Below are 55037 nucleotides of genomic sequence, written 5' to 3'. Positions count from 1 at the left end.
CCGCTCGTGGTGGCGGACCACGGCCAGCACATGGGCGCGCGCGCCGCTGAGCGCGGCGAAGACCTTGGCCGCCGCCACCGGCTTGACGCCGTCGGGCTGCGGCGGCTGCAGCTCGAACACGCTGCGCCCGCCGGCGTCGGTCGCGCGGCCCGCGCGGCGGGGCGTCAGCCGCCAGCCCACGAAGCAGAGGTAGGCGAGCCCCACAACCGCCACGGCGCCGCCCACCACGGTCATGTCGAAGAAGCCGAAGGCCGCGCCGAGCTGGTCCTTGCGCACCGACGACAGGATCAGGTTGGCGGGCGTGCCGATCAGGGTGGTCATCCCGCCGAGGATCGTGGCGAAGGACAGCGGCATCAGGCCCGCGCCCGGCGGCAGGCGGGCGTTGCGGCAGATGCCCGCCACCGCCGGCATGGTGATCGCCAGGGCGGCGATGTTGTTCATGAACGAGGACAGCGCCGCAGCGACCAGGAGAAGCACCCCAAGCTGCAGGGGGAACGGCGCCCGCAGCGCCGCCAGCCGTTCGGTCGCGGCGGCGGCCACGCCGGTCAGCTCAATGGCGCGGCCGATGATCAGGACGGCGGCGACCACCACGACGGCGGAATCGGAAAAGCCCACGAGCGCCTGCTGCGGCGTCACCAGGCCCAGCAGCAGGCATGCGCCGAGCGCGATGACGGCCACCAGGTCGTGGCGCACGCGATCCATGGCGAAGAGCACCAGCGTCAGGATCAGGACGATCCCGCTGAGCAGCGGCTCGCTCACCGCGCCTGGCCCTCCGGCGTCAGCCTGGCGACCCACAGGTCCGGCGAATCCACGCCGGGCGTGTCCGGCACCGAGCCGCTGACCTGGCTGACCGTCACGCCCAAACCGGAAAGCGCATCGGCGACCGCCTGCGCGCGGCCCTCGGCGAGCGCCTGGTCGATCCGTCGCGGCCCGCGCCGGCCGGGGCTGGCGACGCCCTCGACCCGGACGGACGACAGTCCCCAGCGCTTGAGCGCCCACGCCGTGACGGCCAGGTCGGCGCGCGCGGCGCCGGACAGCGCCCGCGAGCCGCGCGCGAAGCTGATCACCGGCAAGGGCGCGAACGGCGGGACGATCTGCACCTCGGTGTCCGGCAGGAACCGCTGCGCGGCGATCTCGAGCGCCCGATAGCTCGACAGCCCCGGCGAGCCGGGCAGCACCACCGTGGCCGTGATCGCGCCGTCCTGGCGGTCGATGGAGGAGACCTGGCCCGTGGCCGACAGCATCTCGCGCAGCCGCGCCTCGGGCGTGCGCGGCGCGGTCGCCTGGGCCGTCAAGGCGCGGTTGGCCAAGGCCGAACCGGAAGCGGCCGGCTCACCCTCGGCGACCAGCACTTGCTCCAGCTCCACGGTGCAGTCCTGCCCCAGCGCCTTCTTCACGGAGGCCTCGGCGCCGGAGACGTACTTGCGCGTGAGGACGACGGCCTGAACTTTCGAGAGCCGGCTATGGGCGAGCTGCACCTCCAGGTCGCTGACCCGCGGCGACTGGTCGGCGAAGGTCTTCTCGATCACGGCGCGCGCGCGGCCGGTCTCCTTCGCCTCGATGACGATGCTCCTCAGGGACAACGCCAGGGGCACGCAGAGCGCCGTCATCGCGCCCAGGAGCACCGGCGTCTGCCAGCGCGCCTCGACCGCGCCGACGTGCCTGAAGCCGTAGAGCAGCGCCACGCCGTAGACCGCGGCCAGGATCGCCACGACGTTGGTGAGGAACAGCAGCAGCGCCCCGCCCGCGATCTGGGGCGACATCGTGGCCACGCCGTAGCCCACCACCGCCAGCGGCGGCATCAGGGCCGTGGCGATGGCCACGCCGGCGATCACGGCTCCCCGCTGGGTGATGGTCACATAGGCCCCGACGACGCCGGACAGCACCGCCACGACCAGGTCCAGCAGCGTCGGCCGGGTCCGCGCCAGGATTTCCGGCGTGACGTCCTTCAGGGGCGACAGCCAGACGATCAGCGCCGAGGCGGCGATCGCCCCCAGCGCCCCCACGGCCAGGGAAATCCCGGCCTCCTTGGCCGTCGGCGGATCGAACCGGGCGAGCGAGACGCCCATGGACATGATCGGGCCCATCAAGGGCGAGATCAGCATGGCGCCGATCACCACGGCCGCGGAAGATTGCAGCAGGCCCAGGATGGCGATGCCGCAAGCGCAGGTCAGCAGCAGCAGATAGCCGTTGCTGATGCGGCCAGCCGCGTGGATGTCCGCCTCGATCCGGCGGCGCTGCTCCTCAGGGCACGTGAGCGCCAGCGCGTGCACAGCCTGGCGGCACTTCATCACTCCCAATCTGAGAAGCGCCTTGGCGCGGTGGCGGGCGATCGGCGTCAGCATGCCCAAGCCATACCGTCCTGCGCGACGGCTTCCTAGAGGCCGATCCTGCGCGACAACCGCAGGATTTCAACACACCAGATTGAAATTACCGATCATTGCCCCAGGAGAACGATCCGCTCGCGCGATTGTGCGCGTCAGCTCTTGTCGCGCGCGTCGGCGAGGACCCGCAGCATCTCGCTCGTGAACAGCGACCCGGTGACCGACCGGGAGGCGTCAGGCGTATCCGGCGACTGCGATCCCCGCAGGATCATCTGCACGAGCGCGTCCTGCTCCTTCACCCGGTCCATGCGGCGGGCGGAGGCGTACTGAACGAAGCCGTCGTCTTCGTTCGGCGCGACCGCCGCCCCCCCGGCCGGCCCCGCGCCGCCGGTGCGCGTGAGATTCGCATAGACCTCGGCCACGGTGGCGGCGCGCCCGCCGGGATAGAAGATGTTCCGGTTGGCCGCCGCCGCGTCCGGGAAAAGGCCCGCCGCCGCCGCGCCCGGCCGCGACCGCATCGCCTCGATCAGCCGCGCCGACCCCTGCGGCCCCAGGAAGTGAGCCGCATAGAGCTCGCCCGCGGTCGGCGAGCGGCCAGTGCGCCCGCGCAGATAGGAGGCGTGGTCGGCCGCCAGTTCGCCGGCCATCAGCGACGCCGCGTGCGGGTCGAACCGCAGGTCCATCACGGCCTTGCGCGCGGCTCCTGCGGGAACGGAGTAACGGCCGTCGGGCCCCTTCTGGATCAGGTCGGCGTAGCGCGCATAGCCGTACTTGGCGCCATGCTGCTTGAGCGTGGAGAGCCAGGTCTGCTCGACGAACTGGAAGAGCCCCGCGGCGGACGACGAACCGGCCTTGGCCTTGGGGTTGTAGCCGCTCTCGCGGGCGGCCGTGCGCATCAGGAAGCCGAAGTCGACGCCCGTGGCGGACGAGGCGCGCTGGATGGCGGCCTCGACGACTCCCCTAATGCCCTGAATAGCCATGGGAAGGGTTCTGCGCCCACATGGTTAACGCCGCGCTAACCATGTTCGGCGGCTTGGCCCCCGCCAGCCCTCAGCCAAAGCGGGCCGGCCTCAAGACCTCGGCCCGCGCCCCCGGATCGGCGTCCTGCACATAGGCGGCGATGATCCGCGACACCATCGGCGCCAGCAGCCATCCGTTGCGGCGCGCGCCGACCGCCAGCAGCACGCGGCGATCGTCCGTCGGCCCGACCAGCGGCAGGCCGTCGGGCGTCGCCGCGCGCACGGCGGCCAGGGGGCGGACGTCCGCCCCGGCCAGGGCCGGGAACATCGCCTCCCCCGCCGCCTGCAGGGCCGCGGCCCGGGCGGGATCGATCGCGCAGTCCGCCGCGCCGGCCTCCATGGTCGCCCCGACGGCTAGGCCGCCGCCCGCGGGCGCGGCGTAGGCGGCCGGCCCGCGCACGACGACGCCCTGATAGGCGGCCCCCGGCAGGCGCAGGATGTGGCCCTTGATCGGCGCCAGCAAGGCGAGGGCCGGAGCAAGATGCGACAGATCCTGCGCCGCGCCGGTGGCGATCACCAAGCGGTCGGCGTCGCCGAGGTCCCGCAGCGGCTCGGGGCGGAAGACCACGCCCTGCGCCTCGGCCGCGCGGCGCAGGGCCGCGATGGCCGCGGCCGCGTCGATCCGCCAATCCTCGGCGGTGAAGAGCCCGCCGGCGTAGGCGCCGGAAAGGCCCGGCGCGAGAGCCGCCGCCTGGTCCATGTCCAGCCGCGCGGCGGCGGTGTCGAAGACGGCGACCTTGGCGGCCAGGGCCTCGAGGCGGTCCGCGTCGCCGACGGCCAAGGCGCCGCGGCGGTCGAGCTCGATCCCCGTCTCCTGCGCGAAGGCCGGCCACAGCTCGCGCGCCGCCGCCAGGAGCGCGAAGTGAGGCCGCGCCGCTTCGTCCAGGGCCGACTCGAAGACCGGCGCGAGCATGCCGGCCGCCACGCCCGAGGCGTTCGCCGTCGGCGCCGCGGCGTCGAACACCACGACCTCGGCGCCGGCCCGCGCCAGCCGCACGGCGCAAGCCAGGCCGAAAGCCCCGGCGCCCGCCACGTGAATCCTGGGTGATCGCATTGCGCGCCCTAAGCAGCGGGCGACGGCGGCAAAATCAAGCCCTGACGGCGGAAAAGACGCGCCGGGGGCGTCAGTCCCGGCGGAACAGCGCGTCCAGACCCTGGATCACGTCTTCCATCAGGTCGTCGTAGTCGTCCTGCTGGCCGAGCGTCATCGACGCCGCGCCATGGCCGCACGCCCAGACCGCCAGGGCGATCTTGTGCAGTTCGTCGGGCGTGCGCGGCCGAATCGGCGTGATGGCGACGCCGACGAGTTCCTCCAGCACGGCGAAGGCCCGCGCCATGGCGCAGCGCACCTCGCCGTCGGTCATCACCGCCGGATCGAACATCAGCGCATAGATCGTGGGCTGGGCGCGGGCGAAGGCGAAGTAGGCCCGCGCGCAGGTGCGGATGCGCTCGCCCTGGCGCGCCTCCCGCGCGGCCTCCTCCAGCCGCTCCTGCAGGTCGCCGAACCCTTCGGCGGCCAGGCCCGCCAGCAAGGCCGCCTTGCTGGCGTAGTGGTGATAGACCGAGCCTGGAGCGATGCCGGCGCGGGCGGCGAGCGCGCGCAGGTTCAGGCCGCCAAGACCCGCCTCCTGCAGGATCTCGCGGGCGTGCCGCATGAGCTCGGCGCGCAGGTTGCCGACGTGATAACGCCGTCTGGGCGCCTCAAGATCATCGGCCCCCGCCCCGGCGCCGATGTGCGCCCTGCGAATGCAGCCGCCATACTTCATGCACGAACCCGCCTTGGCGAACCCCACGTTCAATAAGCTGATTGGGCCGTACTCGAGGCCAGAAGTCCAGCCCCGTAGCGACTGGCTTGAAGATGACGGCGAACCCTCCGAACGTGGCGGCGGCAAGAAGGAGTCCCGTCATGACCGGCGTCGTCACCCTGGAATTCGAGGACCGGCCGGGTGGCCGCGTCGCCCGGCTCACCCTCGACAACGCGCGCAAGCTCAACACCTTGAACAGCGCGCTGATGGAGCTGTTCGTGGAGACGGTGCAGGGTCTCGCGGCCGAGCCGGACCTGCGCGCCGTGGTGCTCACGGGCGCCGGCGGGCGGGCGTTCATCGGCGGCGCCGACATCGACGAGATGGCCGGGCTGGACGCCGAGAGCGGCCGAGCCTTCATCACGCGGGTGCATCGCTGCTGCGCGGCGCTGCGGGACCTGCCGGTTCCGGTGATCGCCAGGATCGACGGCTATGTGCTGGGCGCGGGCCTGGAGATCGCCGCGGCCTGCGACCTGCGCGCGGCCTCCGACCGCAGCCACTTCGGCATGCCGGAGGTCAAGCTGGGCATCCCCTCGGTGGTCGAGGCGGCGCTGCTGCCCAGCCTGGTCGGCTGGGGCCGCACGCGCGAGATGCTGCTGATCGGCGAGACCTTCGGCGCGGCCGACGCTTTGCGCTGGGGCCTGGTGGAGATCGTCGAGCCGGCTGAGGACCTGGACGCGGCGCTCGAGCGCTGGCTGGAGGGGCTGCTCGCGGCCAAGCCGCGGGCCGTGCAGTTGCAGAAGGCGCTGATCCGCCGCTGGGAGGAGCTGCCGATGAGCCAGGCCGTCGCCGCCGGAATCGACTGTTTCGCCGACGCCTGGACCACGGACGAGCCGGCGCAGGCGATGGCCGAGTTCCTGGCCGAGCGAAAAGCCCGCCGCGGCCGCTAGCGCGAGACCAGCCGGTCCAACCGCAGGCGCTCGCGCTCGTCGGTCAGACGCCAAGCGGCGAGATAGGCGACGATCAGGGCGCACAGGCCGCTCGCCCCCGCCAGGAGGAACATCAGCAGGATCTGGTATTTCACCGCCTCGAGCGGATCGAGGCCGGCGAGGATCTGGCCGGTCATCACCCCCGGCAGCGTGACAAGGCCCGCCGCGGACATCTGGTTGATGATCGGCAGCATGCCCCGGCGGACCGCCTCGCGCACCAGCGGGGCGATCGCGATCCAGTAGCGCTCGCCAAGGCAGAGCTGGGCCTCGACCGAGGGCCGTTCGCGCGCGGCCGAGGCCAGCAGGGCGTCGAGCGACAGGCTGCCGGCGTTGAGCGCGTTGCCCAGGATGATGCCGACCAGCACGATCACATAGCGCGCGTCGTACCAGGGCTGCGGGCGCACGGCGGTGGTCAGGGCCAGCGCGGCGGTCAGATAGGTGGCGATGGCGACGCTGACGAGGGCGAGCCAGAGGGAGGAACGGTCGGCGAAGCGCCGTTCGGGCCGCGCGGCCACTTCCCGGGCGGCGACCAGGGTCATGACCACGACCACGCCGAGGGTCGCCGCCGGATGATGCAGGGCGAAGACGGCGCGCAGGATGAAGCCGATGGCCACGAGCTGCACCACCATGCGCGTGGCCGCGATCAGCACCTGCCGGTGCAGGCGCAGACGCAGCACGACCGACAGCAGCGCGTCGGCGAGGACGAGCGAGGCGGTGATCGCCAGATCCGAGGGCGCCAGGGAGATCGGGTTCATGCCGCCACCAGCTTCCGATCGACCATCCGCATCGGCCGGGCCCCCAGCCGCCCGCCCTGCCCCGCGTCGTGCGTGGCCATGACGAGCGTCGCGCCGGCGGACAGCCGCGCCAGCAGCTCGGTCTCGACGGCGTGCACCGAGTCCGGGTCCAGCGCGGCCGTCGGCTCGTCGAGCAGCAACAGGGGCGGATCCAGGACGAGCGCCCGCACCAAGGCCAGCCGCTGGCGCTCGCCGGTGGACAGTTGAGCGACGGGCCGATCGAAGGCGCTCTGCTCCACGCCGAACCGCCCGGCCAGGGCGCGTGCGGCCTCGACCCGGTCCTTGGCGAAATGTTCGACGGGGTGCTCGCGCCACCAGCCGGACTCGGCCGGGATATAGACCGCCTGGCGGCGCCACTGCGGCCCGCTGTGGGTCGCGCGCGAAAATTCGCCGATGGAGACCTCGCCCTCGCTCCAGTCGAGGTCGGCGATCAGGCGCAGGAAGAGGCTCTTGCCCGAGCCGGACGCGCCGCTGACGGCCAGGCAGCCGCCGGCTTCCACATCCAGGTCGTAGGGCCCGCCCAGGGCCCCTCGCAGATTGCGGACGATCAGGCCCTTCGCCATGGGGAGCCCTCCAGGTCGGCGCCATCCATAGCCCAGCCGACGCCCGCTGTCCGCCGACACCGCCAGCCCGCCGGCCTACGCCTTCAGGTGATGCAGCACGATCCCGCTGGTCACGGCCACGTTCAGGGAATCGAAGCCGGCGGCCATGGGGATGCGGATCGTGCGGGCGCGGGCCATCAGTTCCGGGGCCAGGCCGGGTCCTTCGGCGCCGAGGATGATCGCCGTGCGCCCGCTCGGGCGAAAGGCGGAAAGCGCCGTCTCGCCGGACGGGCTGAGGGCCAGCGGCGCGAAGCCGTGGCGCTGCAGGAGACCGATGACGTCGGCGCCCTGCCCCAGGCGCGCCGTCGGCGTGATCAGCGCCGCGCCGACCGAGACGCGGATGGCCTTGCGATAGAGCGGATCGCAGCACCCGGCGTCGAGGACCACCGCGTCGGCGCCGAAGGCGGCGGCGTTGCGGAAGATCCCGCCCATGTTGTCGTGGTTGCCGACCCCGCAGACCGCCACGACCACCGCATCGCCTGGCAGGCCGGCCATGAGGGCGTCGGGGTCCGGCTCAGGCGCACGCTCGCCCAGGGCCAGGATGCCGCGGTGGATGTGAAAGCCGACGATGGCGTCCATCACCGGCTGGGCGGCGGCGTAGACCGGAACCGCCTCGGGAAAGGCCGCGATCAGATCGGCCTGCGCCTCCAACCGCTGCTCGGCCAGCAAGAGCGCGAGCGGCCTGTGCCCGGGCGCGCGGGCGAGCAGGCGCGCCACCACCTCGCCCTCGGCGATGAAGCGCCCTTCCCGGCCCACGAGGTCCCGCTCGCGCACCGCCCGGAAGGGGGCGATGCGCGGATCGTCGGGATCGTCGATGCGGACGATCCGGCTCACCAGATGCGCACGCGGCCCTCGGGCGGCAGGTAGAGCTTCTGGTCCGGCTGGACGTCGAAGGCCGAATACCAGGCGTCGAGGTTGCGCACCGTGTCGGCGCGGTATTCGCCCGGCGAGTGCACGTCGGTCAGCACCTGGCGGCGCAGCGCCGCGTCGCGGGCCTTGGAGCGGTAGTTCTGCGCCCACCCCAGGAACACCCGCTGGTCGCCGGTGAAGCCGTCGATCACCGGCGCCGGCTGGCCGCCCAGCGACAGGTGATAGGCGTCGAGCGCCGTCGAAAGCCCGCCGAGGTCGGCGATGTTCTCGCTGAGCGTCTGCGCGCCGTTGAGCTTCAGGTCCGGCAGCGGCTGGTAGGCGTCATACTGGCTGATCAGGGCCGCCGACGCCTTCTTGAAATAGGCGAGGTCTTCGGGCGTCCACCAGTTCCGCAGGTTCCCCTGGGCGTCGAACATGGCGCCGAGGTCGTCGAAGCCGTGGGTGATCTCGTGGCCGATCACCCCGCCGATGGCGCCGTAATTCACCGCCGGATCGGCCGCCGGATCGAAGAACGGCGGCTCCAGGATCGCGGCCGGGAAGATGATCGAGTTCTGCAGCGGCGCGTTCAGCGCGTTGACCGTCTGGGGCGTCATGTACCATTCGCCGCGATCGACGGGCCGGCCCAGCTTGGCGAGGTTGCGCCTGTACTCGAAGAGCTCGGCGCGCTGGTGGTTGCCGAAGGCGTCGCCGGTGACGACCTCAAGCCCCGAATAGTCGCGCCACTTGTCGGGATAGCCGACGCCCACCTGGAAGTTGGCGAGCTTCTCGTGCGCCTTGGCCTTGGTGGCGGGCGTCATCCAGTCGAGCCGTTCGATGCGCGCGTCGAAGGCGGCCAGGATGTTCTTGACCATGGCCTGGGCCTCGGCCTTGGCCTGCGGCGGGAAGTATCGGGCGACGTAGAGCTGGCCGACCGCCTCGCCGAGGGCGTCGCTGGTGGCGTCCACCCCGCGCTTCCAGCGGGCGCGCTGCTCGGGCACGCCCGACAGGGTCTTGCCGTTGAAGGCGAAGTTCTCGTCGACGAAGGCCTTGGACAGATAGGGCGCGCCCTGCTCGACGGCGTGGAAGGCCAGGTAGTCGCGCCAGGTCTGCAGCGGCTGGTCGCCGACCAGCTTGGCCAGCCCCGCGATCGCCGAGGGCTGCCAGACGCCGAATTCGGGCTGGTCGGCGAGGCCCGCTGCCGTGAAATAGGCGTTCCAGTCCAGGCCCGGCGCCTTGGCGGCGAAATCGGCCTGCTTCCAGACCGTCTTGTTGCGGTCGATGTCGCTGGAATCCACCGTCGTCCAGTGGACCTTGGCCATCGCTGTCTCCAGGGCGAGGACGCGCTTGGCGCGCGCCGCCACGTCGTCGAAGCCGGCCAGCGCCAGCACGCGGCCGATGTGGGCCTCATAGTCGGCGCGCACGGCGGTGAGGCGCTCGTTGTCGGACAGGTAGTATTCGCGGTCGGGCATGCCGAGCCCGCCCTGCAGCAGGTAGGGCCGGTAGCGGCTGGTGTCGTCCAGCGCCTCGGCGACCCACAGGCCGAAGAGGCGGTCGGTGTGCAGGTTGGTGGCGTTCAGGGGATCGACGTCGGCGCGCAGGCCCGCGCCGAGTTCGCGGGCCAGGGCCTTGCGGTCGCCGATCGCGGCGATGCGGGCGAGTTCCGGCTTCAGCGGCGCAGCGCCCAAGGCCTCGATCTTCGCCTCGTCCATGAAGCTCGAATAGTAGTCGCCGATCTTGCGGGCGTTGGAGCCGGCCGGCGCGTCGCTCTTGGCGGCCTCGTCGATGATCTCGGCCGTGCGTTTCGAGGCCAGCTCACGCAGCACGGCGAAGGTGTTGAACGTCGACCGGTCGGCCGGAATCTCGGTGGCCTTGACCCAGCCGCCGTCGGCGTACTCGAAGAAGTCGTCGCCGGGCTTGACCGACGCATCCATGCCGGCGGCGTCGAACCCGAAGGCCCCGTACTGCGGCTTGGGCTTCTCGGCCGTGGCCGCGGGCGGCATGGGCGGCGCCTCGGGGGCCGCGGCCGGCGCGCCGGTGGTGGCGCAAGCTGTCAGGACCAACGGCGCGATCGCGCCGAAGGCCCAGCGTTTCCAATGGTTCATCATCTGCTCCCAGGTCCGGCGCACCCGCGCCAGGCTGTGTTTGGCCCTGTCATACACCTCGGGGCCGCTCGTGCACCCCTCGCCTGGAAAGCGATCACGGTCGCGAGATCGCGCAGAGGAAAGTTGACGCAAGCGTCATCTTTGGGTAGCAAAACCCGATTGGGAGGATTGATCTATGGCCGATGGAACTGTGGACATTCGCAAGGCGGCTGAAGCCGAGGCCTATGCGACGCCGCTCGAGTTGCTGAACCCGGCGCAGCCGGCGCTGTTCCAGGCCGACGCGATGTGGCCGTACTTCGAGCGCCTGCGCAAGGAGAGCCCGGTCCACTACACGCCCGAGAGCGATTTCGGGGCCTACTGGTCGATCACCAAGTTCAACGACGTCATGGCCGTGGACACCAACCACGACGCCTTCTCGTCCGAGCCGGGCATCACGATCATGGAGCAGCAGGGCGACGAAGGCCCCCTGCCCATGTTCATCGCCATGGACCCGCCCAAGCACGACATCCAGCGCAAGACCGTCAGCCCGGCCGTCTCGCCGCACAACCTGGCGATCCTCGAGCCGCTGATCCGCGAGCGCGCGGCGAAGATCCTCGACAGCCTGCCGATCGGCGAGGAGTTCGACTGGGTCGACAAGGTGTCGATGGAGCTGACGGCGATGACGCTCGCCACGCTCTTCGGCATCCCGCAGGAGGACCGGCGCAAGCTGACCTACTGGTCCGACGTGGTCACCGCCGCGCCCGGCCAGGGCCTGGTCGACTCCTTCGAACACAAGATGCAGATCTTCATGGAGTACCGCGCCTACTTCGACGAGGTGTGGAAGGACCGCGTGGCCTCCAAGCCCACCGACGACCTGATCTCCATGCTGGCGCACAGCGAGGCGACCAAGAACATGGAGCCGCGCGAATACTTCGGCAACGTCGTGCTGCTGACCGTCGGCGGCAACGACACCACCCGCAACACCATCTCCGGGTCGGTCTACGCCCTGAACAAGAACCCCGACCAGTACGACAAGCTGCGCGCCAATCCCGACCTCATCCCCTCGATGGTGTCGGAAACGATCCGCTGGCAGACGCCGCTGGCGCACATGCGCCGCCGCGCGACCCGGGACGTCGAGGTCCAGGGCAAGAAGATCCGCGAAGGCGACAAGGTCGTCATGTGGTACGTCTCGGCCAACCGCGACGACGAGGTGATCGACAACCCGAACGCCTACATCATCGACCGCGAGCGGCCCCGCCACCACATCTCGTTCGGCTTCGGCATCCACCGCTGCGTGGGCAACCGCCTGGCCGAGCTGCAGCTCAAGATCATCTGGGAAGAGATCATGAAGCGCTTCCCGCGGATCGAGGTGCTAGACGAGCCGAAGCGTTCGTACTCGGTGTTCGTGAAGGGCTACGAGCGCCTGCCGGTCGTGATCCCCACGCGGACCTGACCGCCTACCCCAGCCTCCGCCGGAACAGGCTGAACAGCCGCTCCCAGTGGCGCTCCGCGGCGTCGCGGTTGTAGGCCGCGCGCTGGGGGAATGCGAAGCCGTGCTCGACGCCGGGGTAGATCTCCACCTCGGCGTCGACGCTCGTCGAGGCGAGCGACTGGGTCAGTTCCTCGATCGTCTCCAGCGGCGCCCAGCGATCCACCTCGGCGCAGGCGAAATAGAGCTCGGCGTCGGCCTTCTGCGCCATCAGGTGCGGACTGTCCTTGCGGTCGGTGACCAGCATGGTGCCGTAGATCGAAGCCGCCGCCGCCACCCTGGCGGGCCAGCGCGCGGCCGCGTTGATCGCGTACTGCCCGCTCATGCAGTAGCCCATGGCCCCGGCCGGACCGTCCGACGCCGCCGCCTGCCCGTCGGCGTAGGCGAACAGCGCCTCGGCGTCGTCCATCACGAGGTCGATGTTCAGCGAGTTCATGAGGTCGAACACCCGCTCCATCGACGCCTTGGGGTCGAGCGGCGGCAGATCGGCCAGCTCCATGACGCCGCGCCGGTAGTACATGTTGGGCAACATCACGTAGTAGCCGACGCTGGCCAGGCGCCGGACCATGTCGCGCAGCTCCTCGCGGATCGCCGGGGCGTCCATGAAGAACAGGATCACCGGATGGGCGCCGCCCCGCTCGGGATGGCAGATGAAGGTGGTGGCGAAGCCGTCCTTGGTCGGGATCTCGACGGTCTGTTCGATCATCGTCGCCTCTAGAAGTTGGCGCGCTGGCTGATGGCGCCGTCGACGACCATGTTGATCCCGGTGGTGAACGCCGAGCGCGGGCTGGCGAGAAACACCGTGGCGGCGGCGATCTCCTCGGGCGTGGCCATGCGCCCGGTGGGGTTGCGCTTGATCATCTGGGCGAAGAAGTCGGGCATGCCGGCCTTCACCTGGCCCCACACGCCGCCCTCGAAGAAGACGGTGCCGGGCGAGACCACGTTGCAGCGGATCTTCTTGGGCGCGTTCTGCCGGGCCAGGCCCTTGGCGAAGTGGATCTGCGCGGCCTTCATCGCGCCGTAGGCCGAGGGCGCGGAGGCCTCGGCCGCCGAGACCGACGAGGTGATCAGGAAGCAGGCGTCGCCGTTCGCCTCGCCCGCCGTCTCCAGGAACGGCAGGGCCGCCTCGAAGGTGCGCACCGCGCCCAGCACGTCGATGTCCAGCATGGCGCGCCAGTCTTCCTCGCGCGCGCCCTGCACCAGCGCGCTGGCGTTGGAGACCAGCACGTCGATCCCGCCGAGCGCCTCGCCCGCGTCGGCGACGAAGGCGCGCAGCGCCGCGCCGTCGGCGATGTCCACGGAACGGCCGAAGGCGTTCACCCCCTTGGCCTTGAGCGCGGCGACCGCATCGGCCACCTGGGCCTCGTTGCGCGCGCAGATGGCGACGTCGGCGCCTTCGTCGGCGAACAGGTCGGCGATCGCCCGGCCGATGCCGCGGGTCGCGCCGGTGACGACCACCTTCTTGCCCTTCAATTGCAGATCCATCCCGACGTCTCCCTCACTGAACATGTCTTGCTCGGGCCAGGATAGCGCCGCGCCGGCGCGCGTCGAGGCGCGTATGGAAACTCGCCGTTGCCTTCGCCGCCACTTTGACGCCACCTTGGCGGGTACGGCGCGCAAAGACGCCGTCGCGCGCGTTCAGGGCGCGGGACAGGAGGAAACGGTCATGAAGGGGCTCGCGTTCGCCGCGGCCGCCCTGGCGTTCGTCAGCCAGGCCGCCGAAGCCAAGACATTGAAGGTCTCGCCCAGCGCGGACGCCCAGGAGGCGCTGCAGACCGCGCTGCTGGACGCCAAGCCGGGCGACGTGGTGCGCCTGGCCGCCGGCCGCTACGTGCTGGTGGACGGCCTGTCGCTGGACGTGGACGACGTGACGGTGCGCGGCGCCGGCCCGGACAAGACCGTGCTGAGCTTTTCGGGCCAGAAGGGCGCGGGCGAAGGCCTGCTCGTCACCTCGAACCGGGTCACCGTGCGCGACCTGGCGGTGGAGGACACCAAGGGCGACGGGATCAAGGCCAAGGGCGTCGACCAGATCAGCTTCGTGAACCTGCGGGTGGAATGGACCGGCGGGCCGAAGGAGACCAACGGCGCCTACGGCGTCTATCCGGTGAGCTCCACCAACGTGCTGATCGACAAGGTGATGGTGAAGGGCGCCTCCGACGCCGGAATCTACGTGGGCCAGTCGAAGAACATCGTGCTCAAGCGCAGCGACGCCGAGTTCAACGTGGCCGGCATCGAGATCGAGAACTCGATGAACGCCGACGTGTTCGAGAACGTCGCCACGCACAACGCCGGCGGCATCCTGGTGTTCGACCTGCCCGGCCTGCCGCAGATGGGCGGCCACTCGACGCGCGTGTTCAACAACAAGGTCGTGCAGAACGACACGCCGAACTTCGCGCCGAAGGGCAACATCGTGGCCGGCGTGCCCACCGGCACCGGCGTGATGGTGATGGCCAACCGCGACGTGCACGTCTTCGCCAACGAGATCGACGAGAACCAGAGCGCCGCGGTGATGCTGGTGGCCTATCAGCAGCCGTTCGACGACGCCAACTACGACCCGCTGCCGCGCCAGATCGTGGTGCGCGACAACAAGATCGGCCGCAACGGCTGGAACCCGCAGTTCCCGGGCGGAGCCGACCTGGCCGCCGCGGCCGGCGGCATGCTGCCGCCCGTGCTGTGGGACGGGGTCACCGTCGATCCCCGATCGGGCGAAAGCCCCGAGGGCGCCGGCCAGATGATGCTGAGCGACGGCCCGGTGATGAACCTCAACCTGCCGGCGCCGAGCGAGATGGAGCGGGCCAGGCCCGAAGTGACGCCGACCCTGGGGAGCGGCCCCCTGCCCGAGCCGCCCGCCGTCAGCCTGCCCCCCGCCCAGGCGGCGCTGGGATCGTGAGGCGGGCGCTGGCGCTGGCCGCGGCCCTGGCGGCCGCGTGGCTGCTGGGCGCGGCGCCGGCGCCGGTGGCGCTGGACGTCCTGCTCGCGGCCGATCCCGCGCCGAGCCTGGACGCCTATCGCCTGTTCCTCGACGCCGGCGGACGCCGTCCGAACGCCGGGGTGACGCCCTATGCGCTGAACACGCCGCTGTTCAGCGACTACGCGGAGAAGTCCCGCTACGTCTTCATCCCGCCGGGAGCCCGCGCGCGCTACACCGGCGAGGGCCTGCCGGACTTCCCCGTCGGCGCGGCCCTGGTGAAGGTGTTCGCCTATCCCGCCGACCTGCGCCGGCCCGGCGAGAAGGTCCGCCTGGTCGAGACCCGGCTGCTGATCCGCAAGCCCGAGGGCTGGACCGCCCAGGCCTATGTCTGGAACGCCGAGCAGACCAAGGCCGTGCTGAAGCGCGCGGGCGCGCGGCTGGACGTGGAGACCGTGGGCGAGGACGGCGCGCCGCTCTCCATCGACTACGCCGTGCCCAACGCCAACCAGTGCAAGGAGTGCCACTCGCTGAACGGCGTGCTCTCGCCGATCGGCCCCAAGGCCCGCAACCTCAACGGCGACTACGCCTATGCGGACGGCGCGGAGAACCAGATCGCGCACTGGAGCCGGACCGGCCTGTTGGAGGGCGCGCCCTCGCCCGCCGCCATCCTTCGCACGGCCCGCTGGGACGATCCGGCCGAGCCGCTGGCCGACCGGGCTCGCGCCTATCTCGACGGCAACTGCGGCCACTGCCACAACCCGGCCGGCGCGGCGAGCAACAGCGGCCTGTTCCTGGACCTGGAGGAGCAGAACCCGTCGGCCCGCGGCATGGACAAGCGCCCGGTGGCGGCCGGCCGCGGATCGGGCGAGTTGGAGGTGGACATCGCCGCGGGGCGTCCCGACCGCTCGATCCTGGTCTACCGCATGGCTTCGGTCGAACCCGGGGTGATGATGCCCGAGCTCGGCCGTTCGATCGTTCACAAGGAAGGGCTGGCGCTCATCCGCGCCTATGTGGCCGCCATGGACGAACCGGCGCGAAACCCGGCCTCGGGAACCATCACACCTCCGTGAGGCGAACGCGAAGAGCGCGCGGCCGTGATAGGAATTTCGCGAGCTCACGAACCATGCAATTCGCGCGGGTTCGGTGCCCACACAAGGTCATTTAAGTCGAAATTTCGTCTAATCTGGGCTATCTCGACTGCGTGATACTGGATCGATCCTGATCGTCCGTGTGCAATCTATTCAGAGAACGAGAGTCGAGGTTCGGTTTTTGCTTTGCGTCAATCTTCAGTTGACAATGGGGATCGCCTCACCGGCGCAGGTGGGCGCCCACGACGGCCTGTGCGCGTTATTGAAGGCGCCGCCGCTCAGCGACGAGCGCAACGGGGGGCGCGGCCGATAGAACGATGACCTACGAACAACGAATGACCACCGCCAGTGAACAGCTTATCCACGCCACGCGTGACCTCATTCTCAACCTGATGGAGCTCAGCCCGCTGGAGCTGGCGGTCAACTCCGCCCTCAGCCTGGGCGTCGTCGGCGTCGCGGTGTTGGCGGCCCACCTGGTCAGGGCGGCCCTGCGCCGCGCCGCGAGCGTCCTGCCCGGCCCCTCGGACGCCGAAAAACACGTGCGGACCCGTCGCGTGGCGCGCTTCACCGTCACCGTGTTCGACGGGGCGCTGGTGCTGGCGGCCGTCTATGTCGTCTGCCGGATCTGGGGCTTCGACGTCGGCGCCTGGATGTCGCGCGGACTGGGCGAGCGGCTGGTCCGCTCGCTGCTGCGCATCGCCTTCCTGATCGTCATCAGCTTCGCGGCGATGGAGATCGCCGGCCTGCTGATCAACCAGCTTGTGGGCCGGCTGCTGGAGAACGCCACCCGCCGCCGGCAGAAGGCCCAGCTCAACACCTTGGCGCCGCTGATGCGCGGCGTGGCCCAGACCGCGATCATCATCATCGGCGCCCTGATGGTGATGTCCGAGATCGGCGTTCAGATCGGCCCCCTGCTGGCCGGCGCCGGCGTGGTCGGCATCGCCGTCGGCTTCGGCGCCCAGACGCTGGTGAAGGACTTCATCACCGGCGTGTTCCTGCTGGCCGAGGACATCGTCGCCGTCGGCGACGTGGTCAACATCGGCGGCTTCGGCGGGCTGGTCGAGCAGATGACCTTGCGCACCATCCGCCTGCGCGACTTCGACGGCACCTTGCACGTCTTCCCGTACAGCGAGGCCCAGGTGGTGCACAACCTGACCAAGAGCTTCTCATACTACGTGTTCAACCTGCAGATCTCCTACGACTCCGACATCGACAAGGCGATCGAGGTGATGCGCGACACCGGGGCCAAGCTGATGGCCGACCCGGCCTATTCGGAGTTCATCATGGAGCCCATCGAGGTGGTGGGCGTGGACTCGCTGGCCGACAGCGGCGTGGTGATCAAGGCCCGGATCAAGACTCGGCCGATCCAGCAGTGGAACGTGGGCCGCGAGTACAACAAGCGCATCAAGCAGGCCTTCGACGCCAACGGGATCGAGATCCCCTACCCGCACCTCAAACTGGTCGCCGCGCCGGCGCCGCAGCCGCCGCCGACAACGCTATGAAGCGCCCCGTCCCGATCTCCGAGGCGGCGCGCGAGCGGGACGCCGACTGGCCGGGCCCAGACCGGATGGCCTTGTTCCTCGACGTGGACGGCACGCTCGCGCCGATCGAGACGCGGCCGCACGCCGTCGGCCCCGTGAGCGAGCGCAACGTCCTGCTCGGCGAGGTGGCCAGGCGGTTGCACGGGCGGGCGGCGATCGTCAGTGGACGAACCATTGCCGACGTCGACCGCATTCTCGACCACAGCATCACCGCGGTGGCCGGGGTGCACGGGCTGGAGCGGCGCACCGCGCTGGGCCGGCAGATGTCGTCGCCGGCCCACCCGGCCCTCGTCGAGGCCAAGCGCGCGCTGCAGGCCTTCGCCGCCGCCGACAGCGGCCTGGAGGTGGAGGACAAGGCGCTCAGCGTGGCCCTGCACTTTCGCCGCGCGCCGGGCGCGGCCGAGGCCGTGCGCGATCTGGCCGGCCGGCTGTCGGCCGCCACGGGCCTGTCGCGCCAGGACGGCGACTGCGTGATCGAACTGCGCACGCCCGGGCCGAGCAAGGGCGACGCGGTCGCCGCCTTCATGGCCGAGCCGCCGTTCGCGGGCGCGGCGCCGGTGTTCGTGGGCGACGACCTGACCGACGAGGACGCCTTCCGCGCGGCGGTCGAGGCCGGCGGCTTCGGCGTGCTCGTCGGCCCGCCACGCGACACCTGGGCCACCCACCGCCTGGCGAGCGTGGACGAGGTGCTGGCCTGGCTGCGGCGGCTGGCGCGCCGCGACGAGACGGAGGCCGCCGAATGAGCCGGCTGATCGTCATCTCCAACCGGGTGAACCCGCCCCTGGAGCAGGGCGGAGGCGCGGTGGGCGGCCTGGCGATGGCGCTCGCCGCGGCGCTTCGCGAATATTCCGGCGTCTGGTTCGGATGGAGCGGGCAGACCACCGACCACTACACCGGCCAGATCGCCATCCAGCGCGTCGGCGGGGTGACGGTGGCGACCGTCGACCTCGATGAGCAGGACCGGCTGGAATACTACAATGGCTACGCCAACAAGACGCTGTGGCCGCTGTTCCACTATCGCATCGACCTGACGGCCTACGAGCGCTCGTTCGACGCGGGCTATGCGCGGGTCAACCGCCGCTTCGCCGAGACGGTGCGCCCGCTGATCGAGCCGGACGACTTCGTCTGGGTGCACGACTATCACCTGATCCCGCTGGCCAACGAGTTGCGCAAGCTGGGCCTGCGCAACCGGATCGGCTTCTTCCTGCACATCCCCTGGCCGGCGCGGCGGCTGCTGACCACCCTGCCCAAGCACCGCGAGCTGGTGGAGGCCCTGTTCGCCTACGATCTGGTGGGCTTCCAGACCGAGGATTCGCTGACCGCCTTCGAGGACTATGTGATCAAGGAGGGCGGCGGCACGGTCGGCCCCACGCGCGTCGCCAAGGCCTTCGGCAAGACAACGCAGCTCGGCGCCTTCCCCATCGGCCTCGACGCCGACCACTTCGCCAAGGCCGCCGAAAGCCCGGAAGGCCAGCGCCAGCTCGCCCGCATGAAGGAAAGCCTGGCCGGCCGCCAGATGATCGTCGGGGTGGACCGGCTGGACTATTCCAAGGGGCTGGAGGAGCGCTTCCTCGCCTACGAGCAGTTCCTGGCCGACAACCCGGACCAGCGCGAGAAGGTGTTCCTGCTGCAGATCGCCACGCCGAGCCGCGACGAGGTGGAGGCCTACCAGGACATCCGCGGCCGCCTGGACGCCGTGGCGGGCCGCATCAACGGCGAGTTCGCCAGCGTCGACTGGGTGCCGATCCGCTACGTCAATCGCACCTACCGCCGCGACGAGCTCGCCGGCATCTACCGGGCGGCGCGGATCGGCTTGGTCACGCCGCTGCGCGACGGGATGAACCTGGTGGCCAAGGAATACGTGGCCGCGCAGGATCCGGACGATCCGGGCGTGCTGATCCTGTCGAAGTTCGCCGGCGCCGCCGCCCAGCTCTCCGAAGCGCTGATCGTCAACCCGTTCGGGCGCGAGGACGTGTCGGAGGCGATCCGCAAGGGCCTGGCCATGACCCGCGAAGAGCGTCTGGCCCGCTGGCGGCCGCTGATGGACAACGTGACCACTCAGGACGTCACGGCCTGGCGCGACGGCTTCGTGGCGGCCCTGCGCGCGACCGGCGCGCCCTCCGAACAGCAGGTTGCGGGCTGAGCGCCGGCGCCAGGGGCGCGGCGTGACGTCGAAATCCCGAAGCGGTCAGGCGCCCAGCGCCTCGGCGCCATAGCGGAAGTGACCGATCAGGCGGCCGCCACGGTCGTGCACCTCGACCTCCGCGGCCTCTCCATTGCGCGATATGCGCTCCGCCAGCTCCCTCGCCTTCTGCTCCGCGCGCCCGCCGCCAAGGAACATCAGCGGCATGCCGCCGGGCGTCTGATCAACCACCCAACCGCCGGGAACCGGCTTGACGGTGATGGTCTTCATCGCTGGGCTCCTCCTGTTATCCTCACGCGACGTGAGGAGCGTGATAAGCGCGTTCGGCGACAATCAATCCCCGGCGCGACGTCACAACGATTACATCTCGGTGATCGCCGTTCTCCGGGCGGACAACGGCGCGGAATGCACGCTTGGCGGGCTCCTAGGAGGGCACGGGCGCGAAGAGGCCGGCATAGGTCTCGCGCAGGCGATTCTTCTGCACCTTGCCCATGGTGTTGCGCGGCAGCTCGGTGACGAAAACAACCTTCTTGGGCGCTTTGAAGGCGGCCAGGCGTTCGCGCGCGCCGGAAATGATCGACGCCTCGTCGCTCCGCCCCACGACGATGGCGACCACCGCCTCGCCGAAGTCGGGATGCGGCGCGCCGATCACGGCGCTCTCCACAACCCCGGCCAGCTCGTCGAGGATCAGCTCCACCTCCTTGGGATAGACGTTGAAGCCGCCCGAGATGATCAGGTCCTTGGCCCGGCCGGAGATCCATACGCGGCCGTCGGCGTCGACCCGCCCCACGTCGCCTGTGATGAAATAGCCGTCGGCGGTGAACTCCTCGGCGGTCTTCTCGGGCATGCGCCAATAGCCGGAGAAGACGCTGGGCCCCTTGATCTCCAGCACGCCCACCTCGGCGCCGCCGCCGACGCGCAGGCTGACGCCCGGCAAGGGAAAGCCCACGCTGCCCGGCACGCGCGCGCCGTGCAGCGGATTGGTGGTGATGATCGCGGCCTCGCTCATGCCGTAGCGCTCGAGGATCCGCTGGCCGGTGCGGGCCTCGAACTCGGCGAAGGTCGATTCCAGCAACGGCGCGGAGCCCGAGATGAACAGGCGCATCCCACCGGCCGCTTCCCGCGTGAAGGCCGGATCGGCCAGCAGGCGCACGTAGAAGGTCGGCACGCCCATCATCACGGTGGCGCGCGGCAGGGCGGCGATCACCTTGGCCTCGTCGAATTTATCCAACCACAGCATCGGCCCGCCCGACAGCAGCGAACAGTGGAGCGCGACGAACAGGCCGTGGACATGGAAGATCGGCAGGGCGTGCAGCAGCACGTCCTCGTGCGTGAAGCCCCAGGCTTCGTGCAGGGCCAGGGCGTTGGCGGCCAGATTGCCGTGGCTCAGCATCGCGCCCTTGGAGCGGCCCGTCGTGCCGCTGGTGTAGAGGATGGCCGCCAGGTCCGAGGCCGCGCGCGGCGTGATCTCGGCGAGCGACTCGAGCGCCTGCGCCTCGTCGGCGATCTCCGCGGCGTCGCGCACGAAGAGGACCGGCTCGGCGTCGTTCAGGAAGTATTCGATCTCGGCGGCGGTATAGGCGGTGTTGAGCGGCAGGAAGGCCGCGCCGACCTGCAAGGTCGCCAGGTAGAGCATCACCATCTGCGGGCTCTTGGGCGCCTGCACGGCGATCCGGTCGCCCGGCTTCACGCCCTTGGCGCGCAACAGCGCCGCGATCCGGCCGGTCCCGGCCTCGAGCTCGCCATAGCTGATCGCCGGCCCTTCCGGCGGCACGAAGCAGGGTTCGGACCGGTCGGCCGGGAAGCGCGAGGCGAAGAGCGCGTAGAGGTTCTCGGACATCGAGGCTCCAGGGTGCGGGCGCGAACCGCGCCGGATGGATCAGGCTTCAGGCGGCCGCGGACCGGGCGCACGCTCCGAACGGCGGCGAAGTCACGCGACGAGACTGCGCGACGACTGGGCGGACGGGCGCGACGGCTCGTCCGGATCGAGGTCCATCAGCCTGGCCAGGCGGCTCCTGGCGCGGTTGACGCGGCTCTTCATCGTGCCCACGGCGCAGCCGCAGATCTCGGCGGCCTCCTGGTAGCTCAGGCCCGAGGAGACCACGAGCAGCAGGGCGTCGCGCGCCTCCGGGCTCAACTGACGCAGGGCGCGCAGGAGCTCGCCATACTGCACGCGCCACTCCTGCTCCGGCGTGCAGGACAGGGTCGCGGCCCAGCGGCCGTCCACGTCCTCGACGGTGTCCTTGCGCTTGGCGGCGTGGGTGTAGAAGGCGTTGCGCACGATGCGGTAGAGCCACGCCCGCAGGTTCGTGCCCATCTGATACCCGTCGCGGAAGCGCCAGGCGCGCATCAAGGCTTCCTGCACGATGTCGTCCGCCTCGGCGCTGGAGCCGGCCAGACTCATCGCATAGGCGCGCAGCCTCGGAATCAATGCAACGACCTGGTCCTGGAACGCGTCTTTCATCGACCGCACCATCCTAAAGCGCAGCGAGCGAGTCTTTCGCTCACCTGATCCGCCGCGCCGCCGCCCCCTGAAAACGGACGACCTCAGGTTGGCGTTAAGAATTTACGCCAACCGTGATTGCGAGTGAGTCTAGAGTCGCGGCAGTTGCGCATCAAGCGCAACTTTTCGACATCTTCGCCTCGGGCGGCGAAAACATCGAAAGACGGGCGCCGGGGTCAAGCTTGCGATCCGTTTACTTTTAGCGCGCGAGCGAAAGCACGGTCAGCTTTCGGCCATGATCCCCGGGGCGTCGTGTACTCCATGCCTGCCAGCGCCGGGCTGGCGGCGGCCGCGTCGAAGCCCTGCAGGATCGCGGCGAAACGCGTCTCCACCAGGCCGCGCATGTCCGGATGGGTGAAGATGTAGCGCTCCCCGGCGAGCAGCGCCTCCAGGACGCGCGCGCCGACCCGCTCCGGATCGATCCCCGAAGCCACGAACGAGGCGCCGGTGACGGATTCACCCGACGCCTCGGGCCCGCCGAAGCGCGTCTGGCGGGTGCGCCGGCTCTGGTCGATCCTGGTCTTCACGAAGCCCGGACAAAGCACGCTGACCGAGATGCCTTCCGGCGCGAGCTGGGCCGCCCAGCCCTCGCTCATCGCGACCACGGCGAACTTGGTGGCCGAATAGGGCTCCATGCCGGGCGCCGAGATCATTCCGGCCATGGAGGCGGTGTTGATGATGGCGCCGCCCTCGCCGTGCGCGCGCAGGTGCGGCAGGAAGGCGTCGACGCCGTAGACCACGCCCATCAGGTTGACGGACAAGATCCAGTCCCAGTCGGCGGGCTTCACCTCGCCCACCAAGCCGCCCGCGCCGACGCCGGCGTTGTTGCAGAGCACGTGGACCTTGCCGAAGCGCGCGACCGTCTCGGCCGCGGCCTGGACCACCGAGGCCCGCTCGGAGACGTCGCAGGGCACGCCCGCCGCTGTCACCTGCATGGCCTCCAGTTCGGCGACCGCCGCCGCCAGCGGCTCCGGCTCGATGTCAGCCAGCATGACGTTCATGCCCGCGCGGCCGAAGGCCCGGGCCATGGCCAAGCCGATCCCGCTGGCTCCGCCGGTGATGAAGGCGGTCTTGCCGCGCACGTCCTGCATGAAACTCTCCTCCCGCGGGGCCCTGACGCCCTCGCCCCGCACCATGGCCGATGAAGGCGGCGCCCGTCGACCGTCTGCTTGGGCCGCCGCGCCGAAGGGCGGCGCGGAACCCGCCGGCGCAAGCCGATACCCGCGCTACGTGTGTCAGGTCTTGTTAGGCATGACGATTCACCACCCGGCAGCAACTGGTTGGCATGCTGCGCAAGACTTTTCCGGAACCCGTGCAGCAGCAGATGAGTTGGCCTCGGCTATTTGGCGCGCGCTTGCGCCTTCCGCTGATAAGCTACCGCGGCAAGATCATCGCCGTGGCCGCGACCGCCGCGGCCCTGCCCTTCGCCGTGCTGTTCACCCTCGCACGCGGGGCTCCGGCGCTGAATCTGGGGCCGGTGGTGGTCGCCGCCCTGGCGGGCGCGATCCTGGCGCTCCTCGCCCTGACCCATCTGCTGCGCCCGGTGGCGGTGACGGCCGCGACCCTGCGGGGCTGCGCGGGCGACGATGCGGGCGGCGCGCCGATCAAGGACGAGGCCCACCGCATGGTGGCCGACGTGCGCGCGGTCGCCGTCAAGCTCGACACCCTGCGCCACCGGCTCAGCAACCGCCACGGCGTCAGCCGCCTGCCGACCCGCGAACCCTTTTTCGCCGAGGTGGCCGACGACATGGCCGCCGGCGTCGGCCAGATCGTGATGGGCGTGATCCGCTTCATCGACTACGACCGGCTGGCGGCCTTCGACCAGGCCGCGGCCGACCGCGCCCTGGCCGCCTTCTCCCAACGCCTGGAGACCGCGGTGGCGCGCAGCCGCCCGCTCGCCCAGGTGGACCGCGACTGCTTCGCCGTGTGGTTCCGCGGCGTCGCCTCCCCGGAAACCGCCGCCGGCGAACTGCAGGCCATGGCCTATGTGCTGCAGCAGGAGCTGGGCGGCGGCGAGCTGAAGATCACGCCGCATGTCGGACTGGGTGCGGCGGTCTATCCGCGGGACGGCGGCGAGCCGCATACGCTGCTCACCCGCGCCATCGCGGCCCTGCCCAAGGCCGAACGCGCCACGTCGGGCAAGCTGGCCTTCTTCTCGGCCCAGTCGACCGAGGAGGCCAAACAGCGCTTCGCCCTGGAGCAGGACCTGCGCCAGGCGATCCGCCGCGACCAGTTCCTCCTGCACTTCCAGCCGGTGGTGGACCTCGCCGCCCGCCGCGTGGTGGGCGCCGAGGCGCTGCTGCGCTGGCGCCACCCCGAGCTCGGACTGGTGCCGCCCGCCCACTTCATCCCGGTGCTCGAACAGTCGTCGATGATGGACGAGGTGGGCCTTTGGGTGCTCAACACCGCCTGCCGCGAGGCCCGCGCCTGGCAGGACCAGGGGCTGGAGGACCTGAAGATGGCGGTCAACCTGTCGGCCCGCCAGTTCCACGACCCGGCGCTCAACGCGATGATCCTGCGCACCCTGGAACGGCACGGCCTGCCGCCGCAGGCCCTGGAGCTGGAGCTGACGGAGACCGCCGCCATGGAGGACGCCGAGCGCACGCGCGAGCTGTTCGGCGACCTGCGCAGCCTTGGCGTCAGCGTGGCCATCGACGACTTCGGCGCGGGCTACTCGAGCCTGAGCTATCTGAAGAACCTGCCCTTCACCAAGCTGAAGATCGACCGGGAGTTCGTGACCCAGATCGACCAGCGCGCCGACAGCCGGGCCATTTGCAAGGCGCTCGTCGAACTTGGCCGCGGATTGGACATCGCAGTGCTGGCGGAAGGCGTCGAAACACGCGATGAAGTGGAGACGCTCCGCAATCTCGGTTGCAGCATGTTCCAGGGCTACTTCTTCTCCAGGCCGCTCGCCGCCGACGAGTTCGTTCAGCTCGTGAACGACCCCGATTGGCTGACCCTGCTGGCCTCGCCGGTGCATCGCGAACGGGCCGACCTGTCACGCCGCGTGGCGGGATGATCCACCGCCAGGCCCCGCAGCGCCTGAGCCGCATGTGCGCCGCGCCGTCCGCGGCGCTGCTCCTGATGCTCGGCCTGAGCGCCTGCACCAACCTGCCGACGCCCAAGCCGCACGCCAGCAAGCCCGCGCCCCTGAAGCCGACGCCCGGCCTCAGCGTGCAGCAGCGCATCGGCAAGGCCGTCGAGCTGCTCGGACAAGGCGAGGCGCCCCAGGCGCGCGTCGAACTGGTGCAGGCGCTGGCCGACGAGCCGGGCCAGCCGGCCGCGCGCAACCTGCTGGGGCAGATCGACGTCGATCCCAAGACCCTGCTGGGCGACAAGAGCTACGCCTACACGGTCAAGCAGGGCGACACGCTCTACAGCCTCGCCGACCGCCTCTTGGGCGACAAGCTGAAGTTCTACGGCTTGGCCCGCTACAACGGCATGGACAAGCCCGAGGAGCTGGCCGTCGGCCGCGTGCTGCAGATCCCGGGGGTCGAGAAGAAGGCCGCGCCGCCGCCCCCGCCGCCTCCGCCGCCGCGAAAGCCCGCCCCCGCGCCTGCGCCGGCGCAGCCCGTCAAGCCGCCCCCCGCGTCTCCCGCCGACCAGGCCCGCGCGCGCCAGCTCCGCGCCACGGCGCTGCGGAACATGAACAGCGGCGCGATCGACGCCGCCGTCGACCTGCTGCGCGAGGCGCTGCAGCTCGACCCCGGGAGCCACCCGATCCAGAACGACCTGGTGCGCGCGCTGCGCATCCAGGCGACGCTGCGCGCACGCCCCTGACCGCCGGTTTCGCGCCCGCTGCGGGCGCTCGCTTTGTCTTAACCTCATTCATCTAGCCTGGGGCAATCGGCCGCAGGCGGCCGTGGCCGAGGTCGTCGCGACGCGGCAGGAGGAGAGGCAGTGCTTAAGCTTGTCGGACGCTACGAGTTGCAGGAGCTCATCGGCGAAGGCGCCATGGCCGACGTCTACCGCGCCTACGACCCGAGCATTAATCGCGTCCTGGCGATCAAGGTCCTGAAGGGCGAGTTCCGGCAGAACCACGAGTGCGCGACGCGCTTCCTGCGCGAGGCCAAGGCGGCGGGCGCCCTGTCTCACCCGAACATCGTGACGATCTACGATGTCGGCGAGGCCGACGGCTATCCCTACATCGTCATGGAGATGCTCGAGGGCGAACCGCTCGACCGCATCATCAACGCCGGCGAGGCCCTGCCGCCCGACGACGTGATGGCCATCGGCGCTCAGCTCGGCGAGGCGCTGCACTATGCGCACGCCCAGGGCGTGATCCACCGCGACATCAAGCCGTCCAACATCGTCGTCGGCAAGGACGGGCGCACCATCAAGATCCTGGACTTCGGCATCGCCCGCGTGAGCGAGGCCGACAGCCTGCGCATGGAGGCCGAGACCCTGAAGACCCAGGTGGGCCAGGTGATCGGCACGCCGCGCTACATGAGCCCCGAACAGGCGCTCGGCGGCGAGATCGACGGACGCTCCGACCTCTTCTCCGTGGGCGTGGTGCTCTATGAGCTGACCACGGGCTGCAAGGCCTTTTCCGCCTCGAACCCCGGCACGCTGGCCCTGCAGATCACCCAGCAGGACCCGACGCCGATCGACCAACTGGCGCCTGGCGCGCCGCGCGGGCTGCAGTACATCATCGAAAAGCTGATGGCGAAGCGGGCCGACCGCCGCTTCGCCGACGGCGCCCAGCTCGCCGAGGCGCTGCACCGCGAGCAGGCGGCCTACGCCGCCGCCGTGGCCGAGACCGACGGCAAGGCCCGCGCCCTGCCGCTGCAACTGCGCCTGACCCTGGTGATGGCCTCGATCACGGCCCTGGTGCTGTTCTTCAGCATCGGCGGGGTGCTGAAGCGGCAGAACGAGGCCATGCAGCACATGGCCCTGACCTCCGGCTCGGCGATCGCCTCGTTCGTCGCCAGCAACGCCTCGCTGCGGGCCGTCGAGAACGCGGCCCTGCCGCCGGAGGAACGCGACTGGCTTCCGGTGGAAGCCTTCATCGCCGCAGCCTCCAGCGACCCCAACGTCCAGCAGCTCACGGTCGTCGACGCCGACGGGATCATCCGCGCGGCGAGCGATCCGGCCCGCATCGGCCTCCCCTACAAGGCGCCTGCGGGCGAACCGCTGGTGCAGACCGAGGGCGCGCTGAAGATCACCCAGACGCGCAACGCCAAGGGCGTGGAGGGCTTCCGCTTCGTGCGGCCGATCACCTATGCCGGCCGTGCGTTCGGGGCGGTGGACGTGAGCGTCAACAAGACCGAGCTGGCTCAGGCCGCGCGCCTGTCGCGCCTTCTGCTCATCGGCCTTGGCCTGGTGACCCTGGGCGCGGTGATCGCGGTCAGCTTCACCATGGCCCGCCTGCTGGCCCGTCCGATCCGCCGGCTCAAGGCGGCCCTCGACGACGCGGCGGACGGCGACCTGGACTTCCGCATCACCCACCACCGCACCGACGAGTTCGGCGAGCTGTTCGACAGCTTCAACCGCTTCACCGCCCAGGTGCAGGAGCGCCTGGAAGTGGCCGAGGCCCGAGCCCGGGAGATGCCGATGGCCCCGCCCCGCCGCGCGCCGCAGCCGCGCAAGGCCCCTGGTCCGGCGCCGGTCGCGGCGGCCGATCCGTTCGCCACACCTGACGACGATCTCGATTCCACCCGCCTGGACGCCACGCCGCAGCCGGCGATGGCGGCGCGCCGCTGACGAACGCCGATGGTCACCCTCAGACTCTTCCACCAGTCCGATCCGTTCCGTCAGATCGAGGCGCGCGCGTTCGACGGCGGCGAACTGACGATCGGCCGCGACGCGGCGGCCGACTGGATCATTCCCGACCCCGACAAGTCGGTCTCGCGCCTGCATTGCGTGCTGGCCGACAAGCAGGGTCGGCTGTCGCTTCGGGACACCAGCTCCAACGGCGTGTTCGTGGGCAATGAGCGTCGGCGCCTGCAACCGCTGGAGCCCGCGCCGGTGGAGCTTGGCGAGACGTTCCGCCTCGGCGGCTACCTGATCGTGATCGACCCCGGAAACGATGAGCGGGCCGGCTTCGACGCCCCGTTCTGCGAGCCCATGCTCAAGCCGATGTCGGTGACGAGCGACGCCCTGTCCGTGCCCACCGACTGGGCCGACGCCGACGCGCCGGAGGCCGCGGCCCGGCCGCCGGCCGACGGCTCGCTTCTCGAGGCGTTCTGCGAGGGCGCCAAGCTGGACGCCTCGGCGTTCTCCGGCGAGGAACCGGCCCAGGTGATGCGGCGGCTGGGGGCGGTCTACCAGCAGATGGTGCTGGGGCTCGGCGACCTGATGAGCGAGCGCACGACGCTCAAGACCGAATACCGCATGACCCGCACGACCGTGCGCGCGGAGGGCAACAATCCGTTCAAGTGGGCGCCCGCCCATCGGGTGGCGGTGGACCTGCTGCATGCGCGCGACGACGGCTTCCTGTCCGGGCCGGCGGCGGTGAAGTCGAGCTTCGAGGACCTGAAGAAGCACCTGTTGTGCATCCTGGCCGGCCTGCGCGCCGCCCTGGGCGCGACGCTGGAGAGCCTGGATCCCGACCTCATCGAGGAGTCGCTGAAGGGACGCGCCTTCGTGCTGCAGGGCCGCGCCGCGGCCGCCTGGGGCGAGTACCTGAAGCTCTACGACGAAGTGCGCCAGCAGGCCGACAACGATCCCGACAGCCCCGTGAGCCGCGCGTTCCGCGCCGCCTATGAGCAGCAGCTCAAGGCGCTGGACGCGATGGGCCCGGCGGCGTGAGCGTCCGGGCCGCCGTGAAGCCGCCGTCCATCGACGCGACGCCGGCGCCGAGCCCCCGCCGCGGATCCATTGGCCTGCGCTCTGTGGGGCGCAGCCACGTGGGCGTGGTGCGCACTTTGAATGAGGACCGCTACCTGGAGCGGCCGGACATCCGGCTGTGGGCCGTGGCCGACGGCATGGGCGGGCACGAGGCGGGCGACGTGGCCGCCGACCTGATCATCGAATCCCTGGCGCAGATCTCGCCGCCGCAGTCCGGCTACGGCTTTCTGAACGCGGTCTGCGATGGCCTGCAGGCGGTGAATCACGAACTCCTGGAGCGCGCCGCGGCCCTGTCCTACGGCGCGCTGATCGGCTCCACCGTGGCGGCCCTGCTGGTGTACGACGACCACTACGCCTGCGTCTGGGCCGGCGACAGCCGCATCTACGTGCTGCGCGACGGCAAGCTCATCCAGCTCACCCACGACCACAGCGCCGTCCAGGAGATGGTCGACACCGGCCTGCTGACGCCCGAGCAGGCGCATGGCCACGCCCGATCCAACATCGTCACCCGGGCGGTGGGCGCCGGCGATCCGCTGGAGCTGGACGTGCGGCACGCCGCGATCGAGCCGGGAGACGTTTTCCTCATCTGCTCGGACGGCCTGACCGGCACGGTGACCGACGACGAGATCCGCCGCGTGCTCACGGCCATGCCGCCGGAGCGAGCCGCCGACGGCCTGATCGCCCTGACCCTGGACCGGGGCGCGAGGGACAACGTCACCCTGGTGCTGATCTCGGCCGAGGCCTGATCCGGCGCAATCGCGCATAGGCGCTGACGCCCGGCGCTGCTAATCCGGGCGCATCTTTGAAACCAGCGCCCCGGTCCGCCATGTCCCAGCACGCCGTACCCGCCCGACTGAACCGGTCACAGCTCGCCGTTCCCGGCTCCTCGCCGCGCTTCATCGAGAAGGCCGCCACCAGCGCGGCCGACGTGGTGTTCCTGGACCTGGAAGACGCCGTGGCGCCGCCCGACAAGCCCGCCGCGCGCAAGACCGTGATCGAGGCCACGCGCGACGTGGACTGGGGCGAGCGCACGCTTTCGGTGCGGATCAACGCGCCGGACACGCCCTTCATGTACCGCGACCTGGTGGATGTGGCCGAGGGCGCGGGCGAGCGGCTGGACCTGATCCTGGTCCCCAAGATCAACAGCGCCGCCGACGTGCACATGCTGGACGTGCTGCTCACCCAGATCGAGGCGGCGACCGGCCGCAAGAAGCGCCTGGGCCTGGAGCTGCAGATCGAGACCGCCGAGGGCCTGGTGAACGCCGACGCGATCGCCCGCGCGAGCTCCAGGGTGGAGAGCCTGCACTTCGGCCCCGGAGACTTCGCCGCCTCGGTCGGTGCGCGCACCACCACCATCGGCGGCGCCGTGCCGGACTATTCGGTGCTGGCCGACGCCGATTCCGAGGGCCTGCGCGCCCTCTACATGGGCGATCCCTGGCACTATGTGCTGGCCCGGATCGTCGTGGCCTGCCGCGCGGCGGGCGTGCGCCCGATCGACGGCCCCTACGCCGACTTCAAGGACCCGCTCGGCCTGGAGTGGAGCGCCAAGCGCGCCGCCGCCCTGGGGTTCGACGGCAAGTGGGCCATCCATCCCAGCCAGATCGAGGCGCTGAACGAGGTGTTCAGCCCGCGCCCCGACGAGGTGTTGCAGGCCCAGCGCATCCTCGCCGCCCTGGCCGAGGCCGAAACCGCCGGCCGGGGCGCCGTGGTGCTGGACGGCAAGATGATCGACGCCGCCTCGATCCGCCAGGCGCAGGGGCTGGTGGAAAAGGCCCGCCGCGTGGGCGCGGCCTAGACCGCCTCAGGCCTTCCCCAGCTTCTTCAGCAGCGGATTGGGCTCCGGCTCGGCGACCTTGGTCAGGGTGTTGCGATCGCGGTGGCGGAACGGCGCCTCGAGGCCGCGCACCGTCAGCATCGTGTCGGACAGATAGCTCCAGGTGCCGTCGTCGTTGAACGTGACCTCCAGGCGGTAGGAGTCCGTGCGGAAGGCGTATTCCAGGAAGGCGGTCGAGCAGATGCCGTATTCCGTGCCGCCGCGCTCGGCGCTGACGACCAGGGACTTGCCGTCCGCGGCCGCCCGGCCGCCGGCCAGCGCGGTCTGCCCGCGCGGAATGGTCAGCGACTGCATCACCAGGCCCGTGGCCGGCTCCCACAGCCAGTAGCCCACCTGGTCGTGGAAGGTGTTGTCCTCGTCCGTGGCCAGGATGTGGATGTGGTAGCGCAGCCCGTAGAAGAGCTGCGGCCCGTTCGCCTGCGGATCGATCGGCTGCATGTCGATCCGCTCGATGTATTCGCGGCGCTCCGGCCCCTCGGCCTTGGGATTGATGTCGACGCCCTTTCGTCCCTCCCAGACGCCCGCCAGCGGCCGCAGGGGCCCGAGGTTGGCCAGGGTGTCGGGGTCGACATCTTCCTGCTCGGTGTAGATGTCGTCGGGAAAGGGATTCATCGGCGTCCTCAACAGCTTGGTGCGGCTTCAAGCGTTGCCTGCCGGCGGCGGGGTTGGTCAAGAGGCCCGATGCGGCGCGGCTAGGCCTCGACGCTGGCGGTCATCCCCACGACGCCGTCGCAACGCACGGCCTGCGCCTCACCGGCGCTCTCCCCGGCCCTCAGGCGGATCTGCTGGCCGGCGAACATGGGCGCCTGGGCGCGGAAGGCGAAGCGCTTCAGGCGGCGGCCCGCGCGCGCCTCGGCGAAGGCGTACAGCCGGGCGGCCGTGAACGGGCCGTGCACGACGAGGCCGGGATAGCCCTCCTCCTGCTGGGCGTAAGGCAGGTCGTAGTGGATGCGGTGGCTATTGAAGGTGACCGCGGAGAAGCGGAAGAGGTCGACCGGCCCCGGAGTCCAGATCAGCTCGCCCTCGGCGCCGGCCGCCTCGACCGGCGTGACCGGCGGCGTGGGCCCGCCCTCGCCCCGGTAGACGATCGTCTGGCGCTCGATCACGCACGGCTCGCCGCCCTGGGCGATCACCCGCTCGACCTCGACAAAGACCAGGTCGCCGGAGCGGCCGGACCGATGGCGAACGTCCATGACCGTCGATGTCATCCGGGCGGGCTGGCCCAGGCGCAGGCGCGCGCCGAACTCCATGTCGGCGGCGGCGAACATGCGTCGGGGCAGGCTGACCGGCGGCAGGAAGCCTCCGCGCTTGGGATGACCGTCCGGGCCGATCTCCGAGCCGGGAACGACCGGCAGGAAGAAGGCCCAATGGGCCAGAGGCGGATTGACGCGCTCGACCTCCAGGTCCGCCCCGACGGCGGCGGCGAAGCGGCGCAGGGCTTGCGGATCGAGCGTCTCATCGACGGTCTCGACCTTGCCGATCCAGGCGCTCCAGGCCTGCAGATCCGCGGGATCGACCGTGTCCGTCATCAGCGCGCCTCCGGCCCGGCGACCAGACCCGCGTCATGCAGGCGGCCGATCTCGTGCGAGGACAGGCCCAGCACCTCGGCCAGGACCTCGTCGGTATGCTGGCCGAGCCGCGGCGCGGGCGCCAGGGCCCCTCGCGGCTCGCCGGCCAGGGTTCCCGGCGGACCCGAGGCGGGGTAGCTCAAGCCGCTGGGGTTGGCGATGGTCTGGAAGACCGGGTTCTGCGTGAACAGGCGCGCATCGCCGGTCGCCGCCTCGTGCAGGCTCTGGTACGGCCCCCAGGTGACGCTCTGCCCGTCGAGCAGCGGCCCGAGTTCGGCGCTCGAGCGCTGGGCGAAGGCCGCCTCGAACAGGGGAAAGAGGCGCTCGCGATGAACGAAGCGCGCGCCCTCGTCCTTGGCGAAGTCGGCGGAAAGCTCCGTCTCCAGCGCCGCGACGGCCTCGTTGAGCCCAAGGGCCGCGACCAGGCCGCGCCACTGCTTGGGCGTGATCGCCACGACCATGAGCCGGCGGCCGTCGGCGCAGGCGAAGTCCCGGCCGAAGGCGCCGAACAGGCTGTTGCCCAGACGCGGGCGGTCCTTGCCGGTGGTCAGGACCTCGGCGAGCTGACCCATGTGCGCCAGGCTGGTGGCGGCCAGGTCCGACAGGGGGACGCGCACTTCCCTGCCCTGTCCGCTCGCGCGGCGGTCGTGGAGCGCGGCCATCAGCGAGAATGCGCCGTAGGCCCCGCCCAACAGGTCCCAGGCCGGCAGCACGTGGTTGACCGGATCGGGCCGGTCGAGCGGACCGGTCATCATCGGGATGCCGACGGCGGCGTTGACCGTGTAGTCCATCGCCGGCGCGCCGTCGGCCCAGCCCATCACCCGCACGCAGATCATGTCGGCCCGGCGCGCCTTGAGCTTCTCGTAGGAGAGGAAGCCGTCGACCGGATAGTTGGTGACGAAGAGGCCGGCGTTCTCGCCGGGCGCCGTGGCGATGGCGACGGCGAGGTCTCGCCCTTCCGGACTGGAAAGGTTGAGCGCCACGGACTTCTTGGCCTTGTTCAGCCCTTCCCAGTAGAGGCTGTCGCCCGCCGGCGTCAGCGGCCAGCGCCTGAAGTCGGGGCCGCCGCCGATGGCGTCGAAGCGGATGACCTCCGCCCCCATCTGCGCCAGATGCAGGCCGCAGGTCGGGCCGGCGACGAAGGCCGCGCCCTCGACCACCCGCAATCCCTTGAGAAGTCCGTACATCGACGCGCCGCCCTCCTGTTTCTCCCGACGGTCGGTCTCCGCCGAAATCGCTTCGGGGGCAAGGCGCCGTAGCGGCGCCGCGGGCCGATCAGGCCAGGTAGTTGCGCACGACCTCGCCCAGGGCGATGCGGCCGTCGTCGAGTCGCTCGAAGATCGGCATCTGCAACGGCGCGTCGCCCTGCGCGACCGAATAGTAGTCGATCAGCGCTTCGATCTCCTGGCGCACCATCGCCTCGTCGCGTTGCGGCATGGCGCCGGCCACGATCGCCATCAGCGCCTCCGGCGCGGCCACGCCGCCCGCCAGGTGCATGGCGGCGAACAGCGCGCCCAGCAGCTCGAGCCGAGGCACGGGCGCCGGCGCCTTGCGGGTCGTGGGAAAGGCGACGATCTCCGCCGCGTCGCGATGGGCGGCTTCGCCGGCGAGATCGGCGGGCGGGACGACTTGTACGAGACGATCGGATTGCTGCGCCACGGACGCCCCTCCTACCTGTGCTGAATATGCCGCGCGGCATGGACCGCGGCCGCCGTCTGTTCGGCCAAGACAATGTTCAGCGGGGGTTTTTGATCCATCTGATTCACAACGACATTGACCTCGGACAAACGGCTTCGGCGCGAGCGAGGCCACGACAGCCGCGCGAAGGGAGCAAACATCAGGCACGCTTAACGCCATATTGTCCGAGCCGCACGGCGCTACCCGATCTGAGTATTCAAGCAGCCGAATACTTGTGACAGCGGTGAAATCTTCGGCCGAATCGCCCGCCATTGGAGCGACTACTCATTTTGGGTATGGGGCCGCTTGCCTTGCCCGAAATTCGCGCGGCCGATTTGAGCTTCGCCTGCAACCGCGAGTCGCATACGCTCCTCCATGGCTGGCGGACAGGCCGGCCGATGCGATGGTTGAAGGCCGGTCTCAATGGAGCCCGAGGCGCAGCGCGACCCTTCGCCGGCCGTCGGCCGTCTGTCGGCCGAGTTTGTGCTGGCGTTCCTCAAGCGCGTTTCCCGGATCAGCGGCGGCGACTTCCTGGACGGCGTGATCCGGCTTGCGATCCTGGACGCCAATATCCGCCACCTGATCGCCTCGCCCGAGGTGGCGAAGGCCTACGCCAGTTTCGAGACGCCGATTCCCGACGAGATGCGCAGGCCGGCCAGCATCAACGCCGTGGCCGGCTCCCTGGGGCTGCCGTTCGAGACCGTCCGCCGCCGCGTCCATGCGCTCGACCGCCAGGGCCTGGCGCAGGCCGGCAAGGACGGCGTGATCCTCTCGCAGAACCAGTTGATCACCGGGCCGGTGCAACAGGTGCTGGACGAGAACTTCGCCAGCCTGGCCGCCTTCTACGGGCGACTGCGCACGATGGCGCCCGCGCTGGAGCTGGTCCCCGCCCCGGCCGCCGGCGAGCAGACCGCGGCCAAGCCGGCCGACGAGCCCGTGCGGGTGGCGATGCGATCCACCGTCGGCTACGTGCTGCGCTACCTGGAATCAGCCCAGCCGGTGGCCGGTGATTTCCTGAACGCCATCATGTTCCTGGCGATCGTCGTCGCCAACGTCGGGCACATCACCAACGACCAGACCGCGTCCGACAGGTTCTCGACGCCGCAGACCGTGGCGCCGGACAGCGAGCGGCGGCGGCTGACGGTGCACGCGCTATCCAAGGACCTCGGCATGTCGTTCGAGACGACCCGCCGACGCGTCAATGCGCTCATGGAGCGGGGCGTATGCCTGCGCGACGGGTCGGGCATCTACGTCCCGGCGGCCACGCTGCTGTCGGATCCGGTCGTGAAGCACCGGCGGACCAACGCCGCGAGCCTGCAGCGCCTGTTCGGCGGCCTGCAGCGGCTCGGCGTGCGCTTCGACTAGGGCTGGGCGGGCCGCCGCCCGACGATGGCCGTGACCGCCAGATCGGCGGTGACGTTGCCGACGGTGCGGAAGATGTCGGGGACGGTCTCGACCGCCAGGAAGATCGGCAGCAGGTCCAGCGGCACGCCCAGCGTCAGGCAGATCGGCACGATGGTGGTGAAGAAGGTGGTCTGGCCGGGCAAACCTACGGCGGCGAGGCTGACCACGGCGGCGACGACCACCGCGACGGCGACCTGACCTGGGGCCAGGCTGATCCCGTAGACCGACGCAATATAGAGGGCCACGGCCAGGTTCGCCGGCGGGCTACTGATGCGGAACAGCGACACGGCCAGCGGCAGCACCACGTCGGCCGTCGCGTTCGAAACGCCCAACGAAACTGCGCCGCGCAGCATCGCCGGCAGGGAGGCGATCGACGACTGGGTGGAGAAGGCGGTGACCTGGGCCGTGGCCGCGGCCCGGGCGAAGCGCCAAGGCGCGACCTTGGCCGCCACCGCCGCCAGCGGGTACTGCAGCAGGGTCATGGTGATCGAGACGCCCGACAGGATCACCAGGTAGTGGCCCACGACGCCCGCCGCGCCGAGGCCAGCGCGCGCGCCGACGCTCACGGCCAGGGCGAAGACGCCGACGGGCGCGACCGACAGCACCCAGCCGACGAGCACCAGCATGGCCTGGCCCAGGGCTTCGAACAGGCCGGCGAGGCGCGAGCGCCCCTCCTCCGGGATGCGGCAGGCGGCCAGGGCGAAGAGCACGGCGAAGATCACCAGCGGCGCCATGGCGCCGTCGGCGGCGGCCTTGACCGGGTTGGTCGGGATGAAGCTGCGAATCCAGTCGCCCGGCGGGGGCAAGTGCGCCGACGGCGCCGGGCCGGCCGAGCCGATCGCCTCCCTCAGGCCCTTCGCCGCCTCAGCCGGGACCGGCCAGGCCTGAAGCACCAGCGGAACAACCAGGGCGCTGACCGTGGCGGCCGCCAGCAGCAGGACCGCGAACAGCCCAAGCGCCCGCGCCGCTCCGCCGCCCCGCGACGCCGCCCCCCGCGCCGAAACCATGCCGGTGACGATCAGCGAGAAGACCAGCGGCACGATCGTCATGCGCAGCGCATCGAGCCACAGCCCGCCGATGGGATCGGCCACGGCGACCAGCCGGTCGAGGCCGGAAAATCCGGTCGCGCGCAAGACGACGCCCAGCGCCAGGCCGGCGACGAGGCCCAGCAGGACGCGCAAGGTCAGGGGCATGGGTGTTCTCCGCTAGATCCGCACGCCAACCTAGCGGGGCGGCCGGTCGAGGGAAGCGGCAAGCCTGACCATGACGGTGAACGGGTCGCGGCGCCGCGTTCGTCGCCGCTTCCTCGGGCGCCGGCGCGAACGAGGGCGGGCGCGGTCCGGCGACCGCCCCGCCCCCGTTCGCTCCTGGCCTAGGCGCCGATCACGGCGCGCAGCTTGGGAAGCACGCGGTCCAGCGTCTCCCCGTAGCCGATGGGCTCCACGAAGCGGCCGTCGGCGTCCATCAGATAGACCGCCGAGGAGTGATCGATGGTGTATTCGCCGCCGCCGGTCGGAACCTTGCGGTAGTAGACGCGAAAGCCTTTGGCGACCTTGGCGATGGCCTGCGGCGTGCCGGTGACGCCGCGGATCCGCGGATCGAAGGAGGACAGGTAGAGCGCGAGTTGCTTCTGGGTGTCGCGCTCGGGATCCACCGAGATGAACACCACGTTGAGCTTGTCCGCGTCCTTGCCGAGCGCCTCGAGCCAACGACCGATGTCGACAAGCGTCGTCGGGCACACTTCAGGACAGTAGGTGAAGCCGAAGAACACCGCGGTCGGCTTGCCCTTGAGATCCTGCGCGGTGAACGGCTTTCCCTTGGTGTCGACGAGCTGGACGCCCGCCGGCATGGAGATCGAGGAAGGTTTGGGCGCCTCCCCTCCCCGCGCGAAGATGAACACCGCGCCCAGGGCGACGATCACGGCGACGGCGACGCCGCCGATCCAGACGGCCATTCCCTTGAACATCTTACATGCCCTCGCGCTTGCGGGCGGCGCCGGGCATGGGCGGGTTCTGCACAACGAACTCGACGGCCACCTCGCCGGCCTTTTCGAACCGGAGCTTGGCGGGCACGCGGTCGCCGAGCTTGAGCGGCTTCTTCAGGCCGATCAGCATGATGTGCAGGCCGCCGGGCTTCAGCTCGGCGGTCCCGTTGGCAGGGATCGCCACGCCGTCGTCGAGCTTGCGCATGCGCATGATCGAGCCCTGCATGGACATCTCATGCACCTCCAGCCGGTCGGCCACGGGGGTGGAGCCGCCCAGCAGCCGATCCGGCGTCGAGCCGTGGTTGACCAGGGTCAGGTAGCCGCCGCCCGTCGGCGCGCCGGGAGGCGTGGGCCTGGCCCAGGGATGCTGGATTTCGATGGCGCCGGCCTTCTGGCCGCTGGCCAGGGCGGGAACGGAAGCGAACAGGGCGATGGCGGCCCCAAAGGCGATGAGATCGCGACGAAGCATGGTTCGAGGTCCTGAATTGGAATCGGATGGCGCGCGCCGAGCACGCGTGTGAAGGCGCGCCTCCGTGGAGGCGGCGGTCAGATCAGGCGAAGCGCGGCGGACCGGTCTGCGGCGGCGGAGGCGCGCTGAGGCCCGCGCCTGGCCGGACGTCGGCGGCCAGCGCACCCGGCGCCGCGGCGCGCCAGTAGACGACCTCGGCGGCCAGCAGCGGCGGCTGTCCGGCCAGGGCCGGCCCCACGGCGGCGAACACGCACGGCCCGTGCCCGGACGACCGGTCGTCGTCGGCCGGCAGCGGGCGGCCCTGATCGTCCAGATGGAGGGTCTGCGGGCCGTGGCCCGTACAGATCACGATGGGCGAACTGCGCCCCTCGTCGGGCGCGGCGACCATGAAGCCCGGCGGCGCCAGGATGCGCAGGCCAAGCGCCAGACACGCCAGCGCAAAGGCGCAGGACGCCCACAGCCGCGTCATGTCGCGCATCGACCGCATGGCAGGCCCATACACAGCGCCGCGCGCTCTGTCGATGGGAGCCGTCAGGCGCGCGGCAGGCGGATCTCGGCGCACAAGCCGCCTTGCGGGCGGTTCGAGAGCTTCAGCCGCCCTCCCTGGCTCTCGGCCAGGGCGGCGACGATCGCCAGGCCCAAGCCGGCGCCGCCGTCCCCGCGCTGGCGAGACTCCTCCAGCCGCTCGAACGGCTTGACCAGCCGGTCCAGCGCCGCCTGCGGAATGCCCGGCCCCTCGTCCTCGACGCGCACCACGACCCAGTCGCCTTCGGGCCCGGCGTAGAGCCGCGCCATGCCGCCGTAACGAATCGCATTGTCGACGAGGTTGGCGAGCATGCGGCGCAGGGCGAGCGGCGCGACGCGCGCCTGCAGCCCCGGCTTCGCGGCGCACAAGGCGACCGGCTCGTCCATCTCGGCGCGCGCCGCGACCATCCGGACCAACTCGGCGGACACGTCGAGAGGGGGCGCCTGGGCGCGCTCGGCGGTGGCGGCGCCGGCGAAGGCCAGGGTGTCGTCGAGCAGCAGCCCCATCTCGTCCAGGTCGGCCACCGCCTTCCCGCGCTGTTCCTCGTCGGCGATGAACTCGGCGCGCAGGCGCAGGCGCGTCAGATAGGTGCGATAGTCGTGGGCGATCGCGGCCAGCATGCGCGTGCGGTCGTCGACCAGCCCGCGGATCGTGTGCTTCATCTCGTTGAAGGCGATCGACAGGTCGCGGATCTCGCGCGGCCCCTCGATCGGCAGGTCCGGCGCGCGCAGGTCGTCGGCCAGGCGGCGCGCGGCGCCGGCGAGGCGCTCCACCGGCCGGGCGGTGCGCCGGATGCCCAGCCAAAGCATCGCGATCAGGATCAGGCCGCCGAGGGCGGCGAGCATCGCCGAGCGGCTGACGAAGCGGCGCAGGGCGGCCGGCGCCGTGCGCTCCATGACCAGCACATCGCCGGTGCGCAGGCGCACCAGCATGCGCACCGGCCCCTCGGCCACCAGGCGCCCGTCCGGCGCGGCGATGGCGTGCAAATAGGCCCCCGGCTGGACCTGGATCATGAAGGCGCGGCCGTCCATGGCGTCGCGGTAGCGGGCGAACAGCAGCCGGCGGGGCGACGGCTGGAAGCTGCGCGTGCCGGCGTCGACGGGAAACTGCGGCTCCAGCCGCACGATCATCGCCGAACTGGAAACCGCGCGGGCGATCAGGGGGCGGGCCTCGGGCGGGCTGGCCTCGATCGCCTCGACGATCGCCAGGGCCTCGGTCGGCGACGGCAGTTGGAAGAGGCCGCCGCGATCCTTGCCGGCCGGCAGGATCATCACCGCGCCGATGACGAGTTGCAGCGCCACGAGCCCGGCCAGCAGGATCACGGCGATCCGCGTCGCCATGTTGTCGATCAGCGCGGGCACTAGCCGCGTTCCACCTGCGGCGCGAACAGATAGCCGCCGCCGCGCACGGTGCGCACGAAGGTCGGCGAGTCCGAGCGGTCGCCGAGCTTGCGGCGCAGGCGCGAGAGCTGCACGTCGATCGCGCGATCATAGGGCTCGGCGCTGCGGCCGCGCGTCCAGTCCAGGAGCTGATCGCGGCTCAGCACCCGCTGCGGGTGGGTCAGGAAAGCCATCAGCAGGTCGAACTCGCCGCCGGTGAGCTCGACGGGATGGCCGTCCGGATCCGCCAGCGCCCGGGAGCCCGCGTCCAGCGACCAGCCGGCGAAGCGATAGACGGCCGGCTGCGGCGCGGCGGGCACCCGATGGGCCTCGCGCGTGCGCCGAAGGATCGCGCGAACGCGGGCCAGAAGCTCCCGCGGATTGAAGGGCTTGCCGAGATAGTCGTCGGCCCCGAGTTCAAGACCCACCACCCGGTCGATGTCGTCGGACTTGGCGGTGACCATGAGCACCGGGACGTCGCCGGCCGCGCGCAGCCGGCGGCAGATGGAAAGACCGTCCTCGCCGGGCATCATCAGGTCGAGCAGGACGAGGTCGACCCGCCGCCGGGCCATCACCCGGTCCAGCTCCCCGCCGTCCGGGCAGGCGGCCACCTCGAAGCCCTCGCGGCTCAAGAGCCCCGTCACAAGGGCCCGGATTTCCGCATCGTCCTCGACGACGGCGATGAGCGTGCCTTCGGTCATGGGTGGAAGCTGGCGGATTTCCGGGCGGCGAGGAAGCGCGGCCGTGCGCCGGATACACTTTGATACGAAGCGAAGCGGCTGGGACATGGCCGCCTTACAGCAGGGATCGAGGGTGGTCAGCGTCCAGACGGACCCCACGCGAACTTCAGCCCTGCGAAGGAACCGACCCCATGTCCCTCTCCCGCTCCAAGACCGCGATCGGCGTCGCCGCCGTCGCCGCCCTCTTCACCCTGACCGCCCTCGACGCCGCCCAGGCCCAGACCCGCACGCGCAGCCGCGCCGTTCAGGGCGCCTACGGCGCCGGCTACACCTCGCAGCACACCGGCACGCGCACGCCCGGCGCCTACACCGGCTCCACCAGCCGCACCTACAACAACGGCGCCACCGCCACCCGCAGCGGCTCGGCCACGGCCAACGGCGACGGCTCGGTCAGCTACTCGGGCGCACGCACCGGCGCGGCCGGGGGCAGCCAGTCCACCTGGGGCACGGTCTACGCCACCGACGACGGCCACGCCCGCGAAAGCACCTACACCAACGCCAACGGCGCCTCGGCCACCGTCGACAAGGACGTGTCCTACACCGAGGACGGCCGCGTGGTGACCCGCGACACCTCCACGAGCAACGGGCGCACGACCTCGAGCACGCGCACGACCTCCTACTGAGCCCCCCGAAACGCCGAGACCACCCGGCGTTTCAACCCAGGCGTCCCCGGCCGGTCCCCAACACGCCGGGGACGCCCCCTGTTCCCTCCATGACGGACCTGAAGACATGATCGCCGCCCTCATCTCCGCCGGCATGATGGCCGCCGGCCCCTCTCCCGACGTGATGATCGCCCGCGCCGACGTGAACCACGACGGCCGGGTCACGCGCGCCGAGTTCATCGACATGCGCGCCAAGAACTTCGACCGGCTCGACCGCAACCACGACGGCTACATCACCCAATCCGACATGGGCCAGGGCATGGCCCAGCGGCTTATCGCCAGCCGCGAGCCCGACATCTTCGGCCGGCTCGACACCAACCGGGACGGCCGCATCAGCCGCCAGGAGTTCGCCACCGGCCCGGCGCCGGTCTTCGACATGGCCGACACCAACCAGGACGGCGCGATCGACAAGGCCGAGCTGGCCGCCCTGCGGGACACGGCCCAGCGCGCCAGGGGCTACTGAGCGGAGGCCGCGCGATGGAGTTCCTCGGACGTCCGAAAGGCTTCGGCCTGGTGATGCTGGCGGCCATCGCGCTGGAGATCGTCTGGCGGCTGGCGTTCGCCCGCCGCCGCTACGACGGATGGGCCGCCGCCGCCTCGTTCGGCGTGGCGGCGGGCAACCTGGCGGCCGGCGCGGTCTCGATCGCCGCGCTCGGCGCGATCTACGCGGCCCTATGGCGCATCGCGCCGGTGCACTGGCCGGTCGACGACTGGCGCACCTGGATCGCCGCCTTCATGGCGGTGGAGTTCGCCTACTACTGGCAGCACCGCTTCAGCCATACCGTGCGGTGGATGTGGGCGACCCATTCGGTGCACCACTCGGCCGAGGAGTTCACCCTGCCCGCCGCCATCCGGCTGGGATGGACCAGCCTGATCTCCGGGGCGTGGCTGATGTTCGTCCCGCTGATCCTGGCCGGCTTCAATCCGCTGATGGTCCTGGGACTGATGGCGCTCGATCTGCACTACCAGTTCTTTCTGCACACCGAAGCGGTGGGACGGCTCGGTCCCCTGGAATGGGTGCTGAACACGCCGCGGCACCACCGGGTGCATCACGCCTCCAACCCGAGCCTGCTGGACAAGAACTTCGGCGGCGTGGTGATCGTCTTCGACCGGCTGTTCGGCACCTTCGCCGAGGCGCCCGATGAGGAGCCGCTGCGCTATGGCCTGACCCATCCGGTCGGCTCGAAGAACCCGTTCGCCATCGCGTTCCACGAATGGGGGCGGCTGGCCGCCGATCTGCGCCGCGCCCGCTCGCCGCGCGAGGCCGTGGCCCTGGCGCTCGGCCGCCCGACCTGACGCCTTCAGTTCCGCCCGCCTTTCACGCCCTAGAGCGCGGTCGATCCGGCTCGGCGCGACGGAGAGGCCCGCACCTGCCGCCGAATCCGCGGAAGGGACGCCGGGCCGCTGTAGCCGAAACTCGAGATCAAATGGCCGTCCAGGACACGCTGGACCTCGGCCTCGTCCGCCGCAGACAGGCGCACGGCCGCCCTCGCCCCGGCGTCGGAGACCACCGCCTCGCCATGCTCGGGGTCCAGGCGCGCCGCCAGCACCTGGCGGGACGACACGGCCAGGGCCGCCTGCACATCGGCGTCGGCGAGTTCGACGCCCCAGTGCGCCCAGATTCGCCGGATCCAGGTGGCCGGATCGTATTCAACGTCCTCGTACCGAACGACCAGCACGCGTTCGGGCGTGGCCCTGGCCAGTCCGCCCCAGCGATTGAAGAAGCGGACGAACCACCACAGGTCCTCGACCTTGCGCCGTCCCGGCGCCGGCCGGCGGACGAAGTCGGAAAGCTCGCCCAGGCCGTAGGGCTCGCGCCACTTCACGTAATAGGACAGGAGCGCTTCGCGGATGTCGCGCACCAGCACCACGGTGGGGGGCAACCGCATGAGCCCCAGCCCCGCCAGCAGCGTCACCAGGCGGGACGGAATATTGTGCGACGAGCCGATCCGCGGGGCGTTCGCATGAATCTTCCGGTGGCGTGGGTGGCCGATGAAGGTGTCGCTGTCGGGCCCGCTGGACCGCTCCGGCGCCGGCAGGCCCAGCCGGTGGGCGATCGCCGCGCTCAAAATGAAGCGCAGCCAATGGGTTCCGGAGTTCTTCGACGTGGCGAGGTAACCGTCGACCCGGCCAGCATATTTCAGAATGTGAAAGTTCGACAGATCGTTGCCGATGTCGCGCAGCGCCAAGCGCCAAGCTTCGTTTTGCACATCGCCTGTGGAAGCGCGCTCAAGGCCACGCCCCGCGCGCTCAATATCCTGACGGCTCGCCGCCTTCACCCGTCTGCGCCCCGCATCGCTGCTCTCACACCCAACAGAACAACGCGATTTGTCTAGAGTAGGTCAAAGTATACTCAAACCCGTCGGCCGTCTGACAAAACTGTAATGAACATGTGAGAAACGGCCGCAACGCCGCGCAAGAAGGCGCCCAAAGCGCCCAGCCGGCGCGAGCGCGGCGGTTTTGCGCAGCGGAGGGCGGCGAACGGCGCCGCCGCGCGCTCGGCGACGGGAACTGGCGCGCGGCGCCGGCCCCGCCGATAGTGGCGCCATGAAGATCCTCTCAGCCCTCGTCGCCCTGGCCCTGCTGGCCGCGCCCGCGCGCGCCGCGCCCATCCTTCTTCGCCCGGACCGGGTCTTCACGGCCGACGACCGCCAGGCGCACGCCGGCTGGACCGTGCTGGTGGATGGCGAGACGATCGCCGCGGTCGGGCCGGACATCGCCGCGCCGGCCGGGGCCCGCGTCATCGAACTGCCTGGCGCGACCCTGATCCCGGGCCTGATCGAGGCGCACAGCCACCTGTTCCTGCACCCGTACAACGAGACGGTCTGGGACGATCAGGTCCTGAAGGAGCCGCTCGCCTACCGGACCGCGCGGGCGGTGCGCCAGGCCAGGGACACGCTGGAGGCGGGCTTCACCACCGAACGCGACCTGGGCACCGAGGGCGCAGGCGTCGCCGATGTCGGCCTCAAGCGCGCGATCGACGAGGGGATCGTTCCAGGGCCCCGCCTCGTGGTGGCCACGCGGGCCATCGTCGCGACCGGCGCCTACGCGCCCTCGCGCAAGGCCTATGCGATCGCCGACCTGCCGCAAGGCGCGCAGGAAGCCAGCGGCGTGGACGAAGTGACGCGCGCGGTTCGCGAGCAGGCCGCCGCGCGGGCGGACTGGATCAAAGTCTATGCGGATTATCGCGTGGGCGCCGGCGGCGAGACCGTCGCCACCTTTTCGCTGGACGAATTGAAGGCCCTGGTGACGACCGCCCACGATCTGGGCCGGCCGGTGGCCGCCCACGCCGCCTCGGACGAAGGCATGCGCCGCGCGGTGCTGGCGGGCGTGGACACCATCGAGCACGGCTATGGCGGATCGGAAACCACCTTCCGGCTGATGGCGCAGAAGGGCGTCGCCCTGATCCCCACGCTCACGGCTCCAGAGGCCACCTCATCCTACTTCCAGCACTACGTGGCCGGCGTCTCGCCCGCCACGCCGTCGATGGCCAACGCCGAGCGGGCGTTCCGTCTGGCGATGAAGCTGGGCGTGACGATCGGATCGGGCTCGGACGTCGGCGTCTTCCGCCACGGCGACAACGGCCGCGAGCTGGAGTGGATGGTCAAGGACGGCATGAGCCCGGCCGAGGCCCTGCTGGCCGCCACGGCCGTGGACGCCAAGATCCTGCGGCTGGAGGGCAAGCTGGGCCGCATCGAGAAGGGCCTTCTCGCCGATCTGGTCGCGGTTCAGGGCGACCCCACCACCGACATCTCGGCCGTGCGGCGCGTTGTGCTGGTCATGAAGGGCGGCCAGATCGTCAAGGCGCCGGAGCCTGGCGCAACGCCACGGTGACCCTGGCCGACAGCCCCGGCCGCAACCGCTCCAGCCCCGCCTGACCCGGCTCCAAACGCAGGCGCACGGGGATGCGCTGGACGATCTTGGTGAAGTTGCCCGTGCCCGGCTCGAACGGCAGCAGGGCGAACTCGGAGCCCGAACCCGGCGCGAAGCTGTCCACCCTGGCCTTGAACGCCACGCCCGGCAGGGCGTCGATGCGCACCTTGGCCGGCTGGCCCTTCAGCATGCGCGCGGTCTGGGTCTCCTTGAAGTTGGCGGTGACGTAGAGGGTGTTCATCGGCACCAGGGTCAGCAGCCGTGTGCCCGGCTGCACATAGTCGCCCGGATTGGCGCGCCGGTCGCCGACCACGCCGTCCACGGGCGCGCGGATCACCGCATGCGTGAGGTCCTGGCGGGCGAGGTCCAGGGCGGCCTGGGCGCGGTCTCGGGCGGCCTCGGCCTGGGCCACCGCCGCGACGAGCTCGGCCCGGCGGCTCTCGGTGACGGCGGCCTGGTTGCGGCTGACCGCCAGGGCGGCGCGATTGCGCTCGGCCGCCGCCTGGGCGCTGATCGCCTCGGCCCGGGCGCGGTCGGCGGCGCTGCGGGCGACCGCGCCGGTCCGCAGCAGGGCTTCGTAGCGCTTCCAATCGGCCTCGGCGCGGGCGGACTCCGCATCGCCCGCCGTGATCGTCGTCTCGGCTTCACGCACGCCGGCGTGGGCCAGAGCGTTCTCCGCGCCCAGACGCGCCAGCGCGGCCTGAGCCGACCGGACGGCGGCGTCGGCCATGGCGAGATCGCCCTGCCTGGCGGCGACCTGGGCGGCGTACTCCTCCGGATCGAGTTCGATCAGGGGCTGGCCGGCGCGGACCATCTGGTTGTCCCTGACCAGCACCCGCGCCACCAGGCCGCGGACGCGCGGGGCGACGTAGGTGGAATCGGTCTTCAGATAGGCGTTGTCGGTGCTGACCGACGCCTTGGCCGCGCGCAGCCAAAGACCGCCGCCGGCCGCGGCGACGGCGGCGAGCGCCAGGACGATGATCGCGCGCCCAGGCAGCCGGCGGCGCGGCGCCGTCTTGGCCGGCCGGGCCTCCTCGGACGGCGCGAGACGTTCGACGACGGCGGCGGTCATCGGTCGAACACCAGAAGCGTGGAGGTCGCCGAGGCGATCAGGCGGCCCTGCTCGTCGGTGAGCCGTCCCTCGGCGAAGGCGGCGCGGCGGCCCAGATGGGTGACCACGCCCTCGGCCCGCACCGGGCCGGTGTCCTTGGTCATGGCGCGGTGATAGGCGACCTTGAGCTCCAGGGTCGTGTAGCCCTGCCCCGCCTTCAGCCGCGAATGGACGGCGCAGCCCACGGCGGAGTCGAGCAAGGTCGCCGCGTAGCCGCCGTGGACCGTGCCGATGGGATTATAGGCGTCCTCGTCGGGCGTGCCGCCGAAGACCACCCGCCCCTCTTCGAGCTCCAGGGCCTGGAACTTCAGGGTGCGGCCGATCCCGCGGGAATAGCCGCCGCGCTCGAAGGCGGCGCGCAGTTGCTCCAGGCCGCTCAGCGCCTGGGTGTCGACGACGTCGGTCATGCGGTGGTCCTGTCGATAAGGTCTTGCGGCAGGCCCATGCGGGCCTTGATGCGGCGGCGCGACTGCGCCAGCAACTCGTCGGAGACGGCCGGATCGGACATGGCGCGGGCGAGCGACACCGCGCCCGACATCTCCGCCAGCAGGGAGCCGGCGAGCCCCTCGCGATCCTCGGCCGGCGCGCTCGCCAGCCGGCGGGCGATGGAGCCGATCAAGCCCTTCACGCCGGCGTCGAACGCCTGCCTGACGACGGCGCCCTGGCGCGGTACGTCGGACGACAGGGCGGCGATCGCGCAGCCGCTTTCCGGATGGTCGCGGTGCGTGGCGCTGACGTAGCGGTCCACGAAGGCCGACAGCGCCTCTTCGTCCGACAGGCCGTCGTCGAACAGCGGCATGCGCTTGCGGCTCTGGCTGAACGCCTCGCGCACCGCCTCGGCCAGCAGCGCGTCCTTGGAGCGAAAGTGGGCGTAGAAGCCGCCGTGCGTGAGGCCGACCTCACCCATGATGTCGGCCACGCTGACGCCGTCCGGCCCGCGTGCGCGGACCGCCGCGGCGGCGGCGCGCACCACCTTCTTTCGCGTCTCGGCCTTGTGGTTTTCGTCGTAGCGCATCGCGCCCTTCCAAATAATATGATGACTATCATATAATGATCCACGCTGCGGCGTGAACCCCTGCCCCTGCGGATTTTCCGATGACCGAGCCCCTCCTCCCGCCCGCCGCCCTGCCCGAGCGGCGCAAGCTGTTGATCTTCGGCCTGATGGCGTTCGGCCAGTTCATGGCCCTCCTGGACATCCAGATCGTGGCGGCCTCGCTGAACTCGATCCAGGCGGGCCTGTCGGCCGGCCCTGATGAGATCGCCTGGGTGCAGACGGCCTATCTGATGGCCGAGATCGTCATGATCCCGCTGGCCGCCTTCCTGTCGCAGGCGATCTCCACGCGCTGGCTGTTCACCGCCTCGGCCGCGCTCTTCACCCTCTCCAGCCTGATGTGCGGCCTGGCCTGGGACATCAATTCGATGATCGCCTTCCGCGCCATCCAGGGGTTTGTCGGCGGGGCGATGGTGCCCACCGTGTTCGCCACCGGCTACGCGCTGTTCGAGGGCCCGAGGCGGGCGATGATCCCGGCGATCCTGGGCATGGTCTCCACCCTCGCCCCCACCCTCGGCCCCAGCGTCGGCGGATGGGTCACCGAGGTGGCGAGCTGGCGCTGGCTGTTCTTCATGAACATCATCCCCGGCGTGGCGGTGGCGACCCTCTTGCCCCTGCTCGGCAAGATCGACGCGGCCCAGCCGACCATGCTGAAGCGCATCGACTGGCTGCACGTGGCCGCCCTCGCCGTCTTCCTCGGCGGGCTGCAATACGTGCTGGAGGAAGGCCCGCGCCACGAGTGGTTCGGCGACGTCGGCGTGGCGACCGCGGCCTGGCTCTCGGTGGTGGGCGCGGTCGTCTTCTTCGAGCGGTCGTTCTTCTCGACCATGCCGGTGCTGAAGCTCACGCCGTTCCGCCGGCCCACCTTCGTCATGGCCTGCGTGCTGAACCTAGTGATCGGCTTCGGGCTCTATTCGGCGACCTATCTGACGCCGGTGTTCCTGGGCCGGGTGCGCGGCTATTCGAGCCTGGAGATCGGCACGACGGTGTTCGTCGCCGGACTGACCATGGCCTTCGCCGCCCCGCTGGCGGCCCGCCTGTCGCAGAAGATCGACCTGCGGATCCTGATCACAGCCGGCTTCAGCCTGTTCGCCACGGGCCTGTGGCTCTTCTCCTACATCGGCCCGGAATGGGGCTTCTGGCAGCTCTTCGCGCCGCAGGCCGTGCGCGGCTTCGCCATCCTTCTGTGCATCGTGCCCGCCGTGGGCATGGCGCTGAACGGGGTGGCGGCGGCCGAGCTGCGCTACGCCTCGGGCCTCTTCAACCTGATGCGCAACCTTGGCGGCGCGATCGGCATCGCCGTGGTCAACACCTGGCTGCAGGACTTCGGCCGCGCCCACGCCCTGCGCATCGGCGAGGCCATGGCCGACAACGCCCAGGCGGCTGGCGAGGCCCTGAGCGCGCTCGCCGCGCACGCCGGAGAGCTGACGCCCGACCCGGCCATGGCGCTCCAGATGGCGCGCGCCCAGTTCTCGGGCGTGGTGGGGCGCAACGCGCTGACCCTGGCCTTCGACGACACGTTCCGCCTGATGGCCTGGGTCTTCTTCCTGGCGCTGCTGATCGTGCCGTTCTGCCGCCCGGCGCCGCTCTCGGAGCCCGGCCCCGACGCCGGCCATTAGGGCGCCGCTCGCGCCAAGGCGAACACGAAGGCGTGTGCGGGCTGCGCTCCAACCGCCGCACCCCAATCTTAGGCTTTCATTTCAGCAAAAGAGCCATTTCCCATGATCGAGCTGCATTACTGGCCGACGCCCAACGGCAAGAAGGTGACGATCCTCCTGGAGGAACTGGGCATGCCCTACCGCATCGTGCCGGCGAACATCGGCCGGGGCGATCAGTTCACCGACGCCTTCCTGAAGATCGGACCGAACAACCGCATGCCGGCCATGGTCGACACCGAGCCGACGGGCGGCGGCGCGCCGATCAGCGTGTTCGAGAGCGGCGCGATCATGATGTACCTGGCCGAGAAGGCCGGGCGCTTCTGGCCGCAGGATCTGCGCGGCAAGTACGAGGTGACCCAGTGGGTCATGTGGCAGATGGCCAACCAGGGTCCGAAGTCCGGCGAGCGCGGCCACTTCAGCCGGGTTCCGCCGGAGATGGGCGACCAGAGCTACGCCCAGCGGCGGTTCAACGACGAGGTCCACCGGCTCTACGGCGTGTTGAACAACCGCCTCTACGACCGCCGCTACATCGCCGGCGACGACTACACGATCGCCGACATGATCTCCTATCCGTGGACGGCTGGCTGGAAGCAGCAGGGCATAGACCTGGGCGAATTCAAATACTTCAAGCGCTGGTTTGAGGAGCTGTCCGAACGTCCCGCCCTGCAGCGCGGCATGGCCGTGACGGCGGGCGAGCCGGAGGATCCGGCCTCCATCACGCCCGAGGAGCAGGCGCGCCGCCGCAAGCTGCTCTACAACCAGCGCGCCCGGCCGGCGCCCGCCGAATAGGCCGCGCTCGCCCCTCGCCTCCGGCGCGGCGGGCGCTACATTGCCCCCATGTCCGCCGCGCCCGCATCCGCCGCCTCGCCCGTTCTTTCGCTGCGCGGCCTGAGAAAGAGCGTGCCGGGCGGGCGGGTGCTGTTCGACGGTCTGGCGCTGGACCTGTCGGCCGGAGAGTTCGTGGCGGTGATGGGCGAATCCGGCGCCGGCAAGTCGACCCTGCTCAACCTCATCGCCGGCCTCGACGCCGCCGACGCCGGGGTGGTGGCGATCGACGGGACCGATCTGGCGACGCTCGACGACGACGCGCGCACCCGCCTGCGCCGCGACCGCATCGGCTTCGTCTTCCAGGCCTTCCACATCCTGCCGCACCTGAGCCTGGCGCAGAACGTGGCCCTGCCGTTGGTGCTGCAGCGAAGCCCGGGCGACCGCGCCCTGGCCCGCGCCGGGGAGATGCTGGAGGCCGTCGGCCTGGCCGGACGCGGACACGACTTTCCCGCCCAGCTTTCCGGCGGCGAACTCCAGCGCGTGGCGATCGCCCGCGCGCTGGCGCACCGTCCGGGCCTGATCCTGGCCGACGAGCCCACCGGCAACCTCGACCCGCAGACCGCCGAGCGCATCCTGCGGGTCTTCACCGACCAGGCTCGCGCGTCGGGCGCGGCGGTGCTGCTGGTCACCCACTCCGAGCGCGCCGCCGCCGTGGCCGACCGGCGGCTGACCCTGGGCGCGCAAGGACTGGTCGCGCACGATGGCTGAGGGCTCGGCCAGCTTGGCGGCCCGCTGGATGGCGGCCGGCGAATGGCGCGCGCATCCCGGCCGCGTCGTCACGGCCGCCCTGGCCATCGCCATCGGCGTGGCCCTGGGCTTCGCCGTGCATCTGATCAACGCCTCGGCGCTGAACGAGTTCGGCCGGGCCGTGCGCGCGGTGAACGGCGAAGCGGACCTGCGCGTGCGCGCCGTCTCTCCCGGCGGCTTCGACGAGCGCCTCTATCCGCGCCTGGCCCGCGCCGGGGGTGTGGCGGCGGCGAGCCCGGTCGTGGAGTTGAAGGCCGCCGCGCCGGGCGGGGTCTCGCTCACCCTGGTCGGGCTGGACGCGCTGCGCGCGGCCCAGGTGACGCCCAGCCTGGCGAGCGGCGGGCGCGTGGCGGGCGTCTTCGGCGCGGACGGCGTGCTCGTCTCCCCCGCGCTGATGGCGAAGAGCCGGGCGAAGATCGGCTCGACCCTGGCGCTCAGCGCCAACGGCCGCACCCACGCCTTCCGCGTGGCCGGCGCCCTGCCGGGCGCGGGCGACGGCCAGAACCTGGCGGTGATCGACATCGCCGAAGCCCAGTGGCGGTTCGGACGGCTCGGCCGGATCGATCGGGTCGACCTGCGCCTGGCCGAAGGCGCGGACGCCACGCGCGTCCGTTCGGCGATCACGGCGATGCTGCCCGCCGACGCCCAGCTCGCCGACAGCCGCAGCGACGCGCGGGCCTCGGATAATCTCTCGCGCGCCTACCGTGTGAACCTGGACATGCTGGCGCTCATGGCGCTCTTGACCGGCGGCTTCCTGGTCTATTCGGCGCAGTCCCTGTCGGTGGCGCGCAGGCGCACCCAGTTCGCCCTGCTGCGGGTGCTGGGCTCCACTCGGCGGGCCCTGCTCGCCCAGGTGCTGACCGAGGGCCTGATCGTGGGGACCGTCGGCGCGGCCCTGGGCCTCGCACTCGGCCTGGGGCTGGCGCGGGGCGCGCTGCAGGTGTTCGGCGGCGACCTGGGCGGCGGCTATTTCAGCGGCGAGCGGCCCGACCTGGTGTTCGCGCCCCTCGCGGCGGCGGTCTTCTTCGCCCTGGGCGTGGCGGCGTCGCTGGTGGGCAGCCTGATCCCCGCGCGAGAGGCCGGGCGCGCTCCGCCGGCCGTGGCCTTGAAGAACCTGGGCGACGCGGTCGATCCGAACCGCCGGCCAACCGCGCGCATCGCCCTGGCCGCCCTGGCGCTGGGCGCGGGTGCGGCCTTCCTGCCCGCGGTCGGCGGCCTGCCGGTGTTCGGCTACGTCTCCATGGCGCTGTTGCTGGTGGGCGGCGTGGCGGCGATGCCCTGGCTGGCCCGCGCGCTGCTGGCGCCGCTGCAACGGCTGAACCTGGGCGCGCCGCCGCTGGACCTGGCGGTCAAGCGCCTGTGGGGCGCGCCGAGCCAGGCGTCCGTCGCCCTGGCAGGCGTGGTGGCCTCCACCAGCCTGATGATCGCCATGGCGGTGATGGTGGCGAGCTTCCGCGGCTCGGTGGAAGACTGGCTCAATCAATACCTTCCCGCCGACATCTACATCCGGGTCGAGGACGGCGACGGCGGGCTGACACCGGCCGAGCAGGCGAGACTCGCCGCCACGCCGGGAGTGGGCCGCGTCGAGTTCCTGCAGATGACGCCGCTGCGCCTGGACGCCGAGCGCCCGCCGGTGCTGCTGATCGCCCGGCCCCACGGCTGGGGCGACGCGGCCGACTCGCTGGCGGTGGGCAGGCTCATCCAGCCGCCGCCCGGCGCCCTGCCTGTCTGGGTCTCCGAGCCCTACGCCCGGCTCTATGGCAAGCATGTCGGCGAGACGATCGACCTGCCGATCGGCCCGGGCGGACGCACGCGCGCCACGATCGTCGGCGTCTGGCGCGACTACGCCCGTCAGAGCGGCGCCATCACCATGCGCGCCGACGACTTCCAGCGCCTGACCGGCGATGAGACCCGCGCGGACGCGGCGGTCTATCTGAGGCCGGGCGCGCGGCTCGACGCGACGCTGAGCGCGCTGGAGGCCGCCGCGCCGGACCGGCTCGCCGGCCGCATCCAGTTCGCCCAGCCGCGGCAACTGCGCGAGATGGCCCTTCGCCTGTTCGACCGCAGCTTCGCCGTCACCTACCTCCTGGAAGCGATCGCCATCCTGGTGGGCCTGGCCGGCGTGGCCGCGACGATCTCGGCCCAGACCCTGGCGCGGACCAAGGAGTTCGGCATGCTCCGCCATCTCGGCGTCGGGCGCGGACAGATCGTGGCCATGCTGGCCTCGGAGGGCGCGCTGTTGGGCGGCGTCGGCGGCGTCGCCGGGATCGGCCTAGGCCTGGTGATGAGCCAGGTGCTGATCCACGTGGTCAACCCGCAGTCGTTCAACTGGACCATGCAGACGCGCCTGCCGTGGACGCTGCTCGCCAGCGTGGGCGCGGCGCTGGTGGCGGCCGCGGCCGGCGCCGCGCTGGTCGCCGGACGGCGGGCGCTGTCGGCCGACGCCGTGCGCGCCGTGCGGGAGGACTGGTGATGGCCGGGCCGCGCCGCCGCTTCACCTGGGTCCACGCCCTGACCGTGACGCTGGCCGTGGCCATCGCCGCGGCGGTCGTCTTCCGGCCCGCCCCCGCCCCTCGCCCGGCCAAGACGCCGTCGCCGCCCGCCGCGGGCGCCGCGCCCAGCATCATCGAAGCGCCGGCCGAGGACGCGGAGGCGGCGCCCGCCGCCGCGGGCTTCGCGACCGTCACGCCGGGCGCGAGGCTGGTCTTCCCGCGCGATCATGGCGCTCACCCGGCCTTCCGCACCGAGTGGTGGTACGTCACCGGCTGGCTCGACACGCGCGATGGGCCGCTGGGCTTCCAGGTGACCTTCTTCCGGACGCGGCCGGGGCTGGAGGAGGACAATCCCAGCGCGTTCGCGGCCAAACAGGTGCTGTTCGCCCACGCCGCCGTCAGCGACCCTAAGATCGGCCGCCTGCTCCACGACCAGCGGATCGCCCGGCAGGGTTTCGGCCTGGCGGAAGCGAAGACCGGCGACGCCGACGTCGTGCTGGACGACTGGTCGCTGAAGCGCGCGCCGGACGGGCGGTTCCACACGATCGTCAAGGGCGCGGACTTCGACCTGGACCTGACGCTGACGCCGACCCAGCCGCTCATGCTGGAGGGCCAGGACGGCTATTCGCAGAAGGGGCCGGAACCGAGCCAGGCGAGCTACTATTACAGCCTGCCCCAACTGGCGGTGAGCGGCGAGGTGCGCCGCAAGGGCCGCGCGCAAGCGGCGACGGGGCGGGCCTGGATGGACCGGGAATGGTCCTCCACCCTGCTCGACCCCAAGGCGGTCGGCTGGGACTGGACGGGCCTCAACTTCGACGACGGTTCGGCGCTGATGGCGTTCCAGGTGCGCGACGCCTCGGGCCATGCGCTCTGGGCGGCTGGAACCTTGCGCGACGCCGGCGGCGCGGTCACCCGGTTCGGCCCCGGCGACGTGCGTTTCAGCGTGGTGCGGTCCTGGCGCTCTCCAGGCACCGGAGCGCTCTATCCGGTGGCGCGGACGCTGGAGATGGGCGGGGCCCGGCGGCTGACGCTCACGCCCCTGTTCGACGACCAGGAGCTGGACGGACGCGCCACGGGCGGCCCGGTCTACTGGGAGGGCGCGGTCACCACCGAGGGCGGACGCGGCTATCTGGAGCTGACCGGCTACGTCTCGCCGCTGAAGATGTGACCTAGGAGGACGGCGTGTCGCCCCCGAGGGCCTGGTAGAGCGTCGACATGTTCTGCAGGCGCGAAAGATCGTTCTGCAGCAGCGCGGTCTCGGCCGAGCGCTTGGATTCCTGGGCGTCCAGCCAGGTGCGCAGCGCCACGGCCCCCGCGTGATAGCGCACGCCGTAGAGCCGCTCAGCCTCGCTGGCCGACGCATAGGATTCCGCGAGCCGCTGGCCCTGGATGTCGAGCTGGGTGCGGGCCGAAAGCGCGTTGTCCACGTCGGCGAAGGCCGAGAGCAGCGACTGGCGGAAGTCGATCACCGCCTTTTCGTAGTCGGCCTTGGAGACCTTCAGGTTCAGCGAGAGCTGGTTGAAGTTCAGGAACGGCAGGGTCACGCCGACGCCCAGGGCCGTCACCGGGTCGGCCAGCACGTTGGAGAGCGACGAGCTGGAGCCCCCGGCCGAGCCGGTGAGCGTGATCTGCGGATAGAAGCTGGCGCGGGACGCATCGACGGTCGACAGGCTCCCGCGCAGACGAAGCTCGGCGGCGCGCAGGTCGGGACGGCGAGCAAGCAGCTCGGCGGGAACGCCCTCGGCCACGCCCGGCAGGGCGCCGGACGACAGGCCCTGGGGCTCGTCGTCCTGGGGCCAAGCCTGGCCGCCCAGCAGCAGGGCCAGGGCGTTGCGGGTCTCCACCCGTTGCTGCACCAGGGCGCTGAGCGCGGCCTCCTGGCTCTGAACGCTCTGACGGGCCTCGTTGAGTTCGATGCCGGAGACCGCGCCCGCGGCCTTCTGCGCCTCGACGAGGGCCAGCACCTGGCGGCTGTAGGCGACGCTTGCCTCGGCGCTGGCGATGCGCGCGTTGAGATAGCCGAGCGTCCAGTACTGGGTGAGCGTCTCGCCGATCAGGGCCAGGCGTGTGGCCTCCAGGTCCTGCGCGGTGGCCTTGGCCTCCCAGCGCGCGGCGTTGCGTTCGGCGCCCAGGCGGCCGAACAGGTCGGCCTCGTAGGACACCGAGGCCG

53 protein-coding genes (2 of these 53 cut by a window edge) are annotated in these 55037 nt (G+C 71.1%); 23 read left to right on the top strand and 30 right to left on the bottom strand.

What is annotated here, in order from left to right; genetic code table 11:
- From ACE3TA_RS20640 to ACE3TA_RS20620, 5 genes are all read right to left on the bottom strand, one after another.
- On the bottom strand, positions 1-759 hold the 5' portion of the coding sequence (locus tag ACE3TA_RS20640) for an SLC13 family permease (protein WP_374576224.1). 978 nt of this gene lie to the left of the window's left edge; 759 of the gene's 1737 nt are visible here — the first part of the coding sequence; it begins with the start codon at positions 757-759; its stop codon lies off the left edge, out of view.
- On the bottom strand, positions 756-2345 hold the full coding sequence (locus tag ACE3TA_RS20635; protein ID WP_374576223.1) for a DUF389 domain-containing protein: 1590 nt from the start codon (positions 2343-2345) through the stop codon (positions 756-758). Before ACE3TA_RS20635 ends, ACE3TA_RS20640 begins: the two co-directional genes overlap by 4 nt.
- 134 nt (positions 2346-2479) lie before the next feature.
- Entirely contained in the window at positions 2480-3304 is an 825-nt protein-coding gene (locus tag ACE3TA_RS20630) for a transglycosylase SLT domain-containing protein (RefSeq protein WP_374576222.1), read from the bottom strand.
- A gap of 70 nt (positions 3305-3374) precedes the next feature.
- On the bottom strand, positions 3375-4376 hold the full coding sequence (locus ACE3TA_RS20625; protein WP_374576221.1) for an NAD(P)/FAD-dependent oxidoreductase: 1002 nt from the start codon (positions 4374-4376) through the stop codon (positions 3375-3377).
- A 91-nt stretch (positions 4377-4467) separates the two neighbouring features.
- Entirely contained in the window at positions 4468-5109 is a 642-nt protein-coding gene (locus ACE3TA_RS20620; protein WP_374576220.1) for a TetR/AcrR family transcriptional regulator, read from the bottom strand.
- Between the two features lie 140 nt (positions 5110-5249).
- Between ACE3TA_RS20620 and ACE3TA_RS20615 the strand changes: the two genes are divergently transcribed.
- Positions 5250-6035: an enoyl-CoA hydratase gene (locus ACE3TA_RS20615; protein WP_374576219.1), complete on the top strand. Its 786-nt coding sequence runs from the start codon at positions 5250-5252 to the stop codon at positions 6033-6035.
- On the opposite strand, the gene fetB is transcribed toward ACE3TA_RS20615, so the two are convergent.
- The 4 genes from fetB to ACE3TA_RS20595 form a co-directional block, all read right to left on the bottom strand.
- Positions 6032-6829, bottom strand: coding sequence for an iron export ABC transporter permease subunit FetB (fetB, locus tag ACE3TA_RS20610; protein WP_374576218.1), 798 nt, complete (start codon positions 6827-6829; stop codon positions 6032-6034). The two genes, ACE3TA_RS20615 and fetB, sit on opposite strands and share 4 nt — an antisense overlap.
- Entirely contained in the window at positions 6826-7431 is a 606-nt protein-coding gene (locus tag ACE3TA_RS20605; RefSeq protein WP_374576217.1) for an ATP-binding cassette domain-containing protein, read from the bottom strand. The genes fetB and ACE3TA_RS20605 overlap by 4 nt, the downstream gene beginning before the upstream one ends.
- Positions 7432-7506: 75 nt before the next feature.
- Complete coding sequence (locus ACE3TA_RS20600) at positions 7507-8304, bottom strand: TrmH family RNA methyltransferase (protein ID WP_374576216.1); 798 nt, start codon at positions 8302-8304, stop codon at positions 7507-7509.
- The gene (locus ACE3TA_RS20595; protein WP_374576215.1) at positions 8301-10421 is read right to left on the bottom strand and encodes a M13 family metallopeptidase; all 2121 of its coding nucleotides are present in this window, start codon (positions 10419-10421) and stop codon (positions 8301-8303) included. Before ACE3TA_RS20595 ends, ACE3TA_RS20600 begins: the two co-directional genes overlap by 4 nt.
- A 175-nt stretch (positions 10422-10596) precedes the next feature.
- On the opposite strand from ACE3TA_RS20595, the gene ACE3TA_RS20590 reads away from it, so the two are divergent.
- Positions 10597-11853 (top strand): cytochrome P450, encoded by a 1257-nt coding sequence (locus tag ACE3TA_RS20590; protein ID WP_374576214.1) that lies wholly within the window; start codon positions 10597-10599, stop codon positions 11851-11853.
- A gap of 4 nt (positions 11854-11857) precedes the next feature.
- Here ACE3TA_RS20590 and ACE3TA_RS20585 read toward each other — a convergent pair whose 3' ends face one another.
- Complete coding sequence (locus ACE3TA_RS20585; RefSeq protein ID WP_374576213.1) at positions 11858-12595, bottom strand: dienelactone hydrolase family protein; 738 nt, start codon at positions 12593-12595, stop codon at positions 11858-11860.
- 8 nt (positions 12596-12603) lie between these two features.
- A complete protein-coding gene (locus ACE3TA_RS20580; protein WP_374576212.1) occupies positions 12604-13374 on the bottom strand; it encodes an SDR family NAD(P)-dependent oxidoreductase in 771 nt (256 codons plus the stop codon).
- A gap of 181 nt (positions 13375-13555) precedes the next feature.
- On the opposite strand from ACE3TA_RS20580, the gene ACE3TA_RS20575 reads away from it, so the two are divergent.
- The 5 genes from ACE3TA_RS20575 (at position 13556) to otsA (ending at position 19572) form a co-directional block, all read left to right on the top strand.
- Positions 13556-14779 carry a parallel beta-helix domain-containing protein gene (locus ACE3TA_RS20575; RefSeq protein WP_374576211.1) on the top strand — a complete coding sequence of 408 codons (1224 nt, stop codon included), beginning with the start codon at positions 13556-13558 and terminating at the stop codon, positions 14777-14779.
- Positions 14776-15870, top strand: coding sequence for an SO2930 family diheme c-type cytochrome (locus ACE3TA_RS20570; RefSeq protein ID WP_374576210.1), 1095 nt, complete (start codon positions 14776-14778; stop codon positions 15868-15870). Before ACE3TA_RS20575 ends, ACE3TA_RS20570 begins: the two co-directional genes overlap by 4 nt.
- Positions 15871-16223: 353 nt before the next feature.
- Entirely contained in the window at positions 16224-17390 is a 1167-nt protein-coding gene (locus ACE3TA_RS20565; RefSeq protein WP_374576209.1) for a mechanosensitive ion channel family protein, read from the top strand.
- On the top strand, positions 17387-18172 hold the full coding sequence (gene otsB, locus ACE3TA_RS20560) for a trehalose-phosphatase (RefSeq protein WP_374576208.1): 786 nt from the start codon (positions 17387-17389) through the stop codon (positions 18170-18172). The genes ACE3TA_RS20565 and otsB overlap by 4 nt, the downstream gene beginning before the upstream one ends.
- Positions 18169-19572, top strand: coding sequence for an alpha,alpha-trehalose-phosphate synthase (UDP-forming) (gene otsA, locus ACE3TA_RS20555; RefSeq protein WP_374576207.1), 1404 nt, complete (start codon positions 18169-18171; stop codon positions 19570-19572). Before otsB ends, otsA begins: the two co-directional genes overlap by 4 nt.
- A 45-nt stretch (positions 19573-19617) precedes the next feature.
- Here otsA and ACE3TA_RS20550 read toward each other — a convergent pair whose 3' ends face one another.
- The 4 genes from ACE3TA_RS20550 to ACE3TA_RS20535 all read right to left on the bottom strand — a co-directional run bounded on the left by ACE3TA_RS20550 (position 19618) and on the right by ACE3TA_RS20535 (position 23166).
- Positions 19618-19842, bottom strand: coding sequence for a hypothetical protein (locus ACE3TA_RS20550; protein WP_374576206.1), 225 nt, complete (start codon positions 19840-19842; stop codon positions 19618-19620).
- A 154-nt stretch (positions 19843-19996) separates the two neighbouring features.
- The gene (locus ACE3TA_RS20545; protein WP_374576205.1) at positions 19997-21412 is read right to left on the bottom strand and encodes an AMP-binding protein; all 1416 of its coding nucleotides are present in this window, start codon (positions 21410-21412) and stop codon (positions 19997-19999) included.
- Between the two features lie 90 nt (positions 21413-21502).
- Positions 21503-22036, bottom strand: coding sequence for a sigma-70 family RNA polymerase sigma factor (locus ACE3TA_RS20540; RefSeq protein ID WP_374576204.1), 534 nt, complete (start codon positions 22034-22036; stop codon positions 21503-21505).
- A gap of 215 nt (positions 22037-22251) precedes the next feature.
- The gene (locus ACE3TA_RS20535) at positions 22252-23166 is read right to left on the bottom strand and encodes an SDR family NAD(P)-dependent oxidoreductase (protein ID WP_374576203.1); all 915 of its coding nucleotides are present in this window, start codon (positions 23164-23166) and stop codon (positions 22252-22254) included.
- Positions 23167-23429: 263 nt separating this feature from the next.
- On the opposite strand from ACE3TA_RS20535, the gene ACE3TA_RS20530 reads away from it, so the two are divergent.
- The 6 genes from ACE3TA_RS20530 to ACE3TA_RS20505 all read left to right on the top strand — a co-directional run bounded on the left by ACE3TA_RS20530 (position 23430) and on the right by ACE3TA_RS20505 (position 30659).
- Positions 23430-25094, top strand: a complete 1665-nt coding sequence (locus ACE3TA_RS20530) for a putative bifunctional diguanylate cyclase/phosphodiesterase (RefSeq protein ID WP_374576202.1) — start codon at positions 23430-23432, stop codon at positions 25092-25094.
- Positions 25091-25855, top strand: a complete 765-nt coding sequence (locus ACE3TA_RS20525) for a LysM peptidoglycan-binding domain-containing protein (protein WP_374576201.1) — start codon at positions 25091-25093, stop codon at positions 25853-25855. Before ACE3TA_RS20530 ends, ACE3TA_RS20525 begins: the two co-directional genes overlap by 4 nt.
- A gap of 120 nt (positions 25856-25975) precedes the next feature.
- Positions 25976-27778: a protein kinase gene (locus ACE3TA_RS20520; RefSeq protein ID WP_374576200.1), complete on the top strand. Its 1803-nt coding sequence runs from the start codon at positions 25976-25978 to the stop codon at positions 27776-27778.
- 9 nt (positions 27779-27787) lie between these two features.
- Entirely contained in the window at positions 27788-28825 is a 1038-nt protein-coding gene (tagH, locus tag ACE3TA_RS20515; protein ID WP_374576199.1) for a type VI secretion system-associated FHA domain protein TagH, read from the top strand.
- Positions 28822-29610 (top strand): PP2C family serine/threonine-protein phosphatase, encoded by a 789-nt coding sequence (locus ACE3TA_RS20510; RefSeq protein WP_374576198.1) that lies wholly within the window; start codon positions 28822-28824, stop codon positions 29608-29610. Before tagH ends, ACE3TA_RS20510 begins: the two co-directional genes overlap by 4 nt.
- 80 nt (positions 29611-29690) lie before the next feature.
- Positions 29691-30659, top strand: coding sequence for a CoA ester lyase (locus ACE3TA_RS20505; protein ID WP_374576197.1), 969 nt, complete (start codon positions 29691-29693; stop codon positions 30657-30659).
- A gap of 6 nt (positions 30660-30665) precedes the next feature.
- Here the strand turns inward: ACE3TA_RS20505 and ACE3TA_RS20500 are convergent, their stop codons facing one another.
- From ACE3TA_RS20500 to ACE3TA_RS20485, 4 genes are all read right to left on the bottom strand, one after another.
- A complete protein-coding gene (locus ACE3TA_RS20500; RefSeq protein ID WP_374576196.1) occupies positions 30666-31310 on the bottom strand; it encodes an FABP family protein in 645 nt (214 codons plus the stop codon).
- 80 nt (positions 31311-31390) lie between these two features.
- A complete protein-coding gene (locus tag ACE3TA_RS20495) occupies positions 31391-32227 on the bottom strand; it encodes a MaoC family dehydratase N-terminal domain-containing protein (RefSeq protein ID WP_374576195.1) in 837 nt (278 codons plus the stop codon).
- Positions 32227-33453 carry a CoA transferase gene (locus tag ACE3TA_RS20490; RefSeq protein WP_374576194.1) on the bottom strand — a complete coding sequence of 409 codons (1227 nt, stop codon included), beginning with the start codon at positions 33451-33453 and terminating at the stop codon, positions 32227-32229. Before ACE3TA_RS20490 ends, ACE3TA_RS20495 begins: the two co-directional genes overlap by 1 nt.
- Before the next feature lie 88 nt (positions 33454-33541).
- Complete coding sequence (locus tag ACE3TA_RS20485; RefSeq protein WP_374576193.1) at positions 33542-33925, bottom strand: hypothetical protein; 384 nt, start codon at positions 33923-33925, stop codon at positions 33542-33544.
- Between the two features lie 441 nt (positions 33926-34366).
- On the opposite strand from ACE3TA_RS20485, the gene ACE3TA_RS20480 reads away from it, so the two are divergent.
- Complete coding sequence (locus tag ACE3TA_RS20480; protein WP_374576192.1) at positions 34367-35308, top strand: hypothetical protein; 942 nt, start codon at positions 34367-34369, stop codon at positions 35306-35308.
- Here the strand turns inward: ACE3TA_RS20480 and ACE3TA_RS20475 are convergent.
- The 6 genes from ACE3TA_RS20475 to ACE3TA_RS20450 form a co-directional block, all read right to left on the bottom strand.
- Positions 35305-36540: a dicarboxylate/amino acid:cation symporter gene (locus ACE3TA_RS20475; RefSeq protein WP_374576191.1), complete on the bottom strand. Its 1236-nt coding sequence runs from the start codon at positions 36538-36540 to the stop codon at positions 35305-35307. The two genes, ACE3TA_RS20480 and ACE3TA_RS20475, sit on opposite strands and share 4 nt — an antisense overlap.
- A gap of 179 nt (positions 36541-36719) precedes the next feature.
- The gene (locus tag ACE3TA_RS20470; RefSeq protein WP_374576190.1) at positions 36720-37301 is read right to left on the bottom strand and encodes an SCO family protein; all 582 of its coding nucleotides are present in this window, start codon (positions 37299-37301) and stop codon (positions 36720-36722) included.
- 13 nt (positions 37302-37314) lie between these two features.
- Positions 37315-37800 carry a copper chaperone PCu(A)C gene (locus ACE3TA_RS20465; RefSeq protein WP_374576189.1) on the bottom strand — a complete coding sequence of 162 codons (486 nt, stop codon included), beginning with the start codon at positions 37798-37800 and terminating at the stop codon, positions 37315-37317.
- Between the two features lie 82 nt (positions 37801-37882).
- Positions 37883-38287, bottom strand: a complete 405-nt coding sequence (locus tag ACE3TA_RS20460; protein ID WP_374576188.1) for a hypothetical protein — start codon at positions 38285-38287, stop codon at positions 37883-37885.
- A gap of 44 nt (positions 38288-38331) precedes the next feature.
- A complete protein-coding gene (locus ACE3TA_RS20455) occupies positions 38332-39687 on the bottom strand; it encodes an ATP-binding protein (protein ID WP_374576187.1) in 1356 nt (451 codons plus the stop codon).
- Positions 39687-40406: a response regulator gene (locus ACE3TA_RS20450; RefSeq protein ID WP_374576186.1), complete on the bottom strand. Its 720-nt coding sequence runs from the start codon at positions 40404-40406 to the stop codon at positions 39687-39689. Before ACE3TA_RS20450 ends, ACE3TA_RS20455 begins: the two co-directional genes overlap by 1 nt.
- A 170-nt stretch (positions 40407-40576) precedes the next feature.
- Here ACE3TA_RS20450 and ACE3TA_RS20445 point away from each other — a divergent pair, with 170 nt between their 5' ends.
- The 3 genes from ACE3TA_RS20445 to ACE3TA_RS20435 all read left to right on the top strand — a co-directional run bounded on the left by ACE3TA_RS20445 (position 40577) and on the right by ACE3TA_RS20435 (position 42403).
- Entirely contained in the window at positions 40577-41068 is a 492-nt protein-coding gene (locus ACE3TA_RS20445) for a hypothetical protein (RefSeq protein ID WP_374576185.1), read from the top strand.
- A gap of 106 nt (positions 41069-41174) precedes the next feature.
- The gene (locus ACE3TA_RS20440; RefSeq protein WP_374576184.1) at positions 41175-41570 is read left to right on the top strand and encodes an EF-hand domain-containing protein; all 396 of its coding nucleotides are present in this window, start codon (positions 41175-41177) and stop codon (positions 41568-41570) included.
- A gap of 14 nt (positions 41571-41584) precedes the next feature.
- Positions 41585-42403 carry a sterol desaturase family protein gene (locus tag ACE3TA_RS20435; RefSeq protein ID WP_374576183.1) on the top strand — a complete coding sequence of 273 codons (819 nt, stop codon included), beginning with the start codon at positions 41585-41587 and terminating at the stop codon, positions 42401-42403.
- Positions 42404-42432: 29 nt separating this feature from the next.
- Here the strand turns inward: ACE3TA_RS20435 and ACE3TA_RS20430 are convergent, their stop codons facing one another.
- Positions 42433-43296, bottom strand: a complete 864-nt coding sequence (locus tag ACE3TA_RS20430) for a sulfotransferase domain-containing protein (RefSeq protein WP_374576182.1) — start codon at positions 43294-43296, stop codon at positions 42433-42435.
- Positions 43297-43654: 358 nt separating this feature from the next.
- Here ACE3TA_RS20430 and ACE3TA_RS20425 point away from each other — a divergent pair, with 358 nt between their 5' ends.
- A complete protein-coding gene (locus ACE3TA_RS20425) occupies positions 43655-44941 on the top strand; it encodes an amidohydrolase family protein (RefSeq protein ID WP_374576181.1) in 1287 nt (428 codons plus the stop codon).
- On the opposite strand, the gene ACE3TA_RS20420 is transcribed toward ACE3TA_RS20425, so the two are convergent.
- The 3 genes from ACE3TA_RS20420 to ACE3TA_RS20410 are packed head-to-tail and all read right to left on the bottom strand — an operon-like array spanning position 44907 to position 47106.
- On the bottom strand, positions 44907-46052 hold the full coding sequence (locus ACE3TA_RS20420) for an HlyD family secretion protein (RefSeq protein WP_374576180.1): 1146 nt from the start codon (positions 46050-46052) through the stop codon (positions 44907-44909). The two genes, ACE3TA_RS20425 and ACE3TA_RS20420, sit on opposite strands and share 35 nt — an antisense overlap.
- Entirely contained in the window at positions 46049-46498 is a 450-nt protein-coding gene (locus tag ACE3TA_RS20415) for a PaaI family thioesterase (protein ID WP_374576179.1), read from the bottom strand. Before ACE3TA_RS20415 ends, ACE3TA_RS20420 begins: the two co-directional genes overlap by 4 nt.
- Positions 46495-47106 (bottom strand): TetR/AcrR family transcriptional regulator, encoded by a 612-nt coding sequence (locus tag ACE3TA_RS20410; protein WP_374576178.1) that lies wholly within the window; start codon positions 47104-47106, stop codon positions 46495-46497. Before ACE3TA_RS20410 ends, ACE3TA_RS20415 begins: the two co-directional genes overlap by 4 nt.
- Before the next feature lie 80 nt (positions 47107-47186).
- Here ACE3TA_RS20410 and ACE3TA_RS20405 point away from each other — a divergent pair, with 80 nt between their 5' ends.
- The 5 genes from ACE3TA_RS20405 to ACE3TA_RS20385 all read left to right on the top strand — a co-directional run bounded on the left by ACE3TA_RS20405 (position 47187) and on the right by ACE3TA_RS20385 (position 54035).
- Complete coding sequence (locus ACE3TA_RS20405; RefSeq protein WP_374576177.1) at positions 47187-48761, top strand: DHA2 family efflux MFS transporter permease subunit; 1575 nt, start codon at positions 47187-47189, stop codon at positions 48759-48761.
- A 102-nt stretch (positions 48762-48863) separates the two neighbouring features.
- A complete protein-coding gene (locus ACE3TA_RS20400) occupies positions 48864-49589 on the top strand; it encodes a glutathione S-transferase N-terminal domain-containing protein (RefSeq protein WP_374576176.1) in 726 nt (241 codons plus the stop codon).
- A gap of 48 nt (positions 49590-49637) precedes the next feature.
- The gene (locus ACE3TA_RS20395) at positions 49638-50336 is read left to right on the top strand and encodes an ABC transporter ATP-binding protein (RefSeq protein ID WP_374576175.1); all 699 of its coding nucleotides are present in this window, start codon (positions 49638-49640) and stop codon (positions 50334-50336) included.
- Positions 50329-52848, top strand: coding sequence for an FtsX-like permease family protein (locus tag ACE3TA_RS20390; RefSeq protein WP_374576174.1), 2520 nt, complete (start codon positions 50329-50331; stop codon positions 52846-52848). Before ACE3TA_RS20395 ends, ACE3TA_RS20390 begins: the two co-directional genes overlap by 8 nt.
- Positions 52848-54035: a lipocalin-like domain-containing protein gene (locus ACE3TA_RS20385; RefSeq protein ID WP_374576173.1), complete on the top strand. Its 1188-nt coding sequence runs from the start codon at positions 52848-52850 to the stop codon at positions 54033-54035. The genes ACE3TA_RS20390 and ACE3TA_RS20385 overlap by 1 nt, the downstream gene beginning before the upstream one ends.
- Position 54036: 1 nt before the next feature.
- Here the strand turns inward: ACE3TA_RS20385 and ACE3TA_RS20380 are convergent, their stop codons facing one another.
- Positions 54037-55037 carry the 3' portion of an efflux transporter outer membrane subunit gene (locus tag ACE3TA_RS20380; protein ID WP_374576172.1) on the bottom strand. It continues 364 nt past the right edge of the window, so only the last 1001 of its 1365 coding nucleotides appear in the window; its start codon lies beyond the right edge, outside the window; the stop codon is at positions 54037-54039.

The sequence above is a fragment of the Phenylobacterium sp. genome (assembly GCF_041916435.1).
Classification (GTDB): domain Bacteria; phylum Pseudomonadota; class Alphaproteobacteria; order Caulobacterales; family Caulobacteraceae; genus Phenylobacterium.
Note: the sequence above shows the minus strand (reverse complement) of the source record. Positions and strands in the feature narration are given on the sequence as shown.

What these genes read in the sequence shown, in the direction of transcription:
- ACE3TA_RS20635 (WP_374576223.1), bottom strand. Translation starts at nt 2,345, where the DNA reads ATGCTGACGCCGATCGCCCGCCACCGCGCCAAGGCGCTTCTCAGATTG.
- ACE3TA_RS20630 (WP_374576222.1), bottom strand. Translation starts at nt 3,304, where the DNA reads ATGGCTATTCAGGGCATTAGGGGAGTCGTCGAGGCCGCCATCCAGCGC.
- ACE3TA_RS20620 (WP_374576220.1), bottom strand. Translation starts at nt 5,109, where the DNA reads ATGAAGTATGGCGGCTGCATTCGCAGGGCGCACATCGGCGCCGGGGCG.
- ACE3TA_RS20615 (WP_374576219.1), top strand. Translation starts at nt 5,250, where the DNA reads ATGACCGGCGTCGTCACCCTGGAATTCGAGGACCGGCCGGGTGGCCGC.
- fetB (WP_374576218.1), bottom strand. Translation starts at nt 6,829, where the DNA reads ATGAACCCGATCTCCCTGGCGCCCTCGGATCTGGCGATCACCGCCTCG.
- ACE3TA_RS20605 (WP_374576217.1), bottom strand. Translation starts at nt 7,431, where the DNA reads ATGGCGAAGGGCCTGATCGTCCGCAATCTGCGAGGGGCCCTGGGCGGG.
- ACE3TA_RS20595 (WP_374576215.1), bottom strand. Translation starts at nt 10,421, where the DNA reads ATGAACCATTGGAAACGCTGGGCCTTCGGCGCGATCGCGCCGTTGGTC.
- ACE3TA_RS20590 (WP_374576214.1), top strand. Translation starts at nt 10,597, where the DNA reads ATGGCCGATGGAACTGTGGACATTCGCAAGGCGGCTGAAGCCGAGGCC.
- ACE3TA_RS20585 (WP_374576213.1), bottom strand. Translation starts at nt 12,595, where the DNA reads ATGATCGAACAGACCGTCGAGATCCCGACCAAGGACGGCTTCGCCACC.
- ACE3TA_RS20580 (WP_374576212.1), bottom strand. Translation starts at nt 13,374, where the DNA reads ATGGATCTGCAATTGAAGGGCAAGAAGGTGGTCGTCACCGGCGCGACC.
- ACE3TA_RS20575 (WP_374576211.1), top strand. Translation starts at nt 13,556, where the DNA reads ATGAAGGGGCTCGCGTTCGCCGCGGCCGCCCTGGCGTTCGTCAGCCAG.
- ACE3TA_RS20565 (WP_374576209.1), top strand. Translation starts at nt 16,224, where the DNA reads ATGACCACCGCCAGTGAACAGCTTATCCACGCCACGCGTGACCTCATT.
- otsB (WP_374576208.1), top strand. Translation starts at nt 17,387, where the DNA reads ATGAAGCGCCCCGTCCCGATCTCCGAGGCGGCGCGCGAGCGGGACGCC.
- otsA (WP_374576207.1), top strand. Translation starts at nt 18,169, where the DNA reads ATGAGCCGGCTGATCGTCATCTCCAACCGGGTGAACCCGCCCCTGGAG.
- ACE3TA_RS20550 (WP_374576206.1), bottom strand. Translation starts at nt 19,842, where the DNA reads ATGAAGACCATCACCGTCAAGCCGGTTCCCGGCGGTTGGGTGGTTGAT.
- ACE3TA_RS20545 (WP_374576205.1), bottom strand. Translation starts at nt 21,412, where the DNA reads ATGTCCGAGAACCTCTACGCGCTCTTCGCCTCGCGCTTCCCGGCCGAC.
- ACE3TA_RS20540 (WP_374576204.1), bottom strand. Translation starts at nt 22,036, where the DNA reads ATGAAAGACGCGTTCCAGGACCAGGTCGTTGCATTGATTCCGAGGCTG.
- ACE3TA_RS20535 (WP_374576203.1), bottom strand. Translation starts at nt 23,166, where the DNA reads ATGCAGGACGTGCGCGGCAAGACCGCCTTCATCACCGGCGGAGCCAGC.
- ACE3TA_RS20525 (WP_374576201.1), top strand. Translation starts at nt 25,091, where the DNA reads ATGATCCACCGCCAGGCCCCGCAGCGCCTGAGCCGCATGTGCGCCGCG.
- tagH (WP_374576199.1), top strand. Translation starts at nt 27,788, where the DNA reads ATGGTCACCCTCAGACTCTTCCACCAGTCCGATCCGTTCCGTCAGATC.
- ACE3TA_RS20505 (WP_374576197.1), top strand. Translation starts at nt 29,691, where the DNA reads ATGTCCCAGCACGCCGTACCCGCCCGACTGAACCGGTCACAGCTCGCC.
- ACE3TA_RS20500 (WP_374576196.1), bottom strand. Translation starts at nt 31,310, where the DNA reads ATGAATCCCTTTCCCGACGACATCTACACCGAGCAGGAAGATGTCGAC.
- ACE3TA_RS20495 (WP_374576195.1), bottom strand. Translation starts at nt 32,227, where the DNA reads ATGACGGACACGGTCGATCCCGCGGATCTGCAGGCCTGGAGCGCCTGG.
- ACE3TA_RS20490 (WP_374576194.1), bottom strand. Translation starts at nt 33,453, where the DNA reads ATGTACGGACTTCTCAAGGGATTGCGGGTGGTCGAGGGCGCGGCCTTC.
- ACE3TA_RS20480 (WP_374576192.1), top strand. Translation starts at nt 34,367, where the DNA reads ATGGAGCCCGAGGCGCAGCGCGACCCTTCGCCGGCCGTCGGCCGTCTG.
- ACE3TA_RS20475 (WP_374576191.1), bottom strand. Translation starts at nt 36,540, where the DNA reads ATGCCCCTGACCTTGCGCGTCCTGCTGGGCCTCGTCGCCGGCCTGGCG.
- ACE3TA_RS20470 (WP_374576190.1), bottom strand. Translation starts at nt 37,301, where the DNA reads ATGGCCGTCTGGATCGGCGGCGTCGCCGTCGCCGTGATCGTCGCCCTG.
- ACE3TA_RS20465 (WP_374576189.1), bottom strand. Translation starts at nt 37,800, where the DNA reads ATGCTTCGTCGCGATCTCATCGCCTTTGGGGCCGCCATCGCCCTGTTC.
- ACE3TA_RS20460 (WP_374576188.1), bottom strand. Translation starts at nt 38,287, where the DNA reads ATGCGGTCGATGCGCGACATGACGCGGCTGTGGGCGTCCTGCGCCTTT.
- ACE3TA_RS20450 (WP_374576186.1), bottom strand. Translation starts at nt 40,406, where the DNA reads ATGACCGAAGGCACGCTCATCGCCGTCGTCGAGGACGATGCGGAAATC.
- ACE3TA_RS20445 (WP_374576185.1), top strand. Translation starts at nt 40,577, where the DNA reads ATGTCCCTCTCCCGCTCCAAGACCGCGATCGGCGTCGCCGCCGTCGCC.
- ACE3TA_RS20440 (WP_374576184.1), top strand. Translation starts at nt 41,175, where the DNA reads ATGATCGCCGCCCTCATCTCCGCCGGCATGATGGCCGCCGGCCCCTCT.
- ACE3TA_RS20435 (WP_374576183.1), top strand. Translation starts at nt 41,585, where the DNA reads ATGGAGTTCCTCGGACGTCCGAAAGGCTTCGGCCTGGTGATGCTGGCG.
- ACE3TA_RS20425 (WP_374576181.1), top strand. Translation starts at nt 43,655, where the DNA reads ATGAAGATCCTCTCAGCCCTCGTCGCCCTGGCCCTGCTGGCCGCGCCC.
- ACE3TA_RS20420 (WP_374576180.1), bottom strand. Translation starts at nt 46,052, where the DNA reads ATGACCGCCGCCGTCGTCGAACGTCTCGCGCCGTCCGAGGAGGCCCGG.
- ACE3TA_RS20415 (WP_374576179.1), bottom strand. Translation starts at nt 46,498, where the DNA reads ATGACCGACGTCGTCGACACCCAGGCGCTGAGCGGCCTGGAGCAACTG.
- ACE3TA_RS20410 (WP_374576178.1), bottom strand. Translation starts at nt 47,106, where the DNA reads ATGCGCTACGACGAAAACCACAAGGCCGAGACGCGAAAGAAGGTGGTG.
- ACE3TA_RS20405 (WP_374576177.1), top strand. Translation starts at nt 47,187, where the DNA reads ATGACCGAGCCCCTCCTCCCGCCCGCCGCCCTGCCCGAGCGGCGCAAG.
- ACE3TA_RS20400 (WP_374576176.1), top strand. Translation starts at nt 48,864, where the DNA reads ATGATCGAGCTGCATTACTGGCCGACGCCCAACGGCAAGAAGGTGACG.
- ACE3TA_RS20395 (WP_374576175.1), top strand. Translation starts at nt 49,638, where the DNA reads ATGTCCGCCGCGCCCGCATCCGCCGCCTCGCCCGTTCTTTCGCTGCGC.
- ACE3TA_RS20390 (WP_374576174.1), top strand. Translation starts at nt 50,329, where the DNA reads ATGGCTGAGGGCTCGGCCAGCTTGGCGGCCCGCTGGATGGCGGCCGGC.
- ACE3TA_RS20385 (WP_374576173.1), top strand. Translation starts at nt 52,848, where the DNA reads ATGGCCGGGCCGCGCCGCCGCTTCACCTGGGTCCACGCCCTGACCGTG.